Genomic DNA, 57,045 nt, shown 5'->3' on the forward strand with positions numbered 1-57,045 from the left:
GGGGGGGCCGGCCCCCCCCCCCCCCCCCCCCCCCCGCCACACTGGATTCAGTCGTCGGCGATGCCGCCGCCGACCCTGTCCTTCGGGGTCAGGTTGAAGTCGATCGCGCCCGATCCGCTGCCCTGCGTCACGACGCTCGCGACACCCAGGTCGATGATGTCCCGGGTCTGTGTGTCGATGGTCTCGTTCATCTTCACCTCCATGAATGACCGCGATGATCGCGGCGTGGAAATTCTATGGAAGGGCCGGGATATAAACGACGATATATGTCGCCGATCCGGTCGCTTATATGCTGCGGCAGCGCCATAAACATCGGCCATCGCCGGCGCACCGGTCCGAATGCCGTCATCTCAAACCCTTCCGGGAGACAGGCACTGCTTCCAAAGGCTGGCCTGCTTTTCGTGCCGGTACCGGATGCGCTGCGCATCACTTCGGCGGCGCCAGCAACACAAGCGGGACGCCGCCGGCATTGGTCTGCTTCGGGACATCGGATCGCCAACCAGGGCCTGATGCCCCGCGTCATCGAGGCGAAGGTCCCGCATGGTCCGGCAGCGCCATTCACCGCGCAGCCGGCATGCGCGCGCGAGATCGCGCGATCATGGCAGCACCGCACGATAGGCCCGTTCGAGCTCGGCCGCCTCGGCGCTCTCGAAGCACAGCAACCCGGCCCCGTGGAGCCTGCCGATCGCCGGGGCCGCCGCGACATCGCCGGAAGCCTCGAGGCGCGCCGCGATCGTCCGGGCGACATCGGCGATCCGCGCAGAACCCCCGACAAATCGAACATGGGGGCCGTCGATCCTCCTCACCGGCAGCCTTGCCAGCTCGGCGGCGATCTCGGCGGAATCGAGGCGATCGAGCAACGTGACGGCGACGGCCAATGTCATGCCATAGGGAATGAAATCCTTCGCGATATGCGCCAGCCGGCAATGGCAGGACAGGAACAGGACGATCCCCTCGTCCGAGAGGCGCAGCGTGTAGGTCCTCGACAGACTCCGGCCCATATCGTCCTCACCGAGTCGCGGCAGCATCGCTTCATCTGACGGCTGGGATTGAGCGTCGGGCTGCGATATCTGGAGGAATCGGGGCGAAAAGCGGAAGTGACGTTCCGCTTTCGGAAGCGATCTTCCTCGATCGGAACTGGGATTCCCTGGCCATTGCGCCGGGCCGGCGGCCCGATCATCACGTCTCCAACCCGACCAGGGGGACGGCGAGCACAGTCCGACAGCAGCGCTCCCAACCGAAACCCGATCCGACAGCCGCCGGCGATCGCAGCGCGATTTTCGGCAAGGAGGAGTTTTTGTCCGATGTCCGCAGGACGATACCGATATGGTGCCCTCGCCGCCCTGTCAGCATGGTCTGCGGAAGCGGCTTCCGCCCGGTTGCTTCCGCAGCCGGTCGGCGTCCCTCCGCTGACGGCGACGGTCGTGGTTCCGGACGGCGCGGGCGGTTTCGCCATCGTCGCCAGGCGCCCGGCGCTCGCGATACCGGCGAAGCCGCCGCGTCGTCCGGTTACCGTGGGCGCGAATGTCCATCTCGATCGCGCCATCGTCGATGCGGCATCGCTGCCGCCAGAGCAGCGACCATGATCCGCCTTGCGCACCGGTTCGGCCCGATCGCCTTTGGGCTGGCCGCGGCACTCCTCCCGGCCAGCCTGGCGGCATCCGGGCTTTCGACGACCGACGAGCCGGCCAAAGAGGTCGAGGCCGCGGCTGCGGAGGCCCAGCGCCAGCTGCGCCAGACGTTCACCAATCTTCAGTTCGAGGATTTTGCGCCGGCTCCGATCAAAGGTCCGATCTATCAGGCGGTCGCCGGCGGCAAGATCATCTATTATGCGCCCGAGAGCGAACATATCCTCTTCGCAGCGGTCTACGACAAGAATGGCGTCAACGTCACCGCCCTCGCCCAGGATGCGAACGCGCGAAAGAAGCTAGGCGCCGTCGACCCGGCGAAGGCGCTCGTGATCGGCCCCGATAATGCCCCAACCGTGATCGAATTCACCGATCCCGATTGTCCCTATTGCCGGGCGCTCGAGAAATTCTGGGCGGTGAAGGAAGCGGAAGGCAAGCCTGTCCGACGCCTGGTCTATTTCGTCAGCGGCATCCATCCGGAGGCGGCAGCGAAGGCCGAGCATATTCTGTGCTCCGCGGACAAGGCGGCCGCGTTCAAGGCGATTTACGCCGGGGCGTCACCCACGCAGCTTCACAAATGTCTCTCGGGGCGCACGAAGGTCGAAGCCGATGCTGACATCGTCCGCAGGATCGGGATCAGCGGCACACCCACGCTGATCGTCGATGGCCGGCTCATTTCGGGGTTCCAGCAAGGCGAACTCGAAGCCTTTCTCGCGCAGGCGAGCAGCACGGCGAAAGCATACCGAAAGCCCGCGGGGAACCGTCCGGACTGACCGTTTTTGGCGGCCGTCATGCGTCCTCATGATGGCATCGCCAGCGGACCGGAATGCCGACGGCAGCGCGCTCCTCGGGGGGGCCGTCCAACGCCGCCATCGGCGCCACCGAGATTTGGCTCGAGCGGCAAATGTCCGGACGGCTCCCCGATCAAGCGGAGTGAGTGGAATGATCAGGAAAATCGGAAAACAAGCGGTGTCGTTCGCGAATGTCGGCGTCCCTTTGGCGCTGTTCGCGGCGATGAGCGGCGGCGCGCACGCCTTCACCGCGCCCGCCACCGGCGACCTCGGCTACGACATCTACGACATCGTCGTGAACAAGGGGGTGAAAGGGCCGCTCGGCTTCGTCGGCGGCGTCGCTGCCTTCCTGTTCGGCGTGTCGCGGCTGTTCTCGAACGTCATGGTCGGCATCCCGACCATCGTCGCCGCGGTGTGCCTGATCAAGTCGGACACCATCCTCCAGACCTTCGGGATGGTGATCTGAGCCGCTCGGTCGTCCGGGCGCATCGCCGGCACGACCCACGAGCCAGGCGCATGGGCGCCTGGGACCGACAACCCGGCTCGATCGGGCTGTCTTGAAGCAGGAGGAGAAGAGCGTTGGACGAGCGTCTGCCCCAATATCTCCACCGCCCCGTCCAGATCCTCTGGTTCGGCTCGGACGAGTTCATATTGGTCATGTCGACCATCTTCGTCGCCGTCATCGTCGGCGGGGTGATCGGCTGGACGCTGATCGGCGCTCTTCTCCTTTTCATCCCCTGGAAGCGCACCAAGCCGAGGGGCTTCATCCCTCACCTCGCCTGGCGCTGGGGCCTGCTCCGCTTCCGTCATTATCCGGGTCCGACCCAGACCCGCTTCTACGAATGAGGCGAGCCATGCCGTTGCTCAAGTCCCGGGCAAGATCACAGGCCGATCCGCTGCACGGCAAGCCGGCGAGCTGGGGTATCCATCGCTACCTGCAGGGCTCGTCCAACCTGTTCGAGGAGAACCGGCTCCTGAAGTTCGCAATCATCGGCCTGTTCGGCGTGACCGCGGTGCTCGGCGCCCTCATCTACACTTCGAACCAGAACCAGCGAACCGTGGTCGTGCCCTTCGGTACCGGCGGCGATCTCTACGTGACCGGGAACACCCCGTCGCCCGGTTATCTCAGGATGATGACCCGCAACATCGTCAGCCTCGCGGGCACCTACTCGGCCTATTCCGCCGACCGGCAATTTCAGGAGCTGCTCGGGATTGCGCATCCTTCCGCCTATAACGCCCTGCGCGACAGCCTGAACGGCATCCTCGACGAGCTTTCCGACAATCCGACGCTCTCGATCGCGACCTATATCCGTCCCGACCAGCCGGTCCTGACGACCAACACGGCCATAGTGGTGCCGGTGGAAAAGGTGCGCGTCATCGGCGGCGTGATCCGCAAGTTCCGCGGCAATCTGCGCATCGGTTACGCGCTCGAGAATGGCCGCTTCTGGCTGACGTCCCTTCATGAGGAGAATTTCGATGGCGACCGCTGATCGGGTCGGCCCGGCGCGCCCGTTCGCGCAGGCCGCCGCACTCCTTGCCTTTGCGGCCGCGATTGCCGGCCCGGCCGAGGCCCAGTCCATCATGGCGCTGCCCGACCAGATGAGCAGCATCCGCCTCTCGAACCGCGACATCAACCATCTCGTCTGCGAAGGGGGTGACGTCGAGGACATAAGGTTTTCGGCCGAGAAGGCGATCGCGGTGGAGCGCGCGGGTTCGGACGCCTGGATCAAGTTCCTCGTGAAAGAGGTCGAGACGGAGGGCGTACCGACCCGTACCTACGCGACCACGGCATCCGAGTTCTTCGTCAGCTGCAATGGCGCCGTCTATCCGCTCTATGCCGAGCCGTCCGACATCCCGGCGCAGACGGTGATCCTCACGCCCGGCGCCGCGCAGCGCGCCCGTGCCAATGCCGACCTGCTTGGGCCGCTCGTCGAAGAGGAGCGGGCGGTCTCGATCACACTCTCGCTGCTGCAGGACCGCGTGCCGGCGAGTTTCTCCGAGGTCGCGCCCGTCGCCGCGGATCTCGCCCTCCCCTCCTTGCCGGCCGCATCCCTTCACGAGCGGCGGCGGATTTCGATCGACGGGGCAGGCCTGTCCGCGAGCGAATATCTCGTTCGCGTCTCGGCCGCCCAGCGCATCGACGAGCGCGCCTTCCTGGTTTCCGCGCTCGGCGCGAACATCTTCGCGGTCACGCTCGACCGGACGGATCTGCGCGCCGGCGACACAGCCCGGCTGATCGTGATCCGACGGGGAGCGGTCCAGTGAGCGGGGACCGCGACGAGATCGGACGCGGCGATGGCGCGGCGATGGAGCAAAGCGGACAAAGCCCGTATCAGCAGAGGCTTACCGAGCAAGCCGCCGTCGATCTCGACGCTCCGCCGCCCGGCTCGAGCTGGGATGCCGTACGCGCGCGTTGGGACGGCTTGAGCTCGCGCCAGAAGCTTCGGGCCAAGCAGCTCGGCGTCGCGGCAGCGATCGGCGTGCTTGGCTACGGGCTTTATTCGGCGAGCGGCTCGGACGAACCGGTCGCGACAGCGCCGGCGGCATCGAAGCTCGACATGGGTGCCGGCCTGCGCGGTGACAGTCTCGAGGTGAAGCTGCGAGGCGATCTCAAGAAGGTGCTCGACGGGCAGAATCTGCTCGGCGACCGCATCACGGCCATCGAGGAAGGCAAGACGCCGATCGGTCCTCATGCCGCACCGGGCAGCGACGTCGACGGTGGTCCGCTGCCACCGGCTCTGCCCGGCAGCCCGCCCGACCTGCCGGCGCCGCCGTCCCCATCCGAAATCGGCGGCGCGGATGGCAGCCTGCCTGCGCCGCCCGTGCCTCCTTCCGCGCCACCCGCGCCGCCGGCTCCGCCGGTCGAGAAAGTCGTCGGCGCGATCGGCCAGGCGACGACGCCCGTCGTCCCGAAGGACGCTGCAGGTGGTTCGGGCGGCGACTCGAAAAAAAAGAATCGGACCATCTATTTGCCGCCTGGTTTCATGCGGGCGAGGCTCCTGACGGGGATCGACGCGCTGGCGAGCCGGGACGCGACCTCCAATCCCGAACCGATCATCGCCCGCGTGCAGGCACCCGCCGTGCTCCCCAATGACGTCAAGGCCAATCTCTCGGGCTGCTTTGTCATCGGCAACGCCACCGGCAGCCTCGCCAAGGAGCGGGTCGAGATCCAGTTGGTCTCGCTTTCCTGCGTCGACTTTGACGAACATTCGGTGGTCGACCAGCCGATCAAGGGTTTTTTCGTCGACACCGACGGCAAAAAGGGTCTGTCCGGCAAGGTCGTGACCCGCGCTGGCGCCGCGCTAGCGCGGACCTTCATTGCCGGCACGATCAGCGGGATCGCGCAGACGGTCGAGAACACGTTCGGTGACACATCGACCTCGGCGCTCGGCACCGTTCGCACGCTCGACGCCGGCGATGCCGCCAAGTCGGGCATCGCCGGCGGTCTGTCGAAGTCGTCGGACAAGCTCACAGACTTCTATCTCGATCTCGCCCGCCAGGCCGGCCCCATCGTCGAGGTCGGCGCGGCGAAGGACGTGGTGGTCGTCATCCAGGAGGGCGTGACCCTCGAGATCAAGCCAACGACGGGGAGCAAATTCTGATGCATATCCCATCCATCGCCGTTCGCGCCTGCCGGTATACACGCCTGGCGCTGCTCCCCGCGCTCGCGCTGCTGTCGTCCTGCGCGACGGTCGGCTCGCTGATGTCGCCCTATTCGGAGCGGTTCAGCTGCAAGAACAGCGATCATGGCCAGTGCATCCATCCAGACAAGGCCTATCAGGATGCTGTTGCCGGCCGTGCATCGCGGTCGGAGCCCGCGGTCACCAACGACCGCAAGCTTCTGAAGGCCAATGGGCACGACGACGCGTCGGCTGCCGGCACGCATAGCGGGGCCGGCAGGCGCGGCGCGGCGGTCCCGGGCGGCTTCGCTGGCTACCGCGACAGCGTCTATCGCGAACTTCGAGGCCTGATCGACGATCCCGTGACGCCGATGCTGAAATCGCCGCGCACGGTGCGGACGCTGATCCTGCCTTATGCCGATCGCCAGCGTCCCGACCGCCTCTACATGCCCCGCTATGTCTATTCGATCCTCGAGGCGCCGAGCTGGGTGGTCGGCGACTATCTCGTCAATCCCGTCTCGCCGGCGTCGCAGGCGCCCGTGCTCGGCCAGATCCGCGACAAGCCATCGGACGATGACGGCGCTCCCGCTCCCTCGGAGTCTCGTCCGTGAAGGCGCCGGGCACCCGGTCGGGCGGCGGGCTCACCTTTGCCCGCCTGCGGCAAAGCGTCGCGCGCGACCGCTTCTCCGATTTCATTCCGCTGGTTGCCTGGGACAAGGGTGAAGAGGCGTTTCTCTGCATCGACGACGGCTTCGGCTATGCTTGGGAGCTGGTGCCGTCAGCCTATATGTTCGCCCATGTCCACCAGGCGCTGCTGGGACTCCTCAACATTCATTTCGCGCCCGGCACGGTGCTTCAGCTGCACAGCTTTGCCGATCCTCTGATCGATGGCGCGCTCGACGGCTTCCTCGATCTCAAGACCCGGCCCGACCCGCTGATCCAGGCGTCTGCCCGGCGGACTGCCGATTATCTCGGGCTTGGACGCCACGGCTTGCGCGCGCTGCACGGCATTCCGCTGCGCGACTTCCGCACGATCCTGTCGGTGAAGACGCGTCGTCCCATTGCCAGCGACATGAAGCGCCAGATCGAGGAACAGCTCGACAAGCTCGGCATCGTCCGGCTCGCGCCGGAGGAGACGGTCGCTTTCTATCGGCGCATCTTCAACGGCGTGTTCGCGGCGGCGCCCGGCGTCTTCACCAGCGAGCCGGGACCGAACGGGTCCGCGCCGCCGATCCGCAAGCAGATCATCGACGCCGGCCCCGATCTGCTGTTCGACGGCCCTGAGGTCTTTCTCGGCAATCAGGTCGCGCGCTGCCTGACGCCCAAGTCGCCGGCGCGGCGGATTTCGGCCGAGCGGGCCAATCGCCTGACCGGCGGCATGCGCGGGTCGGCCGAGGATAGCGATCAGATCGGGGGCCCGTTCCTCTACACGCTCAATGTCCTGTTCGATCATTCGGCGTTCGAAATTCACAAGCGCGCCCAGCTCCTCTCCGCGCAGAAGGCGGCGGGCAGCTTCGCCGTCGAAGTGTCGAAGCAGATCGAGGAGATCGGCTGGGTTCTGGACGAAGCCGGAAACTCCAAATTCGTCCGCGTCATTCCGACCGTCTGGGTGTTCGGCCGCGACAGCGCGCATGCCCGCGAGATGGCGGCCCGCGCCAAGCGTCTCTGGGAGAGCGAGCCCCTGCCCTTCATGATGCAGGAGGAGAGCTATCTCTTGCCCGTCTTGCTGCCGATGAGCCTGCCCTTCGGGCTCTATCCGGACAACCGCACGATGCGGATGCTGGAACGCGATTTCCGCATGCCGGTGAAGGCCGCGGTCCTGCTCTCGCCGATCCAGACCGATTTCCGCGGCGGTGGACGCCCTGCCCTGCTCTATACGGGCCGCAAGGGACAGCTGATCACGCTCGACCTCTTCGACCCGCGCATCAACAATTACAACTTCATCGTCTCGGCCGAGAGCGGCGCGGGCAAGAGCTTCCTGCTCAACAATCTCTGCCAGCAATATTATGCGCAAGGCGCGCTCATCCGCATCATCGACATTGGCGGCAGCTACCGGAAGCTCTGCACGCTCTGCTCGGGCCGCTACATCGATGTTGGCGAAGAGCGGCTCGTACTCAATCCGTTCGACATGGGCTTCGCGCTCGACGGCGAGGACAAGCAGTCGGCGATCAGCATGGCGGTCGCGATCGTCGCCGAGATGGCCAATGCCGCAACCCGCAAGGGCGTTTCCACATCGGAGTGGAATCTCCTCAAATCGGCGGTCCAATGGACGATCGATGAGCGCCATGCCGAAGAGGGGATCGACGCGGTCAGGGCGTGGCTCGGCGCCTACCCAGAGTTCGCGGCATCCGATCTCGACCGTGTCGATCATCTCGTGCCCGTCGCCCGCGAGCTCGCCTTCAACCTGCGCGATTTCGCCAGCAAAGGCGCCTACGGCCACTTCTTCAACGGCCCCTCGACCTTCGATATCACCAATGACGAGTTCGTTGTGCTGGAGCTCGAGCGCCTGAAGGCGATGCCCGACCTGTTCAACGTCATCGTCATGGTGGTCGTCAACGCGGTCACCCAGGAACTCTATCTTTCCGCGCGCGACCGTCCACGCTTCGTGCTGTGCGACGAAGCCGCGCAGTTCATGACCAAGACCGAAGGCCAGGACCTCTCTCGCCTCGCCGAGGCCTTCGGCCAGGGCTATCGGCGCGCGCGCAAATATCAGGGCAGCTTCGGCATCGTCCTGCAGTCGATGAACGACCTGCTGCTCTTCGGTGGTACGGGCCAGGTGATCCTGGAGAATGCTGCCACGCGATTCCTGCTGCAGGGCTCGACCTACGACAAGGCGGTCGAGAACAAGATTCTCGACTATTCGGGATTTGTCCTCGAATTGCTGAAGTCAGTGCGGAATGCGAAGCCGCATTACTCCGAAGTCTTCATCGATTCACCGCTAGGCCTCGGTATTGCGCGCCTCGTCGTCGACCCGTTCTCCTATTGGATCAACACCAGCGCGCCCCAGGAGGTCGCGGCCTTCGAAGCGAAGCTACGCGCAGGCCTGTCGCCGCTCGAGGCTGTCTGCGAGCTCGCCGGCGTCGACCCGCGCGAGATCCTGGGTCCGCGCGCAGAGGCAGCGGAGTAGGCCGATGCTGAACCGCAAACCCCATCCCGACCAGTTCGCGTTCGATCTTTCGAAGGACGCGGCGCTCGAGCGCATGATCGAGGCGCGCGTCGCGATTCGCGCCGAAAATGATGCGATCCGCTGGCGCTTTCGACTGATCCTGATCGAGACCTGCATGATCTCGACTCTGGTCCTGATCGCCGGACTCCTCCTCAACCAGCCGATCAGCCTTGTCGTGCGCGGATCGCTGATCGTCGGCGCAGGCTGCTTTGCAAGCGGCGTCATGCTGATCGGTCTTTCAGGGCTCACCGGACATCTGCTGTCGATCTATCGGCGATGGAGGCAGAGGTGAGAGGGATCCTTTCAGCCAGCCCGGCGCCTTCCGCGATCCGGCTCTTGGTGGGCAGCCATTTGCTGCTCCTGATCGAGGCCGGCCTGGTCATGCGCAGCCAGCAACCGCTCGATGCGATGCTGGCCGCGCTCGTGCTGATGCTCGCCCTTGTCGGCGCTGCCGCGCTGATCGCCGCGATCATCGGCGAGCCCCGCGAGGGGACGGAGAACCCCCGTGGGAGATATCGCCATGTCCGCTGATCACCCGATCCTGTCCGCGCGAGTCGTCTGGTTTCAGCCGGGCACCGTCGCGGCGCTGCTGGTTGCCTCGCTGTTCGTCGCGGGCGCGGCTCATGGCGAGACGTCGACGATCGGGCGGACCTGGCCGATCGTCGAGCCCGATGCATTGGCGGAGATCGAAGCCAAGGTCGCGACGCTTCCCAGAAACCTTGGACCCAAATTCGGGCCGCGCTCGCGCTGGTCGGCGATGAAATCGGCGAGTCTGGCGCCGGCGATGGCGACCCGCCGACGCTCGGTGGTCCCCTTCTACACGCTCGATATGGACGTGACGCTGCCCGACGGGCGGGTGCTCTATCCCAAAGGCTTCACCTTCAATCCGCTCACCTATGTGTCGCTGCCACAGCAGCTCGTGATCGTGCATGCCGCAGAACTGGGTTGGGCATTGAAGACCGCCGCGCCCACGGACTGGATCCTGCTTGCCGCGAATATCGGTCCGGCGGCGGATCCGATCGCGCTTAGAGAGAAGGTCGGCCGCCCGCTCTTCATCCTCGAGGAACGCGTGAAGGACAGGCTCGGCCTGACCGTCGCGCCGGTGATCGTTCGACAGGTCGGACAGAAGCTCGAACTGACCGAAATCCGTTTGGGTCTGCCTGGGAGCACGCCACGATGAGCCGCTACAAACACGTCCTCGCCGCCGGCACGGCCATGCTGCTGGGCGGCCTGTTGCCGGCAGGACCCGCCCAGGCCTCGTCCTGCCCGGCTGGCGCCGTGTTCAATCCTATCACCAGGGTGCGCTGGACCTGCATTTTCCCGATCACGATCGGCGGCGTGCGGATCGGCACGTTCGACAAGCTCTCGAAGGAACTGGACGCACAGTCCTCGTCGAAGCCGCTCTGCGCTTGTCGCAAGGGCGCAACCTTCTGGTTCGGGGTCAAGGTCAGCTTCTGGTCGCCGAATCGGATGATCGATGTGGTCACCGAGCCCGGCTGTATGATGGCGCTCGGCGCCGATCTCATGCCGACCCACGGCAAGCTGCAGGGGAGCCAGTCGTCGATCTCGGACGGGACGAACGCGCGCAAGATGTTCGCGCAGATGCACTATTACATCTCGCCGGTCTGGGCGATGCTCGACATGTTCACCGATCTTCCCTGCCTGGAAGATGACGGGTTCGATGTCGCGCTTATCACCGAGGTGCTGCCGACCTGGCAATCGGGAACGCTCGGCGCGATCATCCAGCCGGAAGGAATCCTCTTCGGGAACCCTGCTGCCGGACTCGCCTGCATGGCGGACAGCGCGGCGGCCGCCGCCGGCAAGGTCATCGATCCGCTCTTCTGGTGCATGGGATCGTGGGGAGCGACTTACCCGATCGCCGGCGACATCCATTTCGACGACTCGGTCGAGGCCTGGGCGGGCCTCGCCGCGCGCGGCACCTTCATGATGGGCCGTCTCGGCGCCGCGACCATCAGCTCGGCGGACGGCTGCTCGTTCAAGGCGGCGCCGATCTGGACCAAGTCGCGCTACAAATATCAGTTGATGGAGCCCGTGAAGGGCGGCTCGTGCGTCAATGTCGGCCGTCCCGGTGCGCTCTGGTCTTCGATGAAGCACGCGCCGGGCAAGGACAATGCGCAATTCATGCTCTTCGAGAAGGTGATCTGCTGCGCAGGGGTTTCCATGCCATGAGCAGATCGTCTTCCTCCCGTTCCACGTCGGCCCGGCCTTATGCCCGGTCTGTCCGCCACAGCCAGGATGGCGGCCGCGAGCGGCGTGGGATCGGGATGGTGTCCAACAAGCCCCTGGATGCCGTCCCGCCCCCGGTCAGCGCGGTCGATCCTCACCTGCCGCGGCAAGGGCACGCCCCCCTCGCCCGCGTCGCGGCGGCGGCCGCGCTGACCACCCTGGTGGATCAGGCTGTCTTCCGCCTGATCCGCTCCGACGATGAGCAGCCGCCCGTTGGCGAACTTTTCCGGTTTCGGCGTGGTTCGCGCCTGCGCCAGCCGATCCTTTCGTTGCAGCCCCTATGAAGCGGGCGTGTCTCCTTGCCCTGCTTGTCGCGTGCTCTGCCGTCGCTGCCCATGCGCAGACGGTGGAAGACCGCGCCCGATCGGCCGCCGCCGCAGCGCAGGCAAAGACGGGTTCGAGCGACGCGCTGCGCGAATATTATGTGACGCCGGGCATGGCTGGCCAGCCGATCGCGACCGTGGACAACAGCAAGACCTTCACGCCGACGATCAACTGCCAGAAGACGGCGAGCCTGCTCGAGGTCCTCGTCCAGCCAGCATCGACCGGAGACATCGGCACCGTCCGCATCTCGCAGGATACCGATTTCGACGGCAGCTTCGACCGCTCGAGCACATTGCCGGTCCCGGTCTCCGGCATCTGCGCCAACGGGATAGTCTCCTGCCAGCCCGGCACGTGGAACCAGTGCCACTTCTTCAAATGGGACGTGGACGCGGCCAGGGCGCTCAAGCTCGCGGAGGTCGAGATGCCCGAGCTCGCCGGCTGCTATTGCGTCAACAACAGCTGCGGCACGAACCTGGTCTTCGGCAATCTCGGCGAAGTGCTGAAGGATATGGGCGGCGGCATGGTCGGGGCGCTCACGACGGTCGATCCGCGCATCGGGGTGGCGCAGGCGCAGGTCAATGGTCCCGTGATCGACTATGTTGGCGCGCAGGCGACCGCATGCGCGGCGGACCCCACTATAGGCCAGACGGCCTATCGCGCGAACCCGGCCGCGATCCAGGGCGATGCCGCGTCGATCGCCGCGGGAAACAGTATCTTCCAGACACTCAAGGGCTCGCAGGCCGGTGTCGGCAAGGCCGAGCAGGTGCGCAGCTGCACGATCGAACGCGAGGTGACCCTGACCTCGGCCACCTATGATGACATCGTCACGGCGACCGGCTCGTTGCTGGGCGTCGCGAGCTGTGGCCCGGACTGCCGCCAATACAGGATCGGCGGAACCGGCAATTGCAGCGATCCACCGGCGACCTACGCACTCCGCTTCATCGCGAACAAACCCGACCGGATCGTGTCCGCGCGCATCCTCGAACTTCAGACGGCGGATTGGCTGCAGGCCCGGGTCGCCGGAACGCCAGTTGCCTATGCTGCGAAGCGCCCATGGCTCACCAACAGTCTGCCGAGCGGCGACTGCGGAGTCGGCGACAACTACAGCGCCTATCCGAACTATGATTTCACCGATGCGCTGAGGCAGGGCGGTGTGACGGTCGACGCCCGCATCCGCGCGACCGGCTCGCACAAGACGGGCTATATGATCGTCGAAGTCCGGGTCGATACGAGCTGCGCGACGTCGGAGCGCCTGGTCGATCTGTGCGCCGGCTATGCCACCGATGCCACGTGCCGGCTCGACGATGAGGACGTCGATGGTGTCGAGACCTTCAGGAATGGCGTCGGCACGGGGCTGAGACCCCTATCCCAGACCCGTCTGTTCGGAACCGACAGCTGCACCGTGCAGCTCACCCGCGATTTCTTTCGGCGAAGCCGCTCGTACAAATGTGTCCTCGACACCGGCAGCATGCCCGAGCCGGACCTCAGCCGCGGCGCCTACATCATCGACCATTCGACCGAGACGTTGCTCGCCGACCGGATCCGCAAGGCCGATGGCAGCGTCACGCAGACCAGTGCTCCCTTCGCCCTTCCCGACCGTGGTTCGGTGCCCGCCTGCGAGGCGATCTGCAAGACGCGCGCGCCCAAGGCGAATACGGCTGCGGCTCCGGCAGGCGTCACCGGCAGCCAGCAGAACGTCCCGACAGGCTGGGACAGCTTCTATCATGTCTGCGACGCGGCGAATGTCTGCCCCACTGGTCTGGGCGAGGAAGTCGTGAGCGCCTGCGGCTGCCTAGACGATTTCCCCGAGGCGGCCGTGATGATGCAATCGGTGCGGCTCGCCGGCGCCGACATGACCTGCACGAATGTCGTGCGGTGACGCGCGCCCCATTCCTTCGCGCGGCGCTTTTCGCGCTCACCGTCTCGCTCACTCCGCCAGGGGGCGTCGCGGCACACGCCCAAGAGCTCTGCGCGGTCGACCTAAACGGCAATGGCGACGCGGCCGATCCCGGCGAGACCGCGAGTTGTCTCGGCACCGCATCAGGCGGATGGCAGTGCCCGATCCAGCAAGTGGCCTGCACGGTCACCGCGCCGGGAGTCTATGCCTGTCCGCTCGGCGACCAATATCCCTGCGAGGCGCCGGCCGCGGGCGGGTCGCCCACCTGTTCGCCCAACGCCTGCATCGACACCGGAGCCAATCCGGTCGAGGATGATCCGGTCGTCGATGATCCGGGCGTCCCGGCCGATGGCGCGGTCGATGCCGAGGGCAACTGTACCGCCAATATCGAGATCTTCTCCGGCCGTGCGGTCCGCTGCCGGCCGCCCGGCCTCAAGACCAGCTTCAGCAATTGCTGCAAGGATAAGGGAAAAATCGTCAAGGACGGCATGGGATCGTCGATCTCGTCCATCGGCACGAAGATCGCGGTCGCCAAGGGCGTATTTACTGGCATGAAGGCCGCCTACACGGCGTTCAAGGCAGGCGCGACCGCAAGCCAGGCCGCCAGCGCCGGTGCCAACGCGATCATCGTCGGCATCGATCCCACCTCGATCGCGATCAGCCTCGCCGTCAACTTCATGATCGAGGTGCTGCTCCAGGGCTGCGACCGGCAGGACATGGAGACCGGCATGCTACGGGGCTCGGGCATGTGCCATGAGGTCGGCACCTACTGCTCGTCGAAAATCCTGGGGATCTGCGTGCAGAAGGCCAAGGGTCATTGCTGTTTCAACACCAAGCTCGGCCGCATCATCCAGGAACAGGGCCGGCCTCAGCTCAAATCGTTCAATGCCATCGGCTGGGGCACGCCCAAGAACCCCTATTGCCGCGGCTTCACGCCCGACGAATTCCAGGCCCTCGATTTCAGCAAGATGGATCTGTCCGAATATTATTCGGACATCGAGGCCCGCACGGCGGGCGAAGTCCAGGTCGACATTAAGGACAAGATCGATGCCTATATGCAGACGGTCGGGCACTGACGTGCGCGTCCGGCCCCTAGCCTTCCTGACCCTTTGGGGTCTGCAGCTGCCCGTCATGGTCCACGCCCAGACCCCGCCTGAAGGCGCGAAGGCGAAGATCGAAAGCCAAAGCGACGCAGCACTCGATCGCCTGAAAGATGCGGTCGCCAACCAGAAGAGCCGCGACCCGCGCGCAATACCGGGCACACCCCCAGAAGCCGCCCCCGAGATTCGACGCCGCGCCTTTGAGGCAATGCGCCATCGCGCGCCAGCACCCGCGATGGACGCGCGCGCACGCGCCGCGGTCGAAGCCGGCCGCGCGGATGTTGCGCGCGAACGCGACGCGATGGCGAAGCGCCTCGGCCAGGCGCTGGGTCTCGAAGCGCCCGACACGGCGGCTCTTGCGAAGGGGATCGCCCCGCCCGCCAAAGCGACCTGGATACCGGTTCTCTTTGTTTCGTCGTCGATGCCGGTGGCGACGTTGCGCACCTATGCCGGGCAGCTCGAGAAGGCACGCGGCGTGATCGCCTTTAGCGGTATGCCCGGCGGCCTCACGAAGGTCGCGCCTATGGCCAGGCTTTCGGCCGAGATCCTGCGGCTCGATCCGGGATGCGAGGGTCCCGCCTGCGCCATGCGCAACGTCCAGCTGATTGTCGATCCGATCGTCTTCCGGCAGCACGGTATCGCCCGCGTGCCGGCGCTGGCGATGATCCCGGGAGATCCGACGCAACCCTATTGCGAGCGCGAGGATGACAGCCCGCGCAGCCCTCATGTCGTTTACGGCGATGCCGCGCTCTCGGGATTGCTGGAAGAATATGCCCGCCTCGGCGGCAAGGAGGAGGTGCGCGATGCTGCGGCTCGCCTGGAATCTCGGTAAGAGGGGCTGGCCGGAGATCAGGCTGCTGCCGCTCCGCGCCGCAGTGGCGCTGGGCGCTTCGGGCCTCGGCCAGCCGCCCCGCCCCGAGCAGCTCTTCAAGGCCTATTGCATCGTATTGCCGATCGGGCTGCTGACATGGTGGGCGATCCCGCAGGTCACCTGGGTCATGAGTCCATCGATCGACGCCTGGGCGGTGCGCGCCGATCCCGGCCCGATCCATCGCGGCGACCTCGTTTCCTTCACCCTGTCGCATCCGCTCGCCGGCCCCAAGCCCGTCGCGGTCACCAAATATGCGCTGTGCATGCCCGGCGATCGGCTCGACATGATCGAGAAGCCGTCGATGCGACCCGGTGCCTGGGATGGCTGGTACTATTGCAACGGCCGCCTGCTGGGCGTGAGCAAGCCCGTCGGCCGCAACGGCCAGCGCCTCGATCATTACCGGCCGGCTTTTGTGCTGATCCCATCCCATTTTGTCTTCGTCGGCTCGCACCATCCGAACGGGTTCGACAGCCGCTATTACGGCCCGGTCGCGATCGATCGCCTGACGCGGATGGAGCGGGTGTTGTGAAGGCCGCGGCTCTCCTGCTCGCGGCGGCACTCTCGCTGCCGGTGCCGGCTTTAGCGCAGGTCCGGGCCGAAGGCCTGAAGCAGGGCTATTGGTGGTACGCGCCCAAACCGTCGCCCTCCGAGCAGAAGCCTGCGGAGAAAGACGCGCTTGTGAAGCCGGTCATCCCGCCCATGGCGGAACTCGCGACCTGGACCCCGCCCAGGATCCGCAAGCTGATCGAGCAGCAGCGCGACTATGCGGCCACCGTGCTCACGGTTGACGCCGTCGCCGATTTCTGGCGGCTCGAGGATTTCGCGCGGCGCAAGGCCCGAGCCTTTGCCGGGCTCACCCAACTCGCCATGCTGCAGCATCCCGAGCTCAATTCGAAGTCGGCCAATCCGATGGTCGGGGACGCGCGCGACCAGCTGCTCGCCTACAAGGACGATACGCGGCGCCAGTATCTGCGCGCCCATGCTGGCGAGTTTGCTCTGGTCATGTTCCGTCGCTCCACATGCGGTTATTGCCGCGTGCAATGGCCGATCGTCCAGCGCTTCCAGGAGGAGATGGGCTGGCACGTGACGCTGATGGATCTCGATCGCCGTCCGGAACTCGGGGCACGGTTCGGCGTCGAGGTCACGCCGACGACCATGCTCATTCGGCGCAACAGTCAGCAGCGGATGATCATCGCCAGCGGCGTCGAAGCCTATCCCAGTCTCGCGCAGATGGCATACCAGGCGGTGCGCCTCCTCAGCGGCGACATTCGGCCCGAGCAGTTCATGACCGGTGCCGGCGAGGAAGGCGGCTTCTTCGACGCACTGGGGCTGGGTCCGGTTGCGGCAAGCGATCCGCGCGCGGCCGCGGAACAGATGCTCGGCGGCGATTTCGTCGACGCGCGGGCGCCGCGGCCATGAGAGGGCAGCGCATATTCCTCCTCGGGATGCCGGGAATCGTTGTTGGCGGCATGACGGCGGACACGGCGCACGCTCAGCCGGTGTCGCGGGACGCGGCGCGCCGGGCTGCGATCCATGCCGTGGCCGATCCTGCGGCGATGCGGGCCTGGCTCGCGCGCGTCCCGCTGACCCGCGACTTTCCGCCTGACTTCGGTGCAACGCTCAAGGGCAATGCGCCCGCCTTCGTCGTCGAGATGACGACGTCCACGGGCTGTGCGCCGTGCGCGGACCTCTGGACCAAGCTGCAGACGATGCGCCCGCAATATGGCATCGACGTGAAGATCCTGTCGCGCGACGAGGCCCTGGTTCGATCCGGACGATTGGGGTTGCCATGGGTTGGTCATCCCGTCGCCTGGGTCCGCGCCACGAACGATCCCGATCGCGTTATCCCGGTTGCGATCGGAACCGACCATAGCGTCAACCTCGCGCGCAATATCTATCTCGCATTCAAGATGATGACGGGCGTGCGACCAGATGTGGGCGTGCGCGCCATGGCCAAGTTCACCGGCATTGTCGGCATCGCCGCATCGGCCTCGACCGATCCGAGAAGGAATTGAGCATGGCGGGCTCATTCCTCTCGTCCCACGCTCCAACCCGAGGACATCCGCCATGTCTCGTTTCTTGTCGCGCCTGAGTGTTTCGTTGGTCGCCATAGTGACCGCTTGCGGGACGACCGCACCCGCGCATGCCCAGAGCTGGGCGGAGAGCTGGTTCGACAATGTCACCTACACGAGCCCCGGGAGCTTCGAGGATCAGACGCGCGGCTATCTGACCGCCGGCGGCATGTCGGGCCGCATCGACGTGCACAATGATTATCTCATGTCGCTGAGCCTGCCCAAGGTGAAGGCCGGCTGTGGCGGGATCGACATGTTCTTAGGGGGCATGTCGTTCCTTGATCCCGACTATCTCGTGCAGAAGCTCGAAAGCATCCTGCAGGCGGCGCCTGCAGTCGCCTTCCAATATCTTCTCGAAACCCTCGATGAAAAAATGGGCAACATAATCAGCAAGATGGAGGCAGCGACCAACTTTCTGAACTCGATACAGGTCAATGACTGCCGCTTGGCAAACAGGATGGTCCAGATCGCCAAGGGCGACGACAATATGTCGGGGATCATCGAGGAAATGACGGGGTACCGCTCGGTCAAACAGGGCTTTGCCAAGAGCTATCAGCAGAGCCGAGAAAAGATCCAGGCGAACAACAACAATCCGACCGAGGATCTGAAGGACGCACTGGAGAACTGCCCGGCCGAGGTAACCGATATCTTCCGGACAGGGTCGTTGCTTGCCCATGCCGCCTCGCGCGTCGGCGCAGGCGATTGGGCCGAGGTGATGCGGGCTCGTGTTGGCGATGTCTACATGCGCTGGGACCCGAACGACAAGGTGCCGCTCTTCTCGGCGATCCCGGCCTGCCCCCGCCAGGACACGGAGTCGCCCGATGATTTCCTGAGCGGCCGCGTCCAGCGCCGCGCTCTCAACATCCCCGCGACCGCTGACGATTGTTCGAACGATGGGGGCAAGGGTGCGCTTGAGCTGGCGCGGACGCGGATGGAATCGATTGCAACCAAGATCCGCACGCGCGCGGCGCTGAGCGCTGAGGAGCGGCAATTCGTCGCCAATGTCCGCACCCTGCCGGTCTATCGGATGCTCGAATGGGGCGTGCGTCAGGGCGTTTCCGGATCGGTCATCAGCGATACCGACGAGCTGGTAGCGCTGACGCTTGCCTACCAGATGCTCAACGATCTGACGCGCTCGATCGACTTCGCCATCGGCAATGCGGAACGGGGGGCAACCGCGGCGGGCGCCGCCGACGCCGCGAACACCAACATCTGCCAGACGCGGATCCTGACCAAGGGAATCGAGCAGCTGCGCGATCTGCGCGAAGAGGTGCTGCGCCAACGCGCGCAGATGCGGCAGTCATATCTTGCAGCGCTCGGCTCCGCCAATCTTTCGGCCAACTATGCCGGCCTCATGCGCCAGCGCGATCGCGACGCGCGCGATGCGCAGGGCGCGGCTGCCGCACGGGGGCAGTGAGATGCTGCTTCGCCGTTTAGCGCGCTTGGCGCCCCTCGCGGCTGTGCTTGGCGCCGCCTCGCCCGCTTATGCGATCGACAGCAGCTTCTACACCTATGACGGCTTCGCCGAGACGGTCGATGCGTTTCGCCTGGTCGCGATGATCTTTGCCAATCCGCGCTACGAGACACTGGTCGTGGTGATCGCGACCGCCGGCATTGCCCTCGGCGCGTTGCTCGCGAGCGTGCGCGGCCAGGGCATGGGTCTCGTCGCCTTCGGCTTCCAGATGCTCGTCGGGCTCGGCCTTTTAGTCGGCATGATCGCGACGACCGGGACCGTTCACGTCTATGACAAGGTGCGCAACGCGTATCAGCCGGTGGGCGACGTGCCTAACCTGCTCGTCCTGGTCGCGGGTACGACCAATCTTGTCGAGCGCGCGCTCGTCGAGACGATCGACGACAACACGCTCGATCCGACGGCCAAGATCGAGTTTGGAGCCGGTGGCCACAGCTTCGACCTTTTCTTCAACGCCGTCTCCCCCCGCGGCCCCATGACCGACAGCTTTCTCGACGCCACGATCAAGGATTATGTGCGGCAATGCTATCCCGTGGCTCGGGTGTCCGCGGCTTATGGTGTAGACGATGACCGGCTGTTCCGGACCGCCACCGATCTACCCGCCGCCTTTGCCGCCATGGCGGGGCCGGCGACTTTCTCTACCGTCTACGCCGCCGCCGACAAGGGTGGCACGACGGTAAGCTGCGACGAGGCTTGGGACCACATCTCGACCCGATTGTCCGATCCCAATCTGTTCGATGACTATAGCCGTCAGGTATGTGAGCGCTCCGGCTTTGACGTTGGCAAGCCAGACCAGCTCAGCCGCTGCAGAAGCCAGCTAGGCGACATGGGCGACATGATGATGGGGACGCCGCTTTCCCTGCAGGCCTTCTTCACGAACGTGCTGCTGGGAAACAGCGTCGGCGACGTGCTCTTCGAGGACAGCCCCGCCTCGGCCGCGCGTGTGATGGCGAACCGAGCCGCGATTTCCAATGGTCTTGCCACCATGTCGGTCGCCAATGAGTGGATGCCGACGATCCGTGCCGTTGTGTTCGGGATCATGTTGTTCATGATCCCCGTCGCGCTGCTGTTCATCCTGACTCCGATCAACTTGCGGGTCGCCAGCTTCGCGCTCGGGCTGTTCGTGTTCGTGGCGCTATGGGGCGTGATCGATGCGGGCATATACCAGTTGACCCTCGGCCGGGCGATGGACGCTCTGGCCGAAATGCGCTCAAATGCGGTGGCAACCAACGCTTGGCTTCTTGCACCGTCGTCCGCCCAGAAGGCGCTAGCCGTCTTCGGCAGTTTCCGAACGGCGGCGGCAGGTCTCGCCGGTGCCTTCGTCTTCACGGTCTTTCGCTTCTCGGGCAACGTCTTCACTTCCTTCACGAGCGGCGCCCTTGGTGCCCAAGGCCAGGCGAGCGCCGCGGCGGCACCCCTTGCCACTGGCGAAGGCTTTGCGTCCGCGCTCGAAGCGCAGGCCTCGGCGCGCGGCACCATGGCGCGCCGCGCAGCCTCGTCCAACTTTGGCGATTTTGGCGAGCGGTCGACCTTCGGCGCGAACAGAAGCTTTGGCGCAGCCGGTACATTGATGAGCCAACGCGGCAGCGGCGTGCCAGGCGTGCCGGCGTTCGGCATGGGCGGCATCGATGCTGAGCGGGAATTGGGGAGCTTGGCCCCGGCTCTCGTTAAGGGTGATCTATCGAACCCCTCAGTTCAACAAGCTGTGCGCGCCAATGCCACGACCGCGGCTATCCACCAATTCGCTGAGAAGGACGCGCTGCGATCGCTGGGGAACCGTTACTTCGGTGATGGCCAGGTGGGAGAGCGCGCCTTTGCCATCTTCGCGCAAAACATGGTGCAGTGGCGCGCCTTCGGTGACCAGCGCGCCTATGACATGATGCTGCAGGGCGCTATCCGGCATTTCCAGCGCAACGGCTATGGCGACGACGATGCGCAGCTCAAGGCCGCGAGCGTGATCGGAGAAGCCTCGGCGGATCCCACCTTCGCCAAGCTCACGGCAAATGCCTTCGATCAGGAAGCGATGCTCAGGAACGACCTGACCGCAGCGCAGGTCCAGGTCGGTGCGATGGAAGGTCGTCGCGACTATGCCGGCGATCGCGTGGCCGAGACAGAGCGCGGCAATGTCGCGACCGAGCAGGCGCGTCGGACCGGTGGTAATGAGGGTCAGCGCAATGCGGCTGAGATGCTCGGGCTTCCGGTCGACGAGACCAACCGTCGCATCTCCTTCATCAACGCGCTTTCAGGCGAAGCGCGTGCCTCCGCCATCTCCCAACTCTCCCGCGCAACTGGCCGCAACGAGGCTCAGGTCATGCATGCACTCGAGAGCTATAATGCCGCAGTGCAGGTTGGCACCGCCGATGGCTCCGTGGCTGAGGCTGCCCGCGAGGGCACGAGCGTCTACGGCCGCACACGCGAGGCCGCAGGTTACGACTTCGCGGAACGCTCAGGCAAGCTCGATGCGCAGCGCGAGATTGGCCATGAAGCCACTAGAAGCGCGGCGCGGATCGGCGAGCAGCGGCGGCAATCGGAAAATTTCGGGTTCGCCGTAGGTGCGGCCGCAGCCGGTGTTTCCACGCGCGAAGCCGCTCGGCTCGACAGTTTCATCCAAGCCCTGTCGCGGACGGCCGGAAATCAGGTGGACATGGCAGAGGGCGGCGACGGTGGCATCGCGGATCGGGCGCGCAATGAGCGGCTGACGCGGATCGTGGAAAATGAGCGGCTCACACGCGCGCAACGCCTATTGAAAGACGCCGGCGTCGAGATGACCAAGCGCCAGATCGCCATGGACCAGAATGGCGATTTCAGCCTCAATCTCACGCCGGAGACAGCGGCGCAGATGTGGCGGGCTGGCCTGATCAACCAGAGCCAACTGGGCGCGGTCGCGAACGGTGGCACGGCGCGGTTCAGCTTCGCGCATAATGACCTCCTCGTCTCGAGCAGCACGGCGTTCCAGCAATCGGCCCGAAGCGACACCAGCACGCGGTTCGAGGCTGGCAAGCAGGCCGGGCCTGATACCATCGAGCACTTCCTCGGCGGCGGTGGCGAGGGTCTGGCTGCAATGGCGAACTGGCTCAAGGGCGGCTTCGAGATGGACCGGAGCGGCAATTGGCGGCTGAAGCCCCAAGTGGCCGATACACTTCAGCGGGACGTTCAGGCCGTCATGGTGCAGACGGGTTGGTCACGAAGCATAGCCCGTCGCGCTGAGGACTCGACGTCCATGGGCACCGACGTAAGTGCGTCCGTGTCCGCGAACGCGCAACAAGCTTCGGGCAATGCTGGCGGCAAGGGCGAAGGGAGATCAGTAAGCGGCGGAGCCGGTGGCTCTTTAGGATTCACAAGCACGGATAGGGGCACGACCTCTGAAAATGCCGGCGCTACCTTAGACATTGTAAACTACGAGGTTCGGACGGCAATCTCAAATGCCGAGCGTGCCGCAGCGGGGTCACGCAATCCCGAGCAAGCGTTTAGTAAGAGCCTTTCAGAGCAAATACTTGGACGGGACGGCTTGAGAAACCGCTATTTGGAGGACGCGGACGCGGGCAGAGGCACAGCGGATGTAACGGGCCCGCTGACTTCACTTGAGCAATCGTCGATCCTGAGCAGTGGCTCGTTTACGACTGATGTCCGCGGTAGTCCTTCCGATGGCGACCCAACGTTCAATGAGCGCCGTGACAAATGAGACTATTTGATGTCGTCCAAGTAGCGCCAGTGCGAAGGCGACCGTGGATCAAGAGGGTCGGCAATGGGATCGCGAAAACCTCCGACGGATCGCTTCGAAAACTGTTGTTCGTCGGCAGGCGGTTCCCACTCCAAACCCCTATAATCCATCCATGCGTGGATGAAGCCGACGCCCAAGACCATCAAGGCAGTCAGCGGATAGAAAAGGACATTGAGGTAACCCGCGAGCGCCGTCGTATAGAAATTATCGACGATCGGGCTCCAATAAGAGCCGATTTTGCCGGTCCAATAGAGGGCTGCTCCCGCCCACCAAAGCTTCGCATACCAAGGGCGCCAGAGCCACTGGGAAGCGCGCGGACGTTCCGTCTTGCCGGTGATGTTGACGTCGTCACGAGGAAGAGCCATTTCCTCGGCTTCCGTGTTCATCGCCATCTCCTTTCATGGTCGATCCATATCATGACGCCGCTAAAATGTGAATTTCATGCGCCCCCACTATGGAGGTGTTCACCTGGTCGCCGCAGACGAAAGCCGGCTCCGCTCTGCCCTCCTCTATCCTCCTTCCCCTAAGCGAAATTAGTTGATGCCCAGCTGCCTGATCCTCGGGGACAGCATTGCTCTTGGGATTGCCGCGGCATTGAGCGCGCTGCATCCGCCCGGCTGCGACGTTCGGGCGAGGACCGGCGCATCGGCAGGAGCCATTGCCGCCATGGTGCCACGTGAGGCGTATAAGTGGGTGCTGGTCTCCGCCGGCTCGAACGATGCGATGAACTCTCTCATCGATAACCAGCTGCAGCAACTTCGCGCTGCTATTCGGTCGAAGCACGTGATGTGGATTTATCCGAGGGCTGTCCGCGCGGCGTGGGCGGTCTGTCGTATCGCCCAAACTAAGGGTGACGGGGCCCTAGGGCTGAATGCCCTAGACTCTCAGGACGGCGTTCATCCAAGCAACTATCGCAGGGCCGTCGCGATGATCTTCGCTCGCCAGCGCGTTGGTATTCGGAGCGATGGCACCAGCATCGCTTGGGCTGTTCAAGATTAAAGGCTTGGGAATCAGGGCATAGTCGGCCGACGAAGCCTCAACAGTGCCCGACTGATCCAGTTTAGGGCGTAGAAGCGCGGTAGTGGCAGAGTCACGCGCTGGTACACCGCACTTGTGCGCGAGCGGGCATACCAGCGAGATGCTGCGCCCGGACGCGGCTCAGCGCCGTTGGTGGCCAAGTCCGCGCAGCGTCCAAACCGCTCTGAGGGCTGCTCGCTCCACCAGAGCAGTATTAGACCAGTGTCTAACCCTAAAGGGTTGCCCAGATCGCCGCCATTCAGGACGGTAGTTTCCCGCTTTCACACCGAGAAGGTTGCCGTTTGCTGCCGACGTCCGAATTCCAACGCCCGGCAACCTCTCGTTGCGATCTGTTTCTAGGCGGCCTGCGCAACCGGGTTCTGATTGCCGGCCTGCGATTCCGCTACTGCGAGTTCCTGGCGATAACGGAGGACGGCTTCCTCCTTTACCGGCCCATATCCGCGGATTTGACCCGCCAGGGTCAGCAGTTCCACTGCCTTTCCATAGTTTTCTCGAGACAAGGTAGACAGAACTCGCTCAACCAGCTGTTCATATTCCGTGATGAGCGCGCGTTCCATCCGTCTTTCAGCTGTAAAGCCGAACGGATCGAACATCGTTCCCCTGACTCCCCGGAACCGAGCGAGAAGACGCAGAAGCGGAAGCATCCACCGGCCAAATTCACGCTTCGCCGGCCTTCCATTTTGCTTTCTTCCCGACAGGAAGGGCGGCGCCATGTTGAAGCTGATCCGCCCACCTTTCTGGAACGTCCGGTCGATTTCGGCGCGAAGTTCAGGACTGCTGAGCAGGCGTGCCACTTCATATTCGTCTTTGTAGGCGAGCAGCTTCGCGTAATTGACCGCGAATGCGCGCGCCAGGCGATCGTCTCCCGGAGACACCAGCCTTTCTGTTTCGCGGACGCGGCTCACGAACGTCCGAAAGCGATCGGCAAGTGCCTGATCCTGATAAGCCACGAGATGAGCCGAATGATGCTCCACTTGATCGTCCAGCGTTGCCGGCAGTTCCTCCTGACTGACCGACAAGCCCTCCAGCATGTCGGTCAGCCGCCGCGGCTCTGCTGCATATAGGCGGCCCAGCCGAAACGCTTTGATATTGAAGGCCACTGCCACGCCGTTCATTGCGATGGCCTCTTCGATCGCGGCCGTGCTGACGGGCAGAAGGCCCTGTTGTGCGGCGACGCCGACCAAGAACATATTCGTCCCGATACTGTCTCCCAGGAAGGCCAGCGCAAGCCCTGAGGCATCCACCGTCGTGAGCGCACTCTCGCCTGCAGCGCGCCGCAGCCGGCCGAGCATCAGTGCTGGATTGATCGAAAGATCCCGGTCGAACTGGAAGGCGACGGTCGGCGCCACGTCCGCGTTCACCACAACATGGGTGCGTCCCGCTCGGATCGTCTCAGCCGAGTCCGGCGCGAGCGCGGCGACCATATCGAAAGCCAGAATCATATCGGCCTCGCCGCGTCCCACCCGTTGCCCGGCGATAGCGGCATCGCCGCTGCCGATCCGCACATGGCTGAACACCGCGCCGTTCTTCTGAGATAAGCCGGTCATGTCGAACAGCGACATGGACTTGCCTTCTAGATGGGCCGCCATTCCCAAAATGGCGCCGACGGTGATGACGCCCGTCCCGCCGATCCCGGCGACCATGAGGTTGAAGGTGCGATCGAGCGGGGCGAGTGCCGGCGCCGGAAGAGTGGAGAAGACCGCTTCATCGATCGGCAGACTATCGGGCTTGCGAGGTTCCGCGCCGCGAACGGTCACGAAGGACGGGCAGAAGCCATTGAGACAGCTGAAATCCTTGTTGCAACTGGATTGATCGATGGCACGCTTGCGGCCGAATGCCGTATCGACGGGCACCAGGCTAACGCAGGTCGACTGCACGGAACAGTCGCCACATCCTTCGCACACGGCCTTCGATATAAACAGCCGCCTGCTCGGGTCGGGAAAGGTGCCGCGCTTGCGCCGCCGCCGCTTTTCCGCCGCACAGGTCTGTTCGTATATGAGGATCGAACAGCCGGCCGTGTCCCGCAATTCCCTCTGGATGTCGTCCAGACTGTCGCGGTGAACGATCGTGACGGTTGAAGGAATGTCGGCATTGCGCTTGTGAGCGTCCGGATTGTCGCTGACGATCACGATGCGCGCCACGCCTTCCGCATCGACCTGCCGAACGATTTGGGCGACCGAGATCGGCCCGTCCACCGGCTGGCCGCCGGTCATGGCGACCGCATCGTTGTATAGGATCTTGTAGGTAATGTTCACCTTGCTCGCGACGGCAGCGCGGATCGCGAGCAGACCCGAATGATAATAGGTCCCGTCGCCCAGATTCTGAAAAATATGCTTCGTCTCGGTAAATGGCGCAAGACCGAGCCAATTGCCTCCTTCGCCGCCCATCTGCGTCGGCAACAGCGTGACGTCCGGGCGCGCGAAACCGACCATGGCATGACAGCCGATGCCGGTCATGCTGAGACTGCCTTCGGGCGTGCGGGTGGACCGGTTATGCGGGCATCCCGAACAGAAGTAGGGCGCGCGCTTCAAGGGAAGGACGCTGTTGGCCGCGCTGGCGATTGAAAAGCCGCCGATTGCGTCGCGAGCGGCATCCGTGAGCAAACCGAGCGCCTCCATTCGTCCCGCTATCGCTGCGGCGACCGTCACCACGTCCAGCGGGTCAGTCTGCGACAGAAGGGGGGCCCGGCTTTCGTCATATTTCCCGATCAGACGTGGCCGGATGGCCTCGTTAATGAGGACCGAGGCTATTTGTTCTTCGAGGAAGGCTCGCTTTTCCTCCACCACGAAGAGCGTCGATTGCCCTTGGGCAAAGGCCTTCACACCCTCGGGCTCCAGCGGCCAGATACAGCCCACCTTATAGACAGAAATGCCAGCCTCGCAGGCACCCGCACCATCCAGGCCGAGCAATGTCAGCGCCGCCATGACGTCGCCATAGGCTTTCCCGGCGGTGACAATCCCGAGTTGGCGATGGCTCGCATCGATCACGCAGCGATCCAGACGGTTCGCGCGCACGAATGCCCTGATCAGGGGAAGCCGGCGGTGCGCAACCTGCTCTTCACCAAGGGGGTTATAAGGCCCTCGCTTGATATGAACCGCGCCGACATCCGCACGGATGTCGGCGGGGATGACGGCAGTGAACTTCTCGAACGCGACATCGATCGTCGCCGTCTGTTCCGCAGTCTCGTTGACGCATTTCACTCCGACCCAGCTCCCCGAGAATCGGGAAAGGGCAAAGCTCATCAACCCGTAGGAGATCAGTTCGGAAACGTCCGAGGGGTAGAGCGAGGGGATGAGATGCGCGGCGAGCGCCTGCTCACTCTGATGCGCCACGGAAGAGGATTTGCCTGGATGGTCATCGCCGTAGAACAGCACGACACCGCCCTTTGGATGTGCGCCGGTATAATTGCCATGCTTCAATGCGTCGCCGGACCGGTCCACGCCGGGCCCCTTGCCATACCAGGCAGCGAACACGCCGTCATATTTGGGGCCGGCGATCTGGTCGAACTGCTGCGTGCCGCGCACCGCTGTCGCGGCGATGTCCTCGTTCACGCCGGGCTGGAAGACGATGTCCGCTGCCTTCAGCCTTTTCCCAACCGACCAGAGAGCATTGTCGACTCCGCCCAGCGGCGAGCCACGATAACCCGTGACGTAGCCGGCTGTTCGCAGACCCGCCGCCCGATCCAACGCGGCCTGAGCAAGCAGCACGCGGACAATGGCCTGCGAACCGTTGATGACGATGCGCCCCTCATTGCACTCCCATTTGTCGTCGAGCGTTACCTCACGAAATAATTGCATGCTCGCGTTCGATCCCATCGCTACTATCCTCTCGATTTATGGGAGGACTAGCTCGGCTATTTTCCCGGCGCTGTCGGCTAGCCGACATCGACATTCATTTTCTTGCGGGAACGGATAGAGACATAAAGATGACCGCTGCCCCCTCCCCGTTCGATATGACCCAGTGGTTGCCGGAAGGCGCATGCCGAGCATTCCACGCCGCGACGCGACGCATCCGGTATGCGCAAGGAGAACTCATCTACAGCCAGGGTGATATCGGAAACGCCATGTATCGTCTTCTGAGCGGCGCCGTGCGGCTGTCGGTGGCGCGCGCGGACGGTCGCGAACTGCTATATCTTTTGTTTCAGCCCGGCGACTGTTTCGGTGTGAGTTCGCTGGTCGATGGCGGCCCGCTTCCGCAAACAGCGGAAGCTGCGGAAGACATCGAAATGGAAGTCCTGAGCAAAACCGCCTTCATGACGTTGCGCGCGCAGGATCGCGCGTTCGAAGACGCTCTTCTGCGTCTGACTACGGCGCATATGCGCGCACTTAGTGCATTCTTCGCAAATGCGCATCTCGAAGATCTTTCCGCGCGTATCGCGGGCCGAATCCTCGCGGCCGCGCAAGGATTTGGCGAATCTACCGGTGACGGCATCAGCTTGACGATCACCCTGTCGCAGTCCGAGTTAGCCAGGATGGTCGGTGGCTCACGGCAGTCCGTAAACAAGATATTGCAGCAATTCCATCGGGAAGGCTTGTTGGGCACGACCGGCGGACGACTGATTATTCACTCAACCGCGGGTCTGAAGGCCAAACTGACACCCGAGTGATCCGAACCTGCTTTTCTTGACATATACTGTGGATCGACCGCGTCGATCCGCGCGGCTGGTGACGGAGTGTCAGGCAGCCGTCAGGCCACCGTCCACGAGGAACAAACCGCCCGTCGTGTGGCCGGATCGATCCGAACAAAGGAACGCAACCATCTCGCCGACCTCCTCCGCTGTCGCGAACCTGCCTTGCGGGATCATGCTCGCCGCATGGGCGAGAATCGCTTCGTCCCCGCCGACCAGCCTGCGCGGCATTGCCGTGTCGACCGCGCCGGGAAGGACCGCGTTTACGCGGATGTTGTCCTTAACATAGTCAAGTGCGACGGCTTTGGTCAGTCCGGTGATCGCGTGCTTTGCCATGACATAAGGCGCCGCTCCGGCGGAGCCGACGATGCCGGCCGTCGAGGACATATTCACGATAGCGCCACCCCGGTTCTTCAGCAGGAGCGGAATTTCAGCGCGAAGGCAGTTCCAAGTTCCCCGGATATTCACGTCAATAATGCGCTCATATTCGCTAAGCGGGTAGTCCTTGAAGGGCTGGTAAACGCCGATATGACCCGCATTGTTGAAGGCGATGTCAAGCCTGCCGAAGCTCTCTTCCGCATGCGCGACCATCGCCTCGCACTCCTCGGCCTTCGCGACATTGGCGGCGAAGAACGACGCTTCTCCTCCTGCATCAACGATCTCCTTGCGAATGGCCTCGCCAAGATCCCTGTCGACATCGCTGAGGATGAGCCGAGCGCCCTCGCGCGCGAAGATCCGAGCCGTCGTGCTGCCGATGCCTCCGCCGGCGCCGGTAATCAGGGCGACCTTGCCTTCAAGCAACAGGCGGGGCTCGTTTACCTTCACGTCAGGCATGCAACCCGGCCTTGCGAAGCAGGGGCATCACCTCGTCCCCGAAGAACTTCAACTCGCTCTGATAATCGAACATGCCTATCGCGAGACCTTCCGTGCCGGCCTCCGCAAGCTCTCCCATCTGCTCGACGACCTGCTCCGGCGTGCCGACGATGGCGATGCCGCCCGTGCTGTTCACCATCAGCTCGCGATGCTCCAGCATGATGTCATCATAGGATTGGGTATTCTGCCCCATCATGGTCAGCATCGTTTCGACGCCCTTCCGGTCGGCCGCTTCCAGAATCTTCTGCTGCCGGTCCTTCGCTTCTTTCTCGGTGGGCGCGCAGGATACCTGCACCATGTTGACCACACCCATTTCGCGTCCATAGCGCTCGCGGGCCATTCCCTTCGCCTTTTTCACATAATCGCGCGTTTTGTCGACGGTGTGGGCCGTCGCAAAATTGAAGTCGCAATATTTCGCGGAAAAATCAAGTCCGGCATCGGAAGAGCCCGCATTGATCAACAGAGGTTTTTCGATCGGCTTCGGCTTTGATAGCACACCCTGAGCCTTAAAATGTTTGCTTTCGTGATCAAACGGCTCAGTTTCAGTCCAGATTCTTTCCAGCAGATCGAGCCATTCATGGCCATAGCCGTAGCGATCCTCATGCGAAACAAAGCCAAGGCCGAACTGGTTGAGTTCGGGCGGATACCAGCCCATCACTACATTTAGCGCGGCACGGCCGCCAGAGATATGATCGAGCGTCGCCACCGCCTTGGCGGCGAAAGTCGGATGCACGATCGGAACGTGCACTGTCGACGTCACCGTTATGCTCTTGGTCTGCGCTGCGATGCCGGCAGCCCAGGTCAAAGTCTCGTAAGAGGTTCCCCAGAAATCCGTCTCGCCGCCCATGCCGCGCCATTTCGAAATGGGCACGACGAACTCCATGCCGATCTCTTCAGCGAGCTTAGCGATCGAGGAGGTCTGGCCCCAGCTCACATGATAATCGCGATCGAGCGTGCTCGGGTTCGTTCCTCCCGAACAATTGAAGGCGAACATACCCAGCTTGAGACGGCTTGGGGAATTTCGAAGTGAATGGCCAGACATGCATAGTCTCCTAATCGGCGTTCTATCCGCCCCGGCGTCTTTGAAGCGCCCAGGTTACGGCTTCCGCTTTATTTGAGCTCGACGTTGGACACAGTCGTAATCCGGCCAATCTGCGGCAGGATCGCGCCAATCGAAACATTTTGCAGATCGGGCGAAAGGGTTGCGGTCGCATCTTCCGGCACGACCACTTCGTAGCCCAATTCATAAGCTTGGCGAGCCGTCGATTCGACTCCGAAGTTGGTCGCGATCCCGCCAATCACGACAGACTTGATGCCGCGGCGGCGCAGTTGAAGATCAAGTTCGGTGCCATAAAAGGCGCCCCATTGCCGTTTTGTGATTCGAATATCCCCGTCGCTGGCCAAACCCTCCACGATCTCGGAGAAATCAGGCGCGTAGCCGCCTGGGGGACTGAAGCTCTGATCGACAGGCTGCTGCAGCGCATCACCGAAATCAGCGGAAAATCCGACATTCACGATAACGACTGGCGCACCAGCATCGCGAAATCGCTGCGCCAAGCCGGATGCCGCGGAAACGACCTCCGTGCCCGAACGCGGAGCCAGAGGAAGATTGACGATCCCCTTCTGAAGATCGATCAGGACGAGGGCAGAGGTTTTTGCTGAAATTTCTAGCAACTCATATCTCCAGAGCCATTAAACATTATTCGATGTTGTCATTCCGTGAAGGGGCATCGGTCGATTGGGCAAGATCACCCCACAACCAGCCGAATCGCCTCTGCGTTTGGCGCCCCCGTATGCCGACAAACGCGAAATCTTCATTTCGATGGGTGACGGGTCACAGTCTGGCCGAAGTCAATCCCTCTTCCCAAATTGCCCCTCCCAGACCGCCCCAGTCCACTATGGACAGGCTTCATCTTGCGGTTCAGACTGCGCGCGAGTGGCCAGCCGGGGCCGCTCCGTTCGTCTTCCCTTTCCCGTACTTTTATACGACGTAAGGCGGCAACGCGTCTAATATATATCGTTGCGCTATTGATAACTATGCAATATCGATCTGAAGCAGGGAGCGAAGGCGGGTCTTCCCAGGCGCCAATCCGCTTCGCAGCTGCGCATTTTTCGTCTCTTATCGTTGCCGCTTCGACGATCGGCTGCCGCCGTTCGTGTCGTCGATATCTGCCCGCTATCGAACCGCCTCCAATAGTTATTGGACGCCTCCGCAGAGGATCGCGACAAAGCCGCCATCAATCAAACTGCAGAGGCAGATTTAATCGTGGCGAAGATCGACGAGATTCTACTTGGTCCTCTGGGAGATGTGGGCGAACAGGCCGCTGCCGCTGAAGCGCAGGGCGTCGATGGCGTGTGGATCACTGAATTGTCGGAAGATCCCTTCCTCTACGCCACCAGAGCGCTGGAACATACATCCGGTATCACGGTCGGCACCAGTGTCGCGGTCGCCTTGGCGCGCAGCCCGATGAACGTCGCCTATATGGGCTATGCCCTGAACAGATTTTCCAAGGGACGCTTCATCCTAGGTCTGGGCGCGCAAGTTCGGACCCAGATAGAGGATCGCTTTGGCATGCCCTATGGCGAGCCGACCGCGCGGATGGCCGAATATGTGCAGGCGCTGCGCACGATCTGGACAGCCTGGGAAACAGGGACGCCTCTCAATTTCCAGGGAAAATATTATCGGCATACCAGCATGGAGCCACTCTTCACCCCGCCTGTCAGCCCTTACGGACCTCCCAAAGTCTATATGGCTGCCGTCAATCCGGGCATGGTGAAGGTCGCGGCCGAGGTCGCCGACGGCATGATACCGATGCTGACGCCGCCTCGATATCTTCGCGAAGTGCTGATGCCCATCATCGACAAGGGACTTGCATCAGGCAACCGCAGGCGCGACCAATTCGAAATATGCCTCATGTCCGGATATTTCACAGGCATGTACCCCGTGGAAACGGCCGACGAGTTAAAGGACGCGCTGGATACACAGAGGAAACGGGCGCCATATTATTTCAGCGTGCCCAACTACGCATCGATGCTTGAACTCTACGGTTACAAGGATTTGCAACCCGCCTTGCACGAAGTCCGCTACAGCGATCTTCCCGAAATGGAGAAGTGGGAACGAATGGCCGACATGATTCCCGACGGCCTGCTGATGGAAGTTGGCACTTATGCCGCGGCCGCCGACCTGCCATCGGAAATGAACGAGCGTTTCGGCGGAATGGTGGATCGCTACCTGATGGGCGGAGGAAATCCCTTCATCGCGTCTCCGGCCGAATTGCGGAAGAACCTTCGGTAGATCACCGGCGATCCATCCTTGTCCGTTCCGTTGAGATGAACACCATGACTGTCTTCAATCCGCAAATGTCTTCCAGCGCCGCCTTTTCCATTTTGGCGATGACGCCTTTGTCGGAACTGATGGCGCTAGCGGAGCGTGCGACGATCGGTCATCATGGCGGGATCGTCAACTACTCGCGTAAGGTTTTCATCCCTCTCACGCGGCTGTGCAGGGATCCCTTGGAAATCCAGCATGGCCCGCAAAGCCTAAACGAACCCCTCGAAACCTATCTTTCGCGATTGAAGGCGGCTGGCTTGTCCACCCTGCCAGGTACCGCGGCGGAAATTCTAGACGACGATGTGCGCGCCATCATCTGTCCCGACAAGGTGACAGCCCGGGAATTGCTGGATGTCATGCGCACGGCACATGAAGTTGGCCTGCAGTCCACTGCGACGATCATGTTCGGCCATGTCGACGGCTATGAACACTGGGCGCGGCATCTGCTCGCCATCCGCGATTTGCAAGAGGAGACCGGTGGCTTCACAGAGTTTGTGCCCTTGCCATTTGTCCATATGGAAGCCCCGATATGGCGCAGCGGAAAGGCGCGGTCGGGCCCCAGTTTCCGCGAGGCGCTGCTGATGCATGCTATCACGCGCCTCGCGCTTCATCCGCTCATTCCAAATATCCAGGCGAGCTGGGTCAAGATGGGGCGGGAGGGCGTCGCTTCGGCCCTGCGTGCCGGCGTCAACGATCTGGGCGGTACCCTGATGGACGAATCGATTACGCACGCGGCCGAAGGCCAGCACGGGCAACCACGCGGCATCGAGGAAATGACGACGATCGCCGCGTGCGCCGGCCGGCCGCTGCGGCAACGGACGACAACCTATGGCGTGGTTCCCGCGTCACAATTTCAGATGGCAGGTTCATGAGATGAGCGAGAAATTTGATGGACCAGTAGCGGTCATAGGAGGCTCGGGCGACCTGGGTGCGGCCATCGCGCGTCGGCTCGCCAAAGCCGGACGAACGGTGCTGCTTGGGTCGCGCTGCCCCGACACCGCCTCCGCGGCCGCCTCCCGGCTGGGATTCGGCATCAGCGGACGCTCGAACGAAGAGGCTGCTGCCGCCGCCGACATCGTGATCGTAACCGTACCCTTTGCCGCGCAGGAAGCGACGCTGAGCAGCATTGCTCCCCATATCAAGGGAAAGATCGTCGTCGATACCACCGTCCCTTTGGTTCCGCCGCGCGTCATGCGAGTCCAGCTACCAGCGGAAGGCAGTGCGGCCGTCAGGGCGCAGGGAATATTGGGAGACGACGTGACGGTCGTCTCCGCATTTCATAGCGTGGCCGCGCACAAGCTGATACGGGATAGGACCATCGCGTGCGACGTACTTGTATTCGGTGACGACAAGAGCGCGCGCAGCGCCGTAATCGAACTGGTCCGAGACTGCGGGCTACGCGGCCTGCATGGCGGGGCTCTCGCTAATTCGGCGGCGGCCGAAGCGCTGACCTCGATCCTCATCTTCATCAACAAGACCTATGGTGTCGATGGCGCCGGCATTCAGATTACCGGCAAGTTGACCGAGCCGGGGTGATTCCGCCATGGGCGCAGTCGAGATTCACCCACTCACCGGCATGGGGAGGTAAGGCCTGGAGACGATTTGAGCGAGCTCCTCTCAAGGGCACTGAACACAACGGGACTTGTTCCCGAAACAGGCGACCCTGGTCGCGATCCCGAAAACACAAGTCGCGGGCATTGAAACGTCGGTGGCAGTGGAGCCCATAGCGGGGCTAAACCTGACATTCAACGCGACCTATATACATACCCGCGTCGACCGGAACCCGGTCGATCCCACCGGGCCGTATGGTAACCATCCGACAGATTTCGTGGGCCAGGCCTTCCGCTTACCCCGAAAGTCCAAATGACGGCAGACCTGCAATATCGATTTGAGGTCTACTCGGGCGTTATGAGCTATATGGGGCGAGCCTCACAGCGCGAACCTCAACTACGGGCGCGCTGCTGAGCCACGATCCGGCAGTGGCGGCGAAGGAGGCCCTTCTTCATGTTCCCGGTTATGCGCTTCTCGATCTGCGTGCAGGTATCGAATCGGCCGATACCAAGTGGCGGTTCGAACTGTGGGGACGGAATGTCACCGACAAGTTTTACAATGTCGGCACAACCCTGCTTGCTGACTATACCGTGCGCTTTACGGGAATGCCCGCCGCATATGGGGCTGCACTACATTATCGGCTCTGACTAAAGACATTCCCTTCCGATCGGCGTATTGCAGGATATTCACGATGACAAATTCTAGCGCATCCAGTGTCGAGAACAACAAGGCTGTTGTTTTAGAATTTTATCGGGCCGCATCGTCCGGCGATATCGACACCGTCGCAGCTATCATGCGGGAGGATTTCCGCGTTGAAGGTCCTGCCTTTCTGCCTTGGGGGGGTGTCCATGAAGGGCTGGACGCCGTAATGAACAATTTGGTGATTCCACTCACCGGGGCCATCGATATCCGTTCCGTCATTATTTCGTCGATCTACGGTGAAGGCGATAGAGTCTTCGTGATCCTCGAGATGGTCACGCATGACGGCAAGACAGTCACGGCCGGCGAAGACTGGAGGGTGGAGGAAGGCCGCCTGGCCGCCGCTAGGGTTTTCTGGTTCGATCCTACTCCGTTTATGAACATGCCTCCAGTTGCCGGAAGCGACGCTTTCTAAGGTAGCGGTAAGTCGCCCATCCCTGAAGGGTCGAAGGCATGAGAGCTTGGACGCACGTCGGCAGAATTTCACCTCCCGCCGACAGCCGGATTGCGGACTGGTATGAGGGCGCGGACCTGATAGACAGCTATGTCGTCCAGCTTCCCCCTCTCCTCACCCTAGACATGGTGTCGCTCGCCCACATTGCCTTCGGAGCGAGGCCACTCTGGATCGAACTTCTCATGCAGCTTCGAGACGCGATCATGAAACCGCTCGGCGTAAAGACCAGAGAAGAGCTCCAATCTATCAGCGACGCGCCACAGCGTATCGCATTTTTTTCGCTAGTTTCGGAGCATCCCGATGAAATCATTCTCGGCGCTGACGATAAATATCTCGATTTTAGATTGTCGCTTTTGCGCACGGTGGAAGGTTCCGAGAATCTATTGACCGCGACTTCGGTCGTTCATGTGCGTAATCGCCTCGGAACACTCTATATCTCGGTTATAAGACCGTTTCACAAAGTCATCGTGCGGGCGAGCTTGGCCCGGCTCGCCCGTCCGGTCATTTCCGACCCTTGTTGAACATAGGCTTTCGCTTTTCGACAAAGGCCGTGAAGGCCTCCTTCGCATCAGCCGATTGCATCAGTTCCCTGAACAAGCGACTCTCCTGCTCGATGCGGGCGGCAAGCACGGCCGGATCGGGCTTCATCAGCCGGCGGGTGACGGCCAGCGCCGTTGCGGGCTGGGCGGCAAGGGCGGCCGCCTTGGCACGGGCATGGGCCAGAAGGTCGTCGGCGGGGACGATCGAGGTAATCAGTCCAGCGCGCTCTGCATCCTCGACGTCGAGTGGCTCGCCCAGCATAAGCAGCGCCGCCGCCTTCGCATAGCCCAGAACTGCCGGCGCAAACAGGCTGGATCCGGCTTCCGGAGGAAGGCCGAGGCTGACGAACGGCATCAGCAACCGGGTACCGGGCGCTGCGTAGACCAGATCGCAGTGAAACAGCATCGTCGTACCGATACCCACCGCCATACCCTGCACGGCCGCAACGATCGGTTTGTCGAAGCTCGCGAGCGCGCCTACGAAGGCAAAGGCCGCCGCACCGCCCTCGGGGCCGGCGAGGAAATCCTGGAGATCATTCCCCGCGCAGAATATTTCGCCCTTGCCAGCGACAAGGACCACGTCGATCTCCTCGCGACGAGAAGCGTCGGCCAGTGCCTCCGTCATAGCGCGATACATATCGGCGGTCAGCGAGTTCTTCTTGTGGGCGCGATCGATATGAATTTCGATCACGCGGCCGGTCTTCGTCAGTGCGATTCCCTCGGTCATCATCAATCCTGTTTAATTGTTAAAGCCGGTAAGCATCCGGCACCGGACCACCTATTGTCGGGTGCGATCAATAAATGATATTTCATTAGCGATCCAACGAGAATAGAAGAGATTCGATAGCGGGAGAGTATCGGCCATGGAACTGCGGCACCTAAGATATTTCGTTGCCGTGGCCGAAGAATGCAACTTTCGGCGAGCCTCCGCGCAACTCAACGTGGCGCAGCCCGCCCTGAGCGTGCAGATTCGTCAACTGGAGGAGGAGATTGGTGCTCCGCTTTTCGACCGGATTGGCCGCGGCGTCACGCTGACAGCGGCGGGCGAGGTCTTTCTCGTCTATGCGCGACAAGCGCTTCGCGAGACGAAAGCCGGAATGGATCGCGCGCGCCAGGCGGCCAGCGGCGACATCGGTCGTCTGGATATCGGCTATGGCACGGCGGCGGGATTCCTCGTTTTCCCGGCAGTCATTCCTCCCTTCCGCCTCGCGCATCCGGGCGTGAAGCTGAACTTCCACAGCCTTCAGGTATCGCAGCAACTCGAAGCGCTCAAAGCCGGCGAGATCGACATCGGCTTCGCCTACCTTCCTTTCGCCACTGACGGACTGGATGTGGAGGTTTTGACAAGGGAGGATCTCGTCGCGGTGGTTCCCGTCACCCATGCCCTTGCCAGGGAGCGATCCATCACCGTGAAGGACCTCAGCGGCGAAACGCTCGTCCTCCCCAACCGCAATGTCATGCCGCAGCTGCGACAACTCATCATCAATTTGTTCGACCTGAATGGCGCGACGATCGGTTCCGTCTATGAGTCCGAGCATGCCATCAATCTTCTGAATTTCGTGGGTATAGGATTGGGTTGCGGACTGCTGCCGAGCTATGTGCTTCAGATCAAGCACGACACCGTCGTTTACAAACCCATAGATCCCCCCAATCTCAACCTGGAGCTGGTTGTCATGAAACGAAGGGATGGGCGGGCACAGGCCGATCGCCTGTTCCAGGCCGCCGTGCGCGAGTTCAGGGACGAAGACGGCCATTTCAAGCCTGGACGCTGATATCCGCGATGCTGATGTGAGATCAGATCGACAGGGCGAGCGCATGGCCCTCGCTGACGGCAGCCCATATTCCGCGCGGGACCAGGCAATCCCCCGCCAGTTGGCTACCCTCCGGCATGTCCGGCGCCGAAGTCCCCGTCGACAGGAAGATCGTATCGAACGGCCCTATCCTTTCTCCGCCCGCTAGGGTTGCGCATCCGTCTTCGACCAGCGTGGCAAACGTGCCTAGACGGATCTGCAAACCCGGTTTCGCCACCCGCCTTGCCGCAACACTGCCTTCGAAGGTGAAGCTTGTGTGGTTCTCGCCAAGCGCCGCGCGCTCCGCTGTGATGACCGTGACATTGGTCACCTCTGGATCGCAACGCAGCGCCTCCGCCAGCACGAGAACAGGCCACCCGCCTTCCTCGTCAATCACGAGGACGCGACCATTCGCTCGCCGCTCGCCACGGAGGAATTCTCGTCCGTGCGGCAAGCCTTGCGCGCCGGCAATCCCCTCGACCAGTTGCGGGCGGTAGCGTCCAACGGTAACCTGGCTTGGATTTGCACCGATCGCCCAGATCAGCGCATCGGCTTCTGGAGGCTCGACGACAGAAACTTCGTGGTCGAGCACGATTTCAACGCCGAGCCGGTTCAATTCCCGAAGCCACCAGTCAATGGCAAGCTGCATTTCAGCCCTTTGACGATCAGCTGCCGCAAGCGCCATGTCGCCACCGAGCCGGTGCTCCCTCTCGAAAAGCCGAACCCGATGACCGCGTGACGCCGCGACGCGTGCAGCTTCCAGTCCCGCCGGTCCTCCGCCTACGATGGCGACACGCCGAGGCGTGACGGCTCTTACGGGCTGTGCGAACTCCAACTCCCGTCCCGCACGGGGGTTGAGGATACAGCTGGCGGGCATAGCCCGCATGAGAAAGCCGGTGCAAGCCTGATTACAGGAGATACAGGGACGGATCTGATCTTCATTCCCTGCCTCCAGCTTCGCCATCCAGTGAGGTTCCGCGATCCAGGTCCGCGCCATTGCGATCAGGTCTGCATGCCCATTAGCGAGCAGATATTCGCCCTCACGCGGGGTCCTGATCCCTCCCGCGAAGGAAACCGGCACGTCGATCGCTTCGCGCAATTGCGTCGATTGCTCGGCGAGCCCCATGCGCGGCAAGTGCATCGCGGGCATGGCATTGTCCATGTTGCGATAGGAGCCACGGATGATGTTGATATAGTCAACCAGGCCCTGCCCCGCGATCAGCCTTGCCGTCGCGATCACACGTTGCAACGCGCTTTCGTCCTCCTCGTCCACGACATCGCCAACCGTCAAGCGAACGCCTGTGGGGATAGCGCCTCGGGTCGCTTCCCGCACGGTCTCCAGGATTTCCATCAGCAGGCGCGCCCGGTTTTCCAGAGATCCGCCATAGGCGTCGGTCCGTAGATTCAACGCCGGATGAAGGAAGGCACCGATCAGATAATCCAGCGCGCCCATAATTTCGAGCACATCGACGCTCGCCGTGCGGCATCGTTTGGCGGCGGCGCCATAGGCAGCGCGTATGTCCGCGAGGTCGGCGCTGCTTGCGGCGAGTGGAACATCGCCCGTTTGGATATCCGGAATCGCAGAAGGCGCCAGCGCTGGCGCATGATTGGTGATGTGGGAAACATGCGATCCGCGATGCTGCATGACGAGCATCAACCGGGAACCCGCAGCATGGACCGCGTCCGCCGTACCTGCGAGTGAGGGGATGATAACATCGGAATAGAGGGGCAGCGGGTTCTGCCTATCATCCTTGGACGAAGGATGGACGGGGGCGGATTCGATACCGACCATCGCGGCACCACCTTCCGCGCGTTCGACAAGATAGGCGCGATGCCGATCGGTGATGCCAGTCGCGTCACTCAACAGCATGCTATGGCCTGCGACATAGGCACGGTTCTTCAGCGTCAGCGGGCCGATCGAAATCGGCGAACATAAATTTGGGTAGGATGGGTTCACGGGATCATCCAGGGTCCGGGACGCCACAGTGCCGACTACTGGCGCGTCATCGTCGCACTGACACGGACCGGAATGGCGCTCATTCGCGGCACGAAATTATGCCGCTCGCGTAAACCGTCTTTGTCGATCAGGACGCTGACCGGTGTCGCGCGCTGTTGCTCCCCTGCACGATCATAACGCTTTGCCCAGGCATGGTGCATGGAGATCGCCCCCCGACGTTCCGAAGAGTCCGCCCTGACACGCGCGATCAGCTTGCCGTGGCTGGAGGCGACTTCGACTTCTTCGCCATCGGTCAAACCGCGTTCAGCCATGTCTTCGGGGTGCATGTAGAGCGGATTGAACGCATATCGTAATCGATCGTGATCGGTATCGATATAATTGGAGTTCATCACGTTCGGCAATCGGCGCGAATGCAGCAGCAGATCCCCTGGTCGAAGATGCTGCCCCTGACGGGTAGCCAGGCATTCGGCAAGCTCTTCGATCAGTTCCCCGGGCATGACATCCAGCCGCGCTTCGTCGTCCGGATCGGGAGGAAGGACATATCGAGGTGAAAGAGCGACGCGTCCTGCCCCTTCCTTCTTCATGCGCGCGAACGGGACATCTGGATGCTGGCATATGAAATCGAACATTTCATCACAGCTTGGCTTACGGGTCATATCCAACCGCATCTTCCTACCGGTCGGCATGCCGAGCATGGGGACATATTCCCACTCAAGCTTTAGCTCCATCGCGGCGGCCAGTTCGTAGAATATCTCCCACTCTTCCATGGCCTTTGGTGGAGCCTGCATGATGGCAGCGCTATATTGGAAAACCGCGCCGGGCGAATTTCCATCGGTCAGGCCGGAAAACTCAGCCCGTTCAAAAGGCGTCGTGCAAGGCAGCACATAATGGGACATCGCGGTCGTCTCGGTTGCCTGCACGTCCATCGTCACAAGCAGCTCGAGCGATTCGAAAGCCTTCTTCACCGCCTCATAATCGGGAATGGCCACGACCGGATTGCCGCCCAGCACGATCAATGCGCGCAGCAGCTCCTCCCCTTCGTGGAGAATTTCGCCCGCCAGCAGGTTGGTGGCGAATTCGTCGGATATAGCATGTCCCGCGTCCGGATGGCTGGACATCCTGGGGGAATGATCCCAGAGTGGAAATGCTGGTACGACGCCTTCGCGGTTTAGCCCTGGAACGATCAGTGCGGGATTAAGCACCGGCTCTCCAGCGCGTCTATAACGGCCGCAAACGATGTTGATGCACTCCAGGAGATGCTCGGCCAGATTGGCGAAGGGCGCCATGTTGCCGCCGGTGCCACTGGTCGCGCAGCCCCGCGGGCCACGCGCGAACAGTTCCGCCGGCGCGCGAATGTCCCCGGCCGGAACGCCGGAAAGGCCGGCTGCCGTTTCCAGATCATAAGCCGCCACTTTTTCGCGAAGGACATCGAGGTTCTTGACATAGCTCTCGCAAAACGCCTTGTCGAAAAGCTCGTTTGCTAGGATGTGGTTCAATATCGCCGCATGCACCGCGACATCCTGGCCAGGACGAGGCTGAAGGAACAGATCGGCCTGCCTTGCAGTCTCGGTCCGGCGCGGGTCGATAACGATCAACTTCAATCCGCGCTTTCTGGCCGCGCGAATATCGGACAGCGGCGAATAGGGAGTTATCCCGCCATATCCGCCCCAATGCGAAATGAGGGGATTTGTCGCGCTGAGTAGCCAGACATCCGACGAGGCGAAGGGTTGCCTTCCAGACTTGAACGCACCCATCCGCAGCGCGGTGATGAATTTGGGCGACTGGTCGATGGTCGCAGCGGAATAGAGTTGCGGCGAGCCGATCGCTTCCAGCCATGCCTTAGCGAATGGCAGGGTTAGCGCCGCCGTATAAGCGCCGGTGCCATAATAGATGCCGATGGATCGCGGACCGTGCCGTTCGACCAGATCGGAGAGCCGGTTTGCGATCTCCTTGATCGCGTCGCGCGTGGGGATCGCCTGTCGAGCACTGCCAGCGTGTCCACACAGCGCGGTCAGCAGCCGGTCCTTTCCGTTCTGGCGATCCATCGCACCCAGGGCCTTGATGCAGAAATAGCCGCCCGTCACGGGATTGGACCGATCCGCGCGGATATCCAGGATCCTTCCATCCTCGATTTCCAGCTCCAGCCCACATTGTGCTCCGCAATTGCGACAGAAGCTCCGCTTGATCTCGCTCATGGCTTCCACTCCCAATATAGCCGCCGCCCCTGGACGGATCGCGCGCGGCTAAATGATCTTGAGGATCAACTTGCCGCTATTCTCTCCGGAAAATAGTCGCATGAAGGCGGCGTAGCTGTTCTCCAGCCCCGCCTGCACGTCCTCGTCCACCCGAAGTTTTCCGTCGGCAATCCATTCTCCTATTTCGGCGGCAGCCTCAGCAAACTGAGACGTATGCTCGACGAACAGAAAACCCTCCAAAGTCGCGCTCTTGATGAAAATCTGCCGGAGATTCCTCGCGCCGGCGGGTTCTGGATGATTATATTCGCTGATAAGTCCGCATAAAATGATCCGGGCGTTCTGGGCGATGTTCATCAGTTCCGCGTCGAGGATCGTACCGCCTACATTTTCAAAGACGATATCGGCACCCTCGGGAACGACACCCGCAATTTCTGCCGCCAATCGGTCTGCGCTCTTTCCGCGATAGTCTATCGCCGCGTCGAACCCATATTCCCGACGCAGCCGGTCGCATTTCGTCCCACCGCCGGCAATGCCGACAACGCGGCATCCCATAATCTTGCCAATCTGCCCGACAACGGAGCCGACCGCCCCCGCCGCCCCCGACACGAGCATCGTCTCGCCCGCCTTGGGCTGTCCATGGTTTAGAAGGCCGAAGTAAGCCGTCAGGCCGGTCACGCCTATCGCCGAAAGATAGTTGGTAGGCGACGGAACCCGCGCGATGTCGATTTTCGTTGGCAGGCTACCGGGCTGAGCAACGGAGAAATCCTCGATGGCGTTCATGCCCATGACCCAGTCCCCGACCGCGAAATCCGGACGCGCGGAAGCATGGACGACGCCGACGCTGGCGGCGCGAACCGCATCGCCTAGGGCGATTGGCGGCATGTAGCTCGGAACATCGTCCATCCATCCACGCTGGGCTGGATCGAGTGACGCATAATGGTTGCGTATAACCATCCCACTCGGCCTTTTTGATCACGCTGGGTCATGCTCGATACCGCTGATTCATAAGGGTTTTTAGGGTTGTCGTAGAGTCGGATACAATGGCATAGTGGGGTCGGTTTTAAGGGGGATTGAAGCCCCTTTTGACCCCAGTCGCCGACCCCACTTGGAAGCCGATGGAGAACCCCAGTGCCAAGCCTTACCGATGGAGAAATCCGCCGCGCCTTAAAAGAGGTCGAACAAAGCGGCAAACAGCTCAGCCTCGTCGATGGCGAGGGACACGGCCCGCATCACCGGCGGTCGTCATGTCGTCGTGAAATGTGCCAGCCATTTTTCGTTCAGCAGGCCAATCCGGAAGAGTTCAATCGCGTGGCCAACGCATTCTGGCGCGAGAACGAAAAAGGCTGACGGCCGAGCCACCTGCGGCGTGACATGTGCCGCAGGCCGCGAAGTCCCTGCCCTATTCGGGCGGCGACTTCCGAAGGTGCGCCGGTGGAGCTGCTTGGGTTCCACGGAATCAATCTTCGCCTCTGCCCCGATGCGAGGACGGCCGCCGAGGCGGTAGCATTCGAGCGGCTGAGTGTGAGACCGGTCGGATTCCGCGCCGATACCGGGTCGCTTGACTGACCTCGAACGCTGCCTGCTTGCTGTATCTCGCCGTCGATGTCCGGCTCAGCTCCTTTAGATTGAAGCTGAGTTAGCCGAGCGACCTAACCATGGCAGGATGACAGTTCCGCGCTGCCGATACTCATGCTGATGATACTGCCCGCACGAGTCCGCAGTTACACCGTGTCTTCGGGCAGCCTCCTTGATTCGTGAGATTGCCCTCGCGGAGCGATACCCGTCCGGGCATCGACCCCCCTCGATTGTTCGGGATCATATCAATGATCTGAATTCATTGCAGAAAATATTTTTTCACTCAAATACTACCGGCTTAGGACCCGTCAGGAACCTACATTGCTGAAATTGTTGAGGAATTTCGACCGATCTCCGCAAGCTATCTATCGACTACTATCGGCTCTGTGCGCGCTGTTCCAGCGCTGACGCCCGGACTCGGATCGCGGCAAAAAGTACCGTCAGCGTCATCGGATTCCGGCGCCTACCCGGACAGGCAAAGTCTGCCTGCATCAGGTCTCCTCCACAGTGGAGGATAGGACATGACCAAAAAGCTAAGCCGTGTACGCGTCCTGATGATGCCGTATCAAGATGACGACGAAGTGACCCGGTGGGGTATTCCGGCCCCGCCACCGTGCTGACAGGGCTGCCACGAACGATCCGACGGCATGAACTTCGACTGATCGTGCCGCTCGCCGACAGCACGATCTACGAAATGGAGAAGCGCGGCGACTTCCCTCGCCGGTTCAATCTCACGCCGCGGTGCGTGGTATGGAATCTGGAGGAGGTCGAAACGTGGCTGGAACAACGCCGCCAGACCTATCTTGAAGGCCGAGCGAAGATCGCGCCAGCGCCCGATGTCCATCAGCGCAAGATCTGGCTTGTAAGACCGAAAGACGGCTCAGCAAGCTGACCGACGGACCACCGTCTTTCAGGATGCGGTGGTCCTAAACAAGTCCGAGCCCCTCACCAAACTTCGCCAGACATACCGCGGCGTCCAATCACTTGGACGATGTTTCCAATCCTAGCTGACTTCTGGGCTGATCGTCTCGCGACTAATTTCGCGGCTGACCAGCAACAAGGAGTCAGCGATATGAAACCTCTCCATGGAAAGCGCGCCTTCGTCACCGGTGGCAGTCGGGGGATAGGCGCCGCGATTGGCCGCCGCTTTGCCGCCGATGGCGCGGATGTAGCCATAGGCTATGAACGCTCGGCCGAGGCGGCGAACGCTATCGCGGCCGAAATCCAAAGCGCCGGCAACCACGCGGTCGCCATCCAGATGAATGCGGCAGATCCTACCTCGATCAAGCGGGCCGTCGATCGCGCTGCCAAGGAACTCGGCGGCCTGGACATCCTCGTCAACAACGCGGGCATCATCAGCTACGGAACGGTCGAAGAGATAACGCTCGAACAGATCGACGCGATGCTTGCCGTCAACGTCCGTGGCGTGATCCTCGCCACGCAGGCGGCGCTTGCGCACATGCCGAACGGTGGGCGGATCATCTCGACCGGAAGCAATCTCGCCGATCGCGTGCCGGATGCCGGCAAGGCGCTCTATTCGGCCAGCAAGTCCGCGCTCGTCGCCTGGACCAAGGGTGCGGCGCGCGATCTCGGCCCGCGCGGCATCACCGTCAATCTCGTCCATCCCGGATCGACCAACACCGACATGAACCCGGCCGATGGCCCCCATGCCGAGGCGCAGCGTCAGCGGATGGCGATCAAGGAATATGGCCGGCCCGAGGATGTCGCCGCGCTCTATGCGTTCCTCGCCAGCGACGAGGCGCGCTCGGTGAACGGCACCGGCTTCACCATCGACGGCGGAGCCAACGCATGACACCCGCCGGCGACCACCCCGAACAAGCCCTGAACCGGGCGCTGATCCTGCTCGCGCCGACGGTCACTACCGTCGTCGCGGCCGAATTCATCGTCGTGGGGCTCCTCCCGCTCATCGCGCAGGATCTGCACATACCGCTCGCCCAGGCAGGCGGGCTGGCGGGGTGGTTCGCCTTCTCGGCGGCGGTCGGCGGGCCCTTCGTCACCCTCATCGCGAGCCGGCTTTCGCCGCGCGTCGTCCTCACGGCGACGTTGTTGCTGTTCGCCGCCGGCAACGCGCTGATCGCGGTGGCATCCGGCTTTACGCCGATGCTGGTGGCGAGGGTGGTTCAGGGCGCCGCCCTGCCCGCCTTCATCAGCGTCGGCGCATCGCTCGTCACGCGGCTCGCCCCGCCCGACGCACATGGCAAGGGACTCGCGCGCGCCAATATGGGCTTCGTGCTCGGCGTGCTGCTAGCGCTGCCGGCGGGTGTCGCGCTGGCAGAGGGTGGCAGCTGGCGCGTGCCGTTCGCCGTGCTGGCAGCCGCTTCGCTGGTGCTCGTCCCTATCGTGGCCCTTCTGTTCCCCGATGCACCGGAGGGCAAGCCGGCTGCGATCCATGGCCAGCTCGCGCTGTTGCGCCGCCCTCGCTTCCTCGCGCACCTTGTCCTGTCGGTGCTGCTCTTCGCGGCGATGTTTTCAGCCTATACCTATCTGGGTGCTTGGATCGAACGGGCCATCGGCCTGCCGGCGTTGGGCGTCGCGCTAGTCCTGTTCCTGTTCGGCGGCGCCGGGCTTGCGGGCAACATGATCGCCGGGCGGTTCGCGGACCGCGCACCGCTGCGCGCAATGGCGGCGGCGATGCTCCTGCTGGTCGCAGCCGTCAACGCGACCGCGCTGGCCGGTGGTGCTCTGCTCGTGGCGGCTGTCCCGCTGGCGCTGTGGAGCATCGGCCACACCGCGTCGGTGACGCTAGGCCAGATCCGCGTGACCCTGGCCGGGCGGGAAGCGCCATCCTTCGCGATGACGCTCAACATCTCCGCCGCCAATCTCGGCATCGCGATCGGCACGCTCGTTGGCGGCCAGGCTATCGACGCGCTGGGTATCGGCGCGATCGGCCTCGGGCCGATCGCCTTCGCGGTGCCGGCGCTCTTTCTCCTCGCGGCTCTCGGTCGCAGCGCGGCGGACAGCTTCGCGGTCATCGACCGGGTGCGTTCGGAATGCCTGCACCGCATCGGCCACGCCGACCTGCTTCACCCGAGCGGTCCGCGAGGCTGAACCAAAAGGCGCGGACCTTGCCCGAAAGGCGATCGCAGTGACCGTCAAGCATCCTGATATCCTCGTGGTCGGCGGCTCGCTTGCCGGGCTGACATTTGCGCTGGCAAGCGCCAGCCGCGGCGTTCCCGTCCGCATCGTCGAGCGCGCGGAACGCCGGACGCTGGGCGGGGACAATCTCAATATCGACCTCGCCGCGATCGCGCGGACGGTGAACTGCGATCTGCGCGTCGAAGCAAAACTGCCGGTGGTGCGTGCCTTCCGAGATCGCCACCTGACCACCTGGCCCGCGCTCTATGGCTGGCTGCGCGATCGCGCTGCCGAGATGCCCGGCATCACGCTTGAAGAAAGCCACGCTGTTGCGTCGGTAGCAGCTGAAGGCGACCGCGCGATCGTAACCTTTGCGGACGGCACAAGCACGACCGCCGATGCGGTGATCGGCGCCGATGGCTATCACAGCGTCGTGCGGCGTGCGGTTGCGCCCGATCAGCCGCTCGCAAGCTATGCCGGCTATCTCGTATGGCGCAGGCTGGTCGAGGAAAGCGCGCTTTCCGCCCCGATCGCATGGCCGACTGAAGGCGGCCTGTGGATCATGCTGGAACAGGGCTATCGCCTCGTCGCCGCGGTGCTGCCGGGGCGTGACGGATCGCTTGAGATCGGGCGTCGACAGGTCACCTTCGCCTGGTTCGACGGCCGGCGGGACGAACTGTTGCGCCGCACCGGCTGCCTCGATTCGGATCGCCACGTCGTCGGCACGCTGTCGGCCCACGCGATCACTGCCGAAGTGCGCGAAGAGCTTTCTGCGCTGGTGCCTCGGCTATGGCCCGAACCTTGGACGGAGGCGGTCGCCTATGGCGTGCGCACGCCGGGCGCGATGCGCGGGGCGCCGATCGCGGAATACAAGCCTGAGCGGCTGGCTGCAGGACCGATCGCGATCATCGGCGACGCCGCGCACGGGGTGTCGCCGATGACCGGCAGCGGCTATGCGACAGCGGTGGACGACGCTTTCGTGCTGGCGACCATGCTGGCCGAGCGCGACGCTGCGGAACCGCCCGCTGACCTGCTGAAGCGTTACGAACGCGCGCGGCTGCCCTACACACGCGGCCTTGTCGATCATTCGCGGCGGCTGTCGGCGGACTTCACCCACTATGTCGCGAGCTGGCTCGGCTGAACCGATTCGAGCCGCAATGCGCCGGGCCGTACTCCGTAGCGCTTAAGGATCGCGCGGCTGAGCGCGCCTTCGGACGCATAGCCCACGTCCGCCGCGATCCGAGCGATCGGGTCGAGCGTGCCCGCGAGCCGTTGCCGCGCCGCCGAGAGCCGCAGCTCGGCCAGGAAGGCCATCGGCGCCATCCCGGCGTGCTTGCGAAAGGTCCGCACCAGGGTCGCGCGCGAGGCGACCGCCACCGTCGCCATCTCGTCGAGCGTCCAGGCCCGCGCGAGATCTTTCAGCATCGCCAGCACCACGCGCGCGGTCGTCCGGTCGCGCAGCAGCGAGAGTGTGTGGCCCGCAGACTGTTCGGCGGTCAGATAGTCGCGCAGCAACATCACGAACACGGCCCGCGCAAGGTCGGCAGCGATGACCTCAGCCCCTGGCCTGTCGCCGTCCAGTTCATCACGAATATCGGCCAGGAGATGCCGAAAGCGTTCGAGCAGCGGCTCGTCCGCTGTATGGATTACGATCTCGTCGGGTAGCGCGGCGAGCAACGGATGGCGATCGGCCGCCTCAAACCAGAGACGGCCGCAGAGCAGCTCAGTATCGGCGGATTCCCCGGCGATAGAGCGGCGACGGATGCCATTGCGCAGGGTGCTGACGATCGGCCGCCCAACGCCGCCCAAGTGGCTGCGCACGACATGCGCATCGCCGTGCGGTAAAAGCAACACGTCTCCCGCGTTCAACTCCAGCGCATCAAGCCCGGGCCGCTCGACGATGCATGAGCCGCGCATGACGATATGGAATTGTGCCCAGCCGCCCCCGTCAGGCGCATGCGGCGACTCCCACGTACCGCCGAAGCGGCAGACATCCTCGATCACCGGGCGCATCTTGAGCAGCGGGACCATCGCGTTCAGCAGGTCTGCGGTGGCAGCCTCGGTCATGTCCGATCACTCCTGATCCGCCAGGCCATCGCGATGATCCGCACCGCCATCCCGTGCGGGGGCATGCGGGTCCATTTTCCAGTCACTGCCAACGTCAAGGAGGTCATCATGGCAATGCTCGACTGGAATACTTACCGCAGCCAGGTCGTCGCGGGTGTAGGCGAATTCGCAAAGCTCAGCCCGGATACGGTAAAGGGCTACGGCACGCTCGGTGGCGCGGGCGCGAAGACCGGCCACCTCGACGCCAAGACGCGCGAGCTGATCGCGCTGGCGGTGGCGATCAGCCTGCGCTGCGACGGTTGCATTACCGTGCACGCCGCCGAGGCCAAGAAGCTCGGCGCGACCGAGGGCGAGCTGGCCGAAGCGCTGGGCGTCGCGGTCTCGATCAACGCCGGCGCGGCGCTCGTCTTCTCGGTGCGAGCGCACGATGCCTTCAAGGCTGCTTGAGCGGAGGGCGAAACGATGACTCGCATCATTACCCAAGCGCTCGGCATCGCCGCGGCCGCACCGTCGCACCGCATCGGCATCGGCGCGACGAAGATCGCGATCGCGATCATCTTCCTGTGGATCGGCGCGCTGAAGTTCGTGCCCTACGAGGCGGACAGCATCACGCCGTTCGTCGCCAACAGTCCGGTTATGTCGTTCTTCTACGAGCGCCCGGCCGAGTACAATGCCCACCTGACCCATGAGGGCGAGCTGAAGCCGGCCGAGCGCGCGTGGCAGATCGGGAACAACACCTATGGCTTTTCCAAGGGGCTCGGAACCTTGGAACTGGCGATCGGCTTTCTGACGCTTGCCGGCCTGGTCTCGCGCAGGCTGGGGATGGCAGGGGCGCTGCTCGCTTTTGCGACGCCGTTCGTGACCCTGTCCTTCCTGGTCACGACGCCCGAGGCATGGGTGCCGGCGCTGGGCGACGCGCAGCACGGCTTTCCCTACCTGTCCGGAGCCGGCCGTCTGGTGCTGAAGGACGTAGCCTTGCTCGCGGGCGCCTGGCTGATCATCGTCGACACCGCCAGGGCGCTGCTCGCGACGAAGGAAGATGCGACGATCAGTCGCCTGGCTGATCCCTATCGGAAGGGCGCACGCCGGGTCGCATGAGAGAGGATGCCACCGCTGGCTGGGCGAGCGGTGGCATCGCGCTGCCCGACAATTGCGCGCCGGGTGTCTTCTCATTTGCGGGAAGGCTGGCTTGTGGACCGGGGCGCTCTGCGCAGGCGAGCCAGCTTTCCCTCGATCGTCTGCACCATCATCGTCGTACCAAGGATCAGCGGCTCGGCGGCGAGCGAGGGCAACATCGCGGTGGCAACAGCCAGACGAGCCCTTTCGCGCGCAGCAGTTCGGTCACGCCGATCACCGGACGAGCTTCCGGCTGATCGCCTCGGCCATCATGATCGTCGTCACGTTGGTCGGTGCCGAGACAATGTCAGGCATGATCGAGGCATCGACGACGTGCAGTCCTTCAACGCCGCGCACCTTCCCGACGCTGTCGACAACCGCCGTCGGATCGGACTCGGCTCCCATCGGCACGCTCGAGGTCGGATGCGAGTAGCCGTCGATCTGCGCGATGATAGCGCGGTCGAGCGCAAGGTCGTCCTCGACATCCGCCCCCGGCGCCATCTCGAACGCGATCGTATCGCTGAACGGCGCGGTGCGGCCGATCCGGCGCGACAGGCGCACCGCTTCCTTCATACGGCGCAGGTCGCTCGGATCGTCGAAGAAATTGAAGCGGATCAGCGGCATCGCCTTGGGATCGCGGCTGGCGAGCCGGATCGATCCGTTTGACTTAGGTAGCGTCACCGCACAGGCGAGCACGATCGCCCCGCCGGTTGGGCTGAGCGCCGGATCGAAGATGTGCGTGCCCGATACGTGCAGGTCGAGCTCGTCGGGACCCGCCTCGCTGGAGTTCGTCCAGACGATCGCCCCGGCGACGGGCGTCATTGAAGAGACCTCAGGCCTCAGCGCGTAGACATTGTAGTAGAAGGGGTGCTCCTTCAGCCGCTCGCCGACAGGCGCATCGCGCAAGACGGGAATGCCGAGCGCCTCCAGATGTGCGGCCGGGCCGATGCCGGAGCGCATCAGGATCGCCGGGCTGCCATAGGCGCCCGCCGACAGGATCACCTGTTCCACACGGATCTCCTCGCCGTCGATCAGACGGACGCCGACCGCACGCTTGCCTTCGAACAGGATGGTGTCGATCTCCGCTCGCCCCCGGATCGTCAGGTTGGGCCGAGCGCGTACATTTTCAGTGAGATATGCGATGCCGGTGTTGATCCTATGCTCGTCCACCACGTTGAGCGGATAGGGCGACACGCCATTCTGCTGCGCACCGTTGAAGTCGCTGATGCGCGCGAGCCCGACCGCTTCCGATGCATGCACGAACGCGCGCATCGACGGGGTGATTTCCTCCATCGTGCGCTGACGGATCGGGAATGGCCCGGTCCGCCCATGCCACGCGTCATCGCCGGTCGGCGTATTCTCGAGCTCGCGGAAGATCGGGAACACGTCGTCCCACGTCCAACCCTCGACGCCCATCGCAGTCCAGCGCGCGAAGTCCGAAGGTCTCGCACGCATGGCAACCGCGGCGTTCACGCCCGAGCTGCCGCCCAGCACCTTGCCGCGGATCGCGTTTACGTCATGGCCGAGCGTCGCGCCGTCCTGGGTGTGATACCCCCAGCCGTGCTCGGCATCGCCGCCGACGCGGTTGGCATGGGCGATCACATCGGGATAGGCGGACGGCGCATAGGCCTCGCCCGCTTCGAGCAACAGGACGCGGCGGCTTGGGTCCTCGCTCAGCCTGCGGGCGAGCACGGCGCCAGCAGAGCCACCGCCAACGATCACTACGTCGAACATCGTCTTTCTCCTCTCGATCACGCGTCGAACGCGCTGGTGATGAAGCGACCGGCGCGATCGAGCGCGGTGCGGCTGCTCTCGAGATGGGCGACGTCGAGCTGGAAGACGTGGTGCATGCCTTCCCAGATCTCGAGCTGCACAGGCACGCCGGCGGCGGCCGCCCTGGCGGCGAACTGGCGGGAATCGTCAAGGAGGCGCTCCTCGGTGCCGACCTGGATGAGCAGCGGCGGCAGGCCGGCAAGATCGCCGTGCAACGGCGAGGCGAGCGGATCACTGGGATCATAGGCACCCACATATTTGCGCGCGCAGTCGGCCAGGTAGTCGTAGCCGATCAGCGCATCCGCGACCGCGGGATCGGTCATCGATCGACCCGTGAAGGCAAGATCCGCCCAGGGCGAGAAGACAACGCCGGCGATCGGCTTCGGCATCTCGCTCTGCCGGGCGAGCTGCGCCATCGTGACGAGCGACAGCCCACCGCCGGCGGAGTCCCCTACGATCGCAATGCGAGAGAAACCCTGCTCGACCAGATACGCATAGGCGGCAAGCGCCGCGTCGGGTGCGGCGGGCAGGCTGGCTTCCGGCGCGAGCGGATAGTCGATGGCGAGCGCCGGGATGTTGGTGCGGCTGACGATCTGGCTGACGAAACCGCGATAGGCCTTGGCGGTGCCCTGCACATAGCCGCCGCCATGGATCAAGAGGATCGCCTGGCGTTCTGCCGATACGTCAGCCGGACGGACCCACCATCCGTGCACCCGGTCGGTGGTAATTTCCTCGACGGTGATCCCGTCGACCATCGGGCAGGCGGCGATGAAGCGGTCGTAGATGTCGCGAGACGGACCGGTCGCGGTCGCCCAGAAGTCGGCGAAATGGGCCAGCAGCTTGCTCTCTCGCTCGCGCTCGGCATCGGATAGCCAAGCGACATTGGTCACCGTCGGTTCGAGCACAGTCATGTCGGGGTCTCCTCCAAGCAGCGGGTCAGGCCGAAGCGTTGTTCGGTTCGCCAATGCGGGCGGCGAGCTGCGCGATGCGCTCGCCCTGATAGCGGGCGACGGCCAGGTCATCCTCGCCGGGCTTCTGGGTGTCGCCCTGCGAGATGAAAGTGGCCCCGTATGGCGTCCCCGCCTTGAACAAAGCCGGATGCGAATAGCCGAGCGGTACGATGATGAGGCCGAGATGGGCCATCACGTTGTAGATCGACAGCAGGGTAGACTCGTTCCCGCCATGCTTGGACGAGGTCGAGCCGAAGACTCCGCCGAGCTTGCCGTTGAGCTTGCCCTGGAACCAGACGCCCCCCAGACCATCGATATAGGCCTTCAGTTCGGATGCGATGCCGCCGAAGCGGGTCGGCGTGCCGAAGATGATCGCATCTGCCCAGACCGCGTCGTCGGCGGTCGGGGCCTCATACTTCTCGTTCATGGCTGCCGCATTCTCGGCCCAGCCAGGCGCCATCGCCATGATCTCGGGACCGACCATCTCGCGCGCCCGGCGCAGCCGTACCTCGGCGCCGAGCGCGCGCGCACCTTCCGCCACCGCCTCGGCAAGTGCCTCGGTCGAGCCATTGCGGGAATAGAAAGCGATCAGAATCCGGGGGTTTGTCATTGTCGTGAACTCCTGACGTGTTGCGGCTTTCCCGCGACCGGGGTCGGCGCGGGTTGGCTGGGATCGAAGCGGTCTTGAGGCGCTCAGGCCGGAATGCGGCCGAACCTGCCTTGGGCGAAATCGGAAAGCGTTCGCCGAACCTCATCGGCACTCGACATCACGAGCGGCCCATGTTTGAAGAACGCCTCGCGGATCGGCTTGCCGGCCATCAGAACGAAGTGCGCTGCTTCATCGGCGGTGATTGCGATGTCGATCGCCGTGCCGGCTGCCACTGTCGTCGCAGTGCCGGCCGCAAGCACCCGCTGCTCACCATCGACATCGATCGTGATCGCTCCCGACACGGCGTAGAGCCAAGCCTGCTGCTCTTCTGGCAAGAGATGGCGGAATTGCCCGCCATCGTCCAGGAACCCGTCGAGCATCGTCATCTCTTCGGGGGTGCCGGTCTCGCCCACAAGGCCGTTACTGGCGCCCAGCACGACACGCACACGATGGCCATCGCTGGCGATCGTCGGGATCTTGGCGGCACCGACGTGCAGCGCGCGCGCGGGTTCTTTCTTCAGCCGCTTGGGCAGATTGACGAACAGCTGAAGCGCGTGGATGCGCGAACCCGGGCCCGGCTTCTCCTCGTGCGCGGCCCCGCTCGCCGCCGCCAGCCAATAGAGGTCGCCGGCCTTGAGCTCGATATTATGACCCAGCGTATCGCGGTTGAGAAAGCCACCTACCGAGTCTTCGAACATGGCGGTCACCGCCGAGATGCCGGCATGAAGATGCGGATCGAAGGTCGGCGCGGTCATGACGAAATGGTCGACCATCAGGAGCGGATCCATGCTGCCGCCGAACATCTCTTCCGAGAAATGATTGGCGGAGAAGCCCTCACCAATCGCGTGAGGTACACCCGTCACTACGGGTCCAAGCCGCGCATCGGCCGCGTCAGCATTCATGATCTTATTGAGGCTGCCCACTGCAATCGCTCCAAGTGCGTTTCTGACGAGGCGATTATGCAGCCGCTTCTCTGGACGAAAAGACGATCATTATCGAACTTAGCGTCCATTCCATTGGACGATTATCCACGCGGCTTAGAAGCGGAATGCGGCGCACCCCGCGCCCGATCCGGCGATCGCCCTACATCAGCACGCGCTTGGGGAACTCCGCCGTCAGATGATCGAGGAAAGCCCGAACCGAAGGGAGCAGGCCTTGCCGGTAGGGGATCAGCGCGGTCAAGGTCGAGTCGCCCGCGATCCAGTCGGGGAGAATGCGGACGATCGTTCCTGCCTGGACCTCTGGGCGGCAGATATAGCCGGGCAGCGCCACAATACCGAGCCCCTTGATCGCCGCTTGTTTCAGGCCGACCATGTCATCCCCTAGCAACCGTGGCGTCAGCGGCATCACGATCTCATCTCGCTTTTGACGCGCGTGGCGCAGCTTCCACACCGGATCGACCCCGGTCCGCATCATGAACAGAGACGGATGCCGCTCCAGATCCTGCGGGGTTTTGGGGGCACCCTGTGCTTCCACATAGTCCGCTCCGGCGAACAGGAACCAAGGCGCGGGTGCCAGCGTGCGCTGGACGAGATTCGAGTCCGGCAAGGGGTCGGAATGAGCACGCACGGCTATGTCGAAATTTTCGCCGACGATATCGACCGTCCGGTCAGCGGCGTGGGCCACCACGTTGACCTTTGGATGCTGGACAAGGAAGTCTGCGATGATCTCGGCCAGCGCGAACTGCATCGTGGCCGATCCAGCCGTGCAGCGCACCGTGCCCATAGGTTCGCTCAAGCGACCGCGGATGATTGTCTCGGCCATTTCCGCCTCGCGCAGCATGGCGACCGCGTGACGGTAGAAATCCTCGCCCGAGTCCGTCATGCCGAAACGTCGTGATGTGCGGTTCAGCAAGCGGACGCCAAGTTCCGCCTCGAGCTGCTGAATGCGATGGCTCAGCGTCGATTTGGGAACGCGTAGCGTGCGCCCTGCTGCGGTGAAGCCGCCACGGTCGACCACCTGCACAAAGTAAAAAAAGTCGTTCAGGTCCAGCACGGCATCCCCCTGCAGCACGATCAGCGTTCAACCTGTTGGACGCTGCGTCGCAATTCTGCCGACTATTCGGCCTTTGGTCCAGCCTCTAGCCTCCACCCATCACGAACCTGATCGTGATCGTCGATCCCTTATTGGCTGGAGAGCAGAGATGACCGAGCGAACCTATGAACCGCTGTCCAAGGACAATGCCGCCGTGATCCTGGTGGATCACCAGGTGAACCTGATGACCGGGGTGCGCGATTACGAGACGGGCGAATTAAAGCACAACGTCGTCGCGCTTGCCCGCGCGGCCAAGGCGCTCGGCTTGCCGATCGTCGCGACCAGTACCGCGCGCGAAACCTTGTGGGGGCCGACCTTCCCTGAACTGGTGGAGGCTTTGGACGGCATCGAGATCATCGACCGCTCCACCGTGAACGCCTATGACGACCCACGCGTCGCCACTGCGATCGAAGCAACCGGCCGCAAGAAGCTGATCTTCGCCGGCATCTCGCTCGAAGTCTGCGCAGCTTTCCCGGCGATGACCGCGGTTGCGAAGGGCTATGACGCCTATGTCGCCGTCGACGCGTCCGGCACGTTCAGCAAGACCAAGCACGACGTCAATCTGCTTCGCCTTCAGCAGGCGGGCGTCGTTGTATCCGACTATGCGACGCTCATGGTCGAGGTTCTTCATGACAACGCTGCCCCGGAGTCTGCGGCCGTCTATGACGCGCTAGACATGCCGTGGGCCAAGCTCGTCGGCCAGATCGTTGGCCACTACGCAAAATAGAACACGCGGGGCCACGCTGGAGCGTGGCCTCGTTCGTCTCTGTTTGGAGAAGCCGCCCTCAGCGCGATCACATTGTTGATCGTCGATCTGGATCGGCGGCACCCGATAAAAAAACGTCTGCCGAGAGCTTCCGGCAACTATCGAAAGCGTTATCCCGCCGAAACTTCGCTACGCTATCCCCACATATCCAAAACTACGACCCGTCACTCCCACTCGATTGTTCGGGACCATGTCAACCATCTGAATTTATTGCAGAAAATATTTTTGCGCACAAATACTACCGGCCCAGGACCCGTCAGAAACCTACACTGCTGATATCATTGAGGGATTTCCGCCGGCCTTCGCAAGCTATCTATCGACTACTATCGGCTCTTTGCGCGCTGTTCCGGCTCTGACGCCCGAACTCAGATCGCGGCAAAAAGTACCGTCAACCTCGGCAGAATCCGGCGCCAACGCGAACGGGCAAAGTCTGGCCGGCATCAGGGCTCCTCCACACTTAAGGATAAAATGACCAAGAAGCCAAGCCCCGTGCGCGTCCTGATGATGCCAATAGGATGACGACGATGGAGATCCGGTGGGATACTCCTGCCCCGCCACCGCACTGACCGGGCTGCCACGAACGCTTCGACCGCGCGAACTCCGACTGATCGTGCCGCTTGCCGACGGCACGATCTACGAAATGGAGAAACGCGGGGACTTGGGCCGCGCTACTTGGAGATTATTACACGGAGCGGAATGATGAAGTGCCGACACGGGTCGTTCTCGCCCGGTCGGCATCGAAGCACAAAGGCGCTGCGGATCGGGAATGGACCCGACCCTATCGCAGGAATTCGCCATGAAGCTTCATCATCATCCCCTGTCGGGCCACTCGCACCGCGCTGTATTGGCTGCGTCTCTCCTCAACGTTCCCCACGAGCTGGTCGAAGTCGATCTCAAGGCCGGCGCACACAAGCGGCCCGAGTTTCTCGCCCTCAACCCGTTTGGCCAGGTGCCGGTGCTGGAAGATGACGGCGTGGTCGTGGCGGACTCGAACGCGATCCTCGTCTATCTCGCCAAGAAGTCAGGCCGCACGGATTGGCTGCCCGAAGATCCGAGC

57 protein-coding genes and 1 pseudogene (1 of these 58 only partly in view) are annotated in these 57,045 nt (G+C 63.1%); 41 read left to right on the plus strand and 17 right to left on the minus strand.

Going from position 1 to position 57,045, the window contains the following annotated elements:
• Window positions 1–47: 47 nt before the first annotated feature.
• Together GQY20_RS30290 and GQY20_RS30295 are read right to left on the minus strand one after the other, a co-directional pair.
• Window positions 48–191 carry a benenodin family lasso peptide gene (locus GQY20_RS30290; RefSeq protein ID WP_157220915.1) on the minus strand — a complete coding sequence of 48 codons (144 nt, stop codon included), beginning with the start codon at window positions 189–191 and terminating at the stop codon, window positions 48–50.
• 405 nt (window positions 192–596) lie between these two features.
• Entirely contained in the window at window positions 597–1,028 is a 432-nt protein-coding gene (locus tag GQY20_RS30295) for a hypothetical protein (protein WP_157220916.1), read from the minus strand.
• Window positions 1,029–1,304: 276 nt separating this feature from the next.
• Between GQY20_RS30295 and GQY20_RS30300 the strand changes: the two genes are divergently transcribed.
• The 22 genes from GQY20_RS30300 to GQY20_RS30405 all read left to right on the plus strand — a co-directional run bounded on the left by GQY20_RS30300 (window position 1,305) and on the right by GQY20_RS30405 (window position 22,869).
• Window positions 1,305–1,586 carry a hypothetical protein gene (locus GQY20_RS30300; RefSeq protein ID WP_157220917.1) on the plus strand — a complete coding sequence of 94 codons (282 nt, stop codon included), beginning with the start codon at window positions 1,305–1,307 and terminating at the stop codon, window positions 1,584–1,586.
• Entirely contained in the window at window positions 1,583–2,401 is an 819-nt protein-coding gene (locus GQY20_RS30305; protein WP_157220918.1) for a DsbC family protein, read from the plus strand. The genes GQY20_RS30300 and GQY20_RS30305 overlap by 4 nt, the downstream gene beginning before the upstream one ends.
• Window positions 2,402–2,570: 169 nt before the next feature.
• Complete coding sequence (locus tag GQY20_RS30310; RefSeq protein ID WP_157220919.1) at window positions 2,571–2,885, plus strand: hypothetical protein; 315 nt, start codon at window positions 2,571–2,573, stop codon at window positions 2,883–2,885.
• 113 nt (window positions 2,886–2,998) lie between these two features.
• A complete protein-coding gene (locus GQY20_RS30315; RefSeq protein ID WP_157220920.1) occupies window positions 2,999–3,265 on the plus strand; it encodes a type IV conjugative transfer system protein TraL in 267 nt (88 codons plus the stop codon).
• Window positions 3,266–3,273: 8 nt separating this feature from the next.
• Window positions 3,274–3,909, plus strand: coding sequence for a TraE/TraK family type IV conjugative transfer system protein (locus tag GQY20_RS30320; protein WP_157220921.1), 636 nt, complete (start codon window positions 3,274–3,276; stop codon window positions 3,907–3,909).
• Window positions 3,896–4,684 carry a type-F conjugative transfer system secretin TraK gene (locus GQY20_RS30325; RefSeq protein WP_157220922.1) on the plus strand — a complete coding sequence of 263 codons (789 nt, stop codon included), beginning with the start codon at window positions 3,896–3,898 and terminating at the stop codon, window positions 4,682–4,684. The genes GQY20_RS30320 and GQY20_RS30325 overlap by 14 nt, the downstream gene beginning before the upstream one ends.
• Window positions 4,681–6,021, plus strand: coding sequence for a TraB/VirB10 family protein (locus GQY20_RS30330; RefSeq protein ID WP_157220923.1), 1,341 nt, complete (start codon window positions 4,681–4,683; stop codon window positions 6,019–6,021). Before GQY20_RS30325 ends, GQY20_RS30330 begins: the two co-directional genes overlap by 4 nt.
• On the plus strand, window positions 6,021–6,650 hold the full coding sequence (locus GQY20_RS30335) for a TraV family lipoprotein (RefSeq protein ID WP_157220924.1): 630 nt from the start codon (window positions 6,021–6,023) through the stop codon (window positions 6,648–6,650). The genes GQY20_RS30330 and GQY20_RS30335 overlap by 1 nt, the downstream gene beginning before the upstream one ends.
• Window positions 6,647–9,166, plus strand: coding sequence for a TraC family protein (locus GQY20_RS30340; RefSeq protein ID WP_157220925.1), 2,520 nt, complete (start codon window positions 6,647–6,649; stop codon window positions 9,164–9,166). The genes GQY20_RS30335 and GQY20_RS30340 overlap by 4 nt, the downstream gene beginning before the upstream one ends.
• Window positions 9,167–9,170: 4 nt before the next feature.
• The gene (locus GQY20_RS30345) at window positions 9,171–9,497 is read left to right on the plus strand and encodes a hypothetical protein (RefSeq protein ID WP_157220926.1); all 327 of its coding nucleotides are present in this window, start codon (window positions 9,171–9,173) and stop codon (window positions 9,495–9,497) included.
• Window positions 9,498–9,556: 59 nt separating this feature from the next.
• Entirely contained in the window at window positions 9,557–9,736 is a 180-nt protein-coding gene (locus GQY20_RS30350) for a hypothetical protein (RefSeq protein ID WP_232476336.1), read from the plus strand.
• Window positions 9,726–10,385, plus strand: a complete 660-nt coding sequence (locus GQY20_RS30355) for a conjugal transfer protein TraW (protein ID WP_157220928.1) — start codon at window positions 9,726–9,728, stop codon at window positions 10,383–10,385. Before GQY20_RS30350 ends, GQY20_RS30355 begins: the two co-directional genes overlap by 11 nt.
• A 35-nt stretch (window positions 10,386–10,420) precedes the next feature.
• Window positions 10,421–11,395: a TraU family protein gene (locus GQY20_RS30360; RefSeq protein WP_408641153.1), complete on the plus strand. Its 975-nt coding sequence runs from the start codon at window positions 10,421–10,423 to the stop codon at window positions 11,393–11,395.
• Window positions 11,396–11,493: 98 nt separating this feature from the next.
• Window positions 11,494–11,736 (plus strand): hypothetical protein, encoded by a 243-nt coding sequence (locus GQY20_RS30365; protein ID WP_157220972.1) that lies wholly within the window; start codon window positions 11,494–11,496, stop codon window positions 11,734–11,736.
• Entirely contained in the window at window positions 11,733–13,655 is a 1,923-nt protein-coding gene (locus GQY20_RS30370; RefSeq protein WP_157220930.1) for a hypothetical protein, read from the plus strand. Before GQY20_RS30365 ends, GQY20_RS30370 begins: the two co-directional genes overlap by 4 nt.
• The gene (gene traN / locus GQY20_RS30375; protein WP_157220931.1) at window positions 13,652–14,749 is read left to right on the plus strand and encodes a conjugal transfer protein TraN; all 1,098 of its coding nucleotides are present in this window, start codon (window positions 13,652–13,654) and stop codon (window positions 14,747–14,749) included. The genes GQY20_RS30370 and traN overlap by 4 nt, the downstream gene beginning before the upstream one ends.
• Window positions 14,750–14,804: 55 nt before the next feature.
• On the plus strand, window positions 14,805–15,605 hold the full coding sequence (locus GQY20_RS30380) for a type-F conjugative transfer system pilin assembly protein TrbC (RefSeq protein ID WP_157220973.1): 801 nt from the start codon (window positions 14,805–14,807) through the stop codon (window positions 15,603–15,605).
• On the plus strand, window positions 15,577–16,173 hold the full coding sequence (locus GQY20_RS30385) for a S26 family signal peptidase (RefSeq protein WP_157220932.1): 597 nt from the start codon (window positions 15,577–15,579) through the stop codon (window positions 16,171–16,173). The genes GQY20_RS30380 and GQY20_RS30385 overlap by 29 nt, the downstream gene beginning before the upstream one ends.
• Entirely contained in the window at window positions 16,170–17,063 is an 894-nt protein-coding gene (locus GQY20_RS30390) for a conjugal transfer protein TraF (RefSeq protein ID WP_157220933.1), read from the plus strand. The genes GQY20_RS30385 and GQY20_RS30390 overlap by 4 nt, the downstream gene beginning before the upstream one ends.
• A 50-nt stretch (window positions 17,064–17,113) precedes the next feature.
• Window positions 17,114–17,659 carry a hypothetical protein gene (locus GQY20_RS30395; RefSeq protein WP_198351309.1) on the plus strand — a complete coding sequence of 182 codons (546 nt, stop codon included), beginning with the start codon at window positions 17,114–17,116 and terminating at the stop codon, window positions 17,657–17,659.
• A 52-nt stretch (window positions 17,660–17,711) separates the two neighbouring features.
• Window positions 17,712–19,133: a conjugal transfer protein TraH gene (locus GQY20_RS30400; protein ID WP_157220935.1), complete on the plus strand. Its 1,422-nt coding sequence runs from the start codon at window positions 17,712–17,714 to the stop codon at window positions 19,131–19,133.
• Window position 19,134: 1 nt separating this feature from the next.
• Window positions 19,135–22,869, plus strand: coding sequence for a conjugal transfer protein TraG N-terminal domain-containing protein (locus GQY20_RS30405; protein ID WP_157220936.1), 3,735 nt, complete (start codon window positions 19,135–19,137; stop codon window positions 22,867–22,869).
• 2 nt (window positions 22,870–22,871) lie between these two features.
• Here the strand turns inward: GQY20_RS30405 and GQY20_RS30410 are convergent, their stop codons facing one another.
• Window positions 22,872–23,294, minus strand: coding sequence for a hypothetical protein (locus tag GQY20_RS30410; RefSeq protein ID WP_157220937.1), 423 nt, complete (start codon window positions 23,292–23,294; stop codon window positions 22,872–22,874).
• Window positions 23,295–23,448: 154 nt separating this feature from the next.
• Between GQY20_RS30410 and GQY20_RS30415 the strand changes: the two genes are divergently transcribed.
• Complete coding sequence (locus tag GQY20_RS30415) at window positions 23,449–23,907, plus strand: SGNH/GDSL hydrolase family protein (RefSeq protein WP_157220938.1); 459 nt, start codon at window positions 23,449–23,451, stop codon at window positions 23,905–23,907.
• Between the two features lie 374 nt (window positions 23,908–24,281).
• Here the strand turns inward: GQY20_RS30415 and GQY20_RS30420 are convergent, their stop codons facing one another.
• Window positions 24,282–27,761 (minus strand): indolepyruvate ferredoxin oxidoreductase family protein, encoded by a 3,480-nt coding sequence (locus GQY20_RS30420; protein ID WP_232476337.1) that lies wholly within the window; start codon window positions 27,759–27,761, stop codon window positions 24,282–24,284.
• Window positions 27,762–27,871: 110 nt separating this feature from the next.
• Between GQY20_RS30420 and GQY20_RS30425 the strand changes: the two genes are divergently transcribed.
• Window positions 27,872–28,552 carry a Crp/Fnr family transcriptional regulator gene (locus GQY20_RS30425; protein ID WP_157220939.1) on the plus strand — a complete coding sequence of 227 codons (681 nt, stop codon included), beginning with the start codon at window positions 27,872–27,874 and terminating at the stop codon, window positions 28,550–28,552.
• Window positions 28,553–28,621: 69 nt separating this feature from the next.
• Here GQY20_RS30425 and GQY20_RS30430 read toward each other — a convergent pair whose 3' ends face one another.
• From GQY20_RS30430 to GQY20_RS30440, 3 genes are all read right to left on the minus strand, one after another.
• Window positions 28,622–29,407, minus strand: coding sequence for an SDR family NAD(P)-dependent oxidoreductase (locus GQY20_RS30430; RefSeq protein ID WP_157220940.1), 786 nt, complete (start codon window positions 29,405–29,407; stop codon window positions 28,622–28,624).
• On the minus strand, window positions 29,400–30,488 hold the full coding sequence (locus GQY20_RS30435; protein ID WP_157220941.1) for an LLM class flavin-dependent oxidoreductase: 1,089 nt from the start codon (window positions 30,486–30,488) through the stop codon (window positions 29,400–29,402). The genes GQY20_RS30430 and GQY20_RS30435 overlap by 8 nt, the downstream gene beginning before the upstream one ends.
• Before the next feature lie 68 nt (window positions 30,489–30,556).
• A complete protein-coding gene (locus GQY20_RS30440; RefSeq protein ID WP_157220942.1) occupies window positions 30,557–31,120 on the minus strand; it encodes a hydrolase in 564 nt (187 codons plus the stop codon).
• A 592-nt stretch (window positions 31,121–31,712) separates the two neighbouring features.
• Between GQY20_RS30440 and GQY20_RS30445 the strand changes: the two genes are divergently transcribed.
• The 6 genes and pseudogenes from GQY20_RS30445 to GQY20_RS30470 all read left to right on the plus strand — a co-directional run bounded on the left by GQY20_RS30445 (window position 31,713) and on the right by GQY20_RS30470 (window position 36,002).
• Window positions 31,713–32,741, plus strand: a complete 1,029-nt coding sequence (locus tag GQY20_RS30445; protein ID WP_157220943.1) for a TIGR03617 family F420-dependent LLM class oxidoreductase — start codon at window positions 31,713–31,715, stop codon at window positions 32,739–32,741.
• A 215-nt stretch (window positions 32,742–32,956) separates the two neighbouring features.
• Window positions 32,957–33,649 (plus strand): annotated as a pseudogene (gene fbiC, locus GQY20_RS30450) (7,8-didemethyl-8-hydroxy-5-deazariboflavin synthase); the annotation flags it as partial.
• 1 nt (window position 33,650) lies between these two features.
• The gene (npdG, locus tag GQY20_RS30455; RefSeq protein ID WP_157220944.1) at window positions 33,651–34,313 is read left to right on the plus strand and encodes an NADPH-dependent F420 reductase; all 663 of its coding nucleotides are present in this window, start codon (window positions 33,651–33,653) and stop codon (window positions 34,311–34,313) included.
• Window positions 34,314–34,756: 443 nt separating this feature from the next.
• Window positions 34,757–34,975: a TonB-dependent receptor gene (locus tag GQY20_RS30460; protein ID WP_157220945.1), complete on the plus strand. Its 219-nt coding sequence runs from the start codon at window positions 34,757–34,759 to the stop codon at window positions 34,973–34,975.
• Window positions 34,976–35,019: 44 nt separating this feature from the next.
• Window positions 35,020–35,442 carry a nuclear transport factor 2 family protein gene (locus GQY20_RS30465; protein ID WP_157220946.1) on the plus strand — a complete coding sequence of 141 codons (423 nt, stop codon included), beginning with the start codon at window positions 35,020–35,022 and terminating at the stop codon, window positions 35,440–35,442.
• 38 nt (window positions 35,443–35,480) lie between these two features.
• Window positions 35,481–36,002 carry a DUF2867 domain-containing protein gene (locus tag GQY20_RS30470; RefSeq protein WP_157220947.1) on the plus strand — a complete coding sequence of 174 codons (522 nt, stop codon included), beginning with the start codon at window positions 35,481–35,483 and terminating at the stop codon, window positions 36,000–36,002.
• Here GQY20_RS30470 and GQY20_RS30475 read toward each other — a convergent pair.
• Window positions 35,983–36,747, minus strand: a complete 765-nt coding sequence (locus GQY20_RS30475; protein ID WP_157220975.1) for an enoyl-CoA hydratase-related protein — start codon at window positions 36,745–36,747, stop codon at window positions 35,983–35,985. The genes GQY20_RS30470 and GQY20_RS30475 overlap by 20 nt on opposite strands.
• A 136-nt stretch (window positions 36,748–36,883) precedes the next feature.
• Here GQY20_RS30475 and GQY20_RS30480 point away from each other — a divergent pair, with 136 nt between their 5' ends.
• On the plus strand, window positions 36,884–37,792 hold the full coding sequence (locus tag GQY20_RS30480) for a LysR substrate-binding domain-containing protein (RefSeq protein ID WP_157220948.1): 909 nt from the start codon (window positions 36,884–36,886) through the stop codon (window positions 37,790–37,792).
• Between the two features lie 22 nt (window positions 37,793–37,814).
• Here the strand turns inward: GQY20_RS30480 and GQY20_RS30485 are convergent, their stop codons facing one another.
• The 3 genes from GQY20_RS30485 to GQY20_RS30495 are packed head-to-tail and all read right to left on the minus strand — an operon-like array spanning window position 37,815 to window position 42,916.
• Entirely contained in the window at window positions 37,815–39,767 is a 1,953-nt protein-coding gene (locus GQY20_RS30485) for an oxidoreductase (protein ID WP_198351310.1), read from the minus strand.
• A 35-nt stretch (window positions 39,768–39,802) separates the two neighbouring features.
• Complete coding sequence (locus GQY20_RS30490; RefSeq protein ID WP_157220950.1) at window positions 39,803–41,962, minus strand: molybdopterin-containing oxidoreductase family protein; 2,160 nt, start codon at window positions 41,960–41,962, stop codon at window positions 39,803–39,805.
• 48 nt (window positions 41,963–42,010) lie between these two features.
• A complete protein-coding gene (locus GQY20_RS30495) occupies window positions 42,011–42,916 on the minus strand; it encodes an NADP-dependent oxidoreductase (RefSeq protein ID WP_157220951.1) in 906 nt (301 codons plus the stop codon).
• Window positions 42,917–43,090: 174 nt separating this feature from the next.
• Between GQY20_RS30495 and GQY20_RS30500 the strand changes: the two genes are divergently transcribed.
• From GQY20_RS30500 to GQY20_RS30520, 5 genes are all read left to right on the plus strand, one after another.
• Complete coding sequence (locus tag GQY20_RS30500; protein WP_157220952.1) at window positions 43,091–43,309, plus strand: hypothetical protein; 219 nt, start codon at window positions 43,091–43,093, stop codon at window positions 43,307–43,309.
• 817 nt (window positions 43,310–44,126) lie between these two features.
• Window positions 44,127–44,429 (plus strand): helix-turn-helix transcriptional regulator, encoded by a 303-nt coding sequence (locus GQY20_RS30505; protein ID WP_157220953.1) that lies wholly within the window; start codon window positions 44,127–44,129, stop codon window positions 44,427–44,429.
• A gap of 180 nt (window positions 44,430–44,609) precedes the next feature.
• Complete coding sequence (locus tag GQY20_RS30510; protein ID WP_157220954.1) at window positions 44,610–45,350, plus strand: SDR family NAD(P)-dependent oxidoreductase; 741 nt, start codon at window positions 44,610–44,612, stop codon at window positions 45,348–45,350.
• A complete protein-coding gene (locus GQY20_RS30515; RefSeq protein WP_157220955.1) occupies window positions 45,347–46,606 on the plus strand; it encodes an MFS transporter in 1,260 nt (419 codons plus the stop codon). Before GQY20_RS30510 ends, GQY20_RS30515 begins: the two co-directional genes overlap by 4 nt.
• A gap of 37 nt (window positions 46,607–46,643) precedes the next feature.
• Window positions 46,644–47,774, plus strand: coding sequence for an FAD-dependent monooxygenase (locus tag GQY20_RS30520; protein ID WP_157220956.1), 1,131 nt, complete (start codon window positions 46,644–46,646; stop codon window positions 47,772–47,774).
• On the opposite strand, the gene GQY20_RS30525 is transcribed toward GQY20_RS30520, so the two are convergent.
• Complete coding sequence (locus GQY20_RS30525) at window positions 47,750–48,700, minus strand: AraC family transcriptional regulator (RefSeq protein WP_157220957.1); 951 nt, start codon at window positions 48,698–48,700, stop codon at window positions 47,750–47,752. The genes GQY20_RS30520 and GQY20_RS30525 overlap by 25 nt on opposite strands.
• 108 nt (window positions 48,701–48,808) lie before the next feature.
• Between GQY20_RS30525 and GQY20_RS30530 the strand changes: the two genes are divergently transcribed.
• The 3 genes from GQY20_RS30530 to GQY20_RS30540 are packed head-to-tail and all read left to right on the plus strand — an operon-like array spanning window position 48,809 to window position 50,073.
• Window positions 48,809–49,147, plus strand: coding sequence for a carboxymuconolactone decarboxylase family protein (locus GQY20_RS30530; RefSeq protein WP_232476339.1), 339 nt, complete (start codon window positions 48,809–48,811; stop codon window positions 49,145–49,147).
• Between the two features lie 15 nt (window positions 49,148–49,162).
• Window positions 49,163–49,798 carry a reactive chlorine resistance membrane protein RclC gene (gene rclC, locus GQY20_RS30535; RefSeq protein WP_157220958.1) on the plus strand — a complete coding sequence of 212 codons (636 nt, stop codon included), beginning with the start codon at window positions 49,163–49,165 and terminating at the stop codon, window positions 49,796–49,798.
• Window positions 49,795–50,073 (plus strand): hypothetical protein, encoded by a 279-nt coding sequence (locus GQY20_RS30540; RefSeq protein ID WP_157220959.1) that lies wholly within the window; start codon window positions 49,795–49,797, stop codon window positions 50,071–50,073. The genes rclC and GQY20_RS30540 overlap by 4 nt, the downstream gene beginning before the upstream one ends.
• Here the strand turns inward: GQY20_RS30540 and GQY20_RS30545 are convergent.
• The 5 genes from GQY20_RS30545 to GQY20_RS30565 all read right to left on the minus strand — a co-directional run bounded on the left by GQY20_RS30545 (window position 50,051) and on the right by GQY20_RS30565 (window position 55,183).
• Window positions 50,051–51,550, minus strand: a complete 1,500-nt coding sequence (locus GQY20_RS30545) for a GMC family oxidoreductase (RefSeq protein WP_157220960.1) — start codon at window positions 51,548–51,550, stop codon at window positions 50,051–50,053. The two genes, GQY20_RS30540 and GQY20_RS30545, sit on opposite strands and share 23 nt — an antisense overlap.
• Before the next feature lie 17 nt (window positions 51,551–51,567).
• Complete coding sequence (locus tag GQY20_RS30550) at window positions 51,568–52,500, minus strand: alpha/beta hydrolase fold domain-containing protein (protein WP_157220961.1); 933 nt, start codon at window positions 52,498–52,500, stop codon at window positions 51,568–51,570.
• A gap of 25 nt (window positions 52,501–52,525) precedes the next feature.
• Window positions 52,526–53,149, minus strand: coding sequence for an NAD(P)H:quinone oxidoreductase (gene wrbA / locus GQY20_RS30555; protein ID WP_157220962.1), 624 nt, complete (start codon window positions 53,147–53,149; stop codon window positions 52,526–52,528).
• Between the two features lie 83 nt (window positions 53,150–53,232).
• Entirely contained in the window at window positions 53,233–54,111 is an 879-nt protein-coding gene (locus tag GQY20_RS30560) for a pirin family protein (protein WP_198351311.1), read from the minus strand.
• A gap of 160 nt (window positions 54,112–54,271) precedes the next feature.
• Window positions 54,272–55,183, minus strand: coding sequence for a LysR substrate-binding domain-containing protein (locus tag GQY20_RS30565; RefSeq protein WP_157220963.1), 912 nt, complete (start codon window positions 55,181–55,183; stop codon window positions 54,272–54,274).
• Between the two features lie 148 nt (window positions 55,184–55,331).
• Between GQY20_RS30565 and GQY20_RS30570 the strand changes: the two genes are divergently transcribed.
• Window positions 55,332–55,949, plus strand: a complete 618-nt coding sequence (locus GQY20_RS30570) for an isochorismatase family protein (RefSeq protein WP_157220964.1) — start codon at window positions 55,332–55,334, stop codon at window positions 55,947–55,949.
• 835 nt (window positions 55,950–56,784) lie between these two features.
• A protein-coding gene (locus GQY20_RS30575) for a glutathione S-transferase family protein (RefSeq protein WP_157220965.1) crosses the window boundary here: on the plus strand, window positions 56,785–57,045 show its start. 351 nt of this gene lie beyond the right edge of the window; 261 of the gene's 612 nt are visible here — the first part of the coding sequence; it begins with the start codon at window positions 56,785–56,787; the stop codon falls past the right edge of the window.

The sequence above is a fragment of the Flavisphingomonas formosensis genome (genome assembly GCF_009755815.1).
GTDB classification, from domain to species: domain Bacteria; phylum Pseudomonadota; class Alphaproteobacteria; order Sphingomonadales; family Sphingomonadaceae; genus Flavisphingomonas; species Flavisphingomonas formosensis.

Coding starts and splice junctions, on each gene's coding strand:
- GQY20_RS30435 (WP_157220941.1), bottom strand. CDS start 30,488: ATGTCTGGCCATTCACTTCGAAATTCCCCAAGCCGTCTCAAGCTGGGT.
- GQY20_RS30320 (WP_157220921.1), top strand. CDS start 3,274: ATGCCGTTGCTCAAGTCCCGGGCAAGATCACAGGCCGATCCGCTGCAC.
- GQY20_RS30310 (WP_157220919.1), top strand. CDS start 2,571: ATGATCAGGAAAATCGGAAAACAAGCGGTGTCGTTCGCGAATGTCGGC.
- GQY20_RS30530 (WP_232476339.1), top strand. CDS start 48,809: ATGGCAATGCTCGACTGGAATACTTACCGCAGCCAGGTCGTCGCGGGT.
- GQY20_RS30540 (WP_157220959.1), top strand. CDS start 49,795: ATGAGAGAGGATGCCACCGCTGGCTGGGCGAGCGGTGGCATCGCGCTG.
- GQY20_RS30345 (WP_157220926.1), top strand. CDS start 9,171: ATGCTGAACCGCAAACCCCATCCCGACCAGTTCGCGTTCGATCTTTCG.
- GQY20_RS30290 (WP_157220915.1), bottom strand. CDS start 191: ATGAACGAGACCATCGACACACAGACCCGGGACATCATCGACCTGGGT.
- GQY20_RS30475 (WP_157220975.1), bottom strand. CDS start 36,747: ATGACCGAGGGAATCGCACTGACGAAGACCGGCCGCGTGATCGAAATT.
- GQY20_RS30410 (WP_157220937.1), bottom strand. CDS start 23,294: ATGAACACGGAAGCCGAGGAAATGGCTCTTCCTCGTGACGACGTCAAC.
- GQY20_RS30385 (WP_157220932.1), top strand. CDS start 15,577: ATGCTGCGGCTCGCCTGGAATCTCGGTAAGAGGGGCTGGCCGGAGATC.
- npdG (WP_157220944.1), top strand. CDS start 33,651: ATGAGCGAGAAATTTGATGGACCAGTAGCGGTCATAGGAGGCTCGGGC.
- GQY20_RS30370 (WP_157220930.1), top strand. CDS start 11,733: ATGAAGCGGGCGTGTCTCCTTGCCCTGCTTGTCGCGTGCTCTGCCGTC.
- GQY20_RS30325 (WP_157220922.1), top strand. CDS start 3,896: ATGGCGACCGCTGATCGGGTCGGCCCGGCGCGCCCGTTCGCGCAGGCC.
- GQY20_RS30495 (WP_157220951.1), bottom strand. CDS start 42,916: ATGGTTATACGCAACCATTATGCGTCACTCGATCCAGCCCAGCGTGGA.
- GQY20_RS30570 (WP_157220964.1), top strand. CDS start 55,332: ATGACCGAGCGAACCTATGAACCGCTGTCCAAGGACAATGCCGCCGTG.
- GQY20_RS30400 (WP_157220935.1), top strand. CDS start 17,712: ATGTCTCGTTTCTTGTCGCGCCTGAGTGTTTCGTTGGTCGCCATAGTG.
- GQY20_RS30405 (WP_157220936.1), top strand. CDS start 19,135: ATGCTGCTTCGCCGTTTAGCGCGCTTGGCGCCCCTCGCGGCTGTGCTT.
- GQY20_RS30490 (WP_157220950.1), bottom strand. CDS start 41,962: ATGAGCGAGATCAAGCGGAGCTTCTGTCGCAATTGCGGAGCACAATGT.
- GQY20_RS30425 (WP_157220939.1), top strand. CDS start 27,872: ATGACCGCTGCCCCCTCCCCGTTCGATATGACCCAGTGGTTGCCGGAA.
- GQY20_RS30545 (WP_157220960.1), bottom strand. CDS start 51,550: ATGTTCGACGTAGTGATCGTTGGCGGTGGCTCTGCTGGCGCCGTGCTC.
- GQY20_RS30355 (WP_157220928.1), top strand. CDS start 9,726: ATGTCCGCTGATCACCCGATCCTGTCCGCGCGAGTCGTCTGGTTTCAG.
- GQY20_RS30510 (WP_157220954.1), top strand. CDS start 44,610: ATGAAACCTCTCCATGGAAAGCGCGCCTTCGTCACCGGTGGCAGTCGG.
- GQY20_RS30380 (WP_157220973.1), top strand. CDS start 14,805: ATGGTCCACGCCCAGACCCCGCCTGAAGGCGCGAAGGCGAAGATCGAA.
- wrbA (WP_157220962.1), bottom strand. CDS start 53,149: ATGACAAACCCCCGGATTCTGATCGCTTTCTATTCCCGCAATGGCTCG.
- GQY20_RS30465 (WP_157220946.1), top strand. CDS start 35,020: ATGACAAATTCTAGCGCATCCAGTGTCGAGAACAACAAGGCTGTTGTT.
- GQY20_RS30415 (WP_157220938.1), top strand. CDS start 23,449: ATGCCCAGCTGCCTGATCCTCGGGGACAGCATTGCTCTTGGGATTGCC.
- GQY20_RS30395 (WP_198351309.1), top strand. CDS start 17,114: ATGACGGCGGACACGGCGCACGCTCAGCCGGTGTCGCGGGACGCGGCG.
- GQY20_RS30525 (WP_157220957.1), bottom strand. CDS start 48,700: ATGACCGAGGCTGCCACCGCAGACCTGCTGAACGCGATGGTCCCGCTG.
- GQY20_RS30360 (WP_408641153.1), top strand. CDS start 10,421: ATGCTGCTGGGCGGCCTGTTGCCGGCAGGACCCGCCCAGGCCTCGTCC.
- GQY20_RS30515 (WP_157220955.1), top strand. CDS start 45,347: ATGACACCCGCCGGCGACCACCCCGAACAAGCCCTGAACCGGGCGCTG.
- GQY20_RS30305 (WP_157220918.1), top strand. CDS start 1,583: ATGATCCGCCTTGCGCACCGGTTCGGCCCGATCGCCTTTGGGCTGGCC.
- GQY20_RS30480 (WP_157220948.1), top strand. CDS start 36,884: ATGGAACTGCGGCACCTAAGATATTTCGTTGCCGTGGCCGAAGAATGC.
- GQY20_RS30430 (WP_157220940.1), bottom strand. CDS start 29,407: ATGCCTGACGTGAAGGTAAACGAGCCCCGCCTGTTGCTTGAAGGCAAG.
- GQY20_RS30295 (WP_157220916.1), bottom strand. CDS start 1,028: ATGCTGCCGCGACTCGGTGAGGACGATATGGGCCGGAGTCTGTCGAGG.
- GQY20_RS30300 (WP_157220917.1), top strand. CDS start 1,305: ATGTCCGCAGGACGATACCGATATGGTGCCCTCGCCGCCCTGTCAGCA.
- GQY20_RS30420 (WP_232476337.1), bottom strand. CDS start 27,761: ATGGGATCGAACGCGAGCATGCAATTATTTCGTGAGGTAACGCTCGAC.
- GQY20_RS30470 (WP_157220947.1), top strand. CDS start 35,481: ATGAGAGCTTGGACGCACGTCGGCAGAATTTCACCTCCCGCCGACAGC.
- rclC (WP_157220958.1), top strand. CDS start 49,163: ATGACTCGCATCATTACCCAAGCGCTCGGCATCGCCGCGGCCGCACCG.
- GQY20_RS30335 (WP_157220924.1), top strand. CDS start 6,021: ATGCATATCCCATCCATCGCCGTTCGCGCCTGCCGGTATACACGCCTG.
- GQY20_RS30550 (WP_157220961.1), bottom strand. CDS start 52,500: ATGACTGTGCTCGAACCGACGGTGACCAATGTCGCTTGGCTATCCGAT.